We start from the raw sequence: 57,671 nt of genomic DNA, 5'->3' as shown, positions 1-57,671 counted from the left end.
CGACGACGCTGGCCGGGCACCGCTTCTGGGAGCACGAGGACCCCGAGGAGCGCTTCGGCCAGATCTCCAACTTCCTCAAGAACCTCGGGCTGCTCGGCGGGCTGCTGATCGCCGCCGTCGACACCGAGGGCCGCCCGTCGGTGGGCTACCGCGCCCGTCGCGCGGCCAAGCGGGCCGCCGACAGCACCGAGCGCGGCTACGAGAAGGCCGCCCGGCGCGCCGCCAAGGCGCAGCGGAAGGCCGAGAAGAAGGCGAGGAAGGCGACCAGCTGAGCACTCCCCTCCCGCCCGCGGCCGCGCTCCGGAGGATCGCCTTCCTCCTGGAGCGCGCCCGCGAGCCCACGCACCGGGTCGCGGCGTTCCGCACCGCGGCCGCCGTCGTCGACTCGCTGCCCGAGGGCGAGCTCGACCGGCGGATCCGCACGCGGACGCTGACCGACCTGCGGGGCATCGGCCCCAAGACCGGCGCCGCGATCGTGCAGGCGCACGCCGGTGAGGTCCCCGAGTACCTGGCGAGGCTCGAGGAGGCGTCCACCGAGCTGGTGCCCCTCGCCGACGACGTCGCCGAGTTCTGCAGCGCCCTGCGCGGGGACCTGCACACCCACTCGGACTGGTCCGACGGCGGCAGCCCCATCCGCGAGATGGCCGAGGCCGCGATCGCGCTCGGCCACGAATACGTGGCGCTGACCGACCACTCGCCGCGGCTGACGGTCGCCAACGGGCTGAGCGCCGAGCGGCTCGAGCGCCAGCTCGACGTCGTCGCCGCGCTCAACGAGGAGCTCGCGCCGTTCCGCATCCTCACCGGCATCGAGTGCGACATCCACCTCGACGGCAGCCTCGACCAGACCGACGAGCTGCTCGGCCGCCTCGACGTCGTGGTCGCCAGCGTGCACTCCGACCTGCGCGCGGAGTCCGCCGCGATGACCGAGCGGATGCTCGGCGCCGTCGCCAACCCGCACACCGACGTGCTCGGCCACTGCACCGGGCGGCTGCTGATCCCGCGCGAGCAGCGGGAGGGGCGGCGTCAGCGGCCGCGGCCGGAGAGCGCCTTCGACGCCGAGGCCGTGTTCTCCGCCTGCGTCGAGCACGGCACCGCCGTCGAGATCAACTCCCGGCCCGAGCGCCTGGACCCGCCGCTGCGGCTGCTCGCGCTCGCCGTCGAGCTGGGCTGCCAGTTCGCCATCGACACCGACGCGCACGCCCCCGGCCAGCTCGACTGGCAGGGCAACGGCTGCGAGCGCGCCGTCGAGACCGGCGTCGACGTCGACCGGGTGGTCAACACCTGGACCGCCGACGAGCTGCTGGAGTGGACGGCCTCCTAGCGGTCCACCCGGCGCGGGACCACCACGGCCGGGTCGAGGTCGGCCGGTGACGTCGCCCCGGCCAGCGCCAGCACGTGCCGCAGGTCGGCGGCCAGCTCCTCGAGCACCTCGGTGACGGCGACGGCTCCCCCGGCGGCCAGCGCCCACAGCACCGGCCGCCCCACCAGCACCGCGGTCGCGCCCAGCGCGAGGGCGACCAGCGCGTCGGTGCCGCTGCGGACGCCGCCGTCGACCAGCACCGGCACCCGGTCCCCGACCGCGGCGACGACGTCGGCCAGGGCGTGCGCGCTCGGCAGTGCCCGGTCGAGCTGGCGCCCGCCGTGGGTGGAGACCACGACCCCCGCGGCACCGGCCTGCACGCAGCGCAGCGCCTCGTCACCGCGCAGCACGCCCTTGACCACGACCGGCAGGCCGCCGACCTCGGCGAGCCGGCCGATGACGTCGGGGGTCAGGGAGGGGTCCTGCTCGGCCGCCTCGCGCCCGACCGCGCCGGGGACCAGGTGGCGGGCCAGGTTGACCAGGTACTCGTCGTCGGGGATGCCGATCCGCACGCCGCCGACCCGCTGCTTGCGGCCGACGTGGGGTGTGTCGACGGTGAGCACCACGGCGCCGGCGCCGGCCGCCGCCGCGCGCTGGACCAGCGCCTCGGTCAGCCCGCGGTCGCGCATGACGTAGGCCTGGAACCACCAGGGCCCGGGGGCCGCCGCAGCGACGTCCTCCAGCGGCCGGGAGGCGCGGGTGGAGACGACGGTCAGGCAGCCGGCGTCACCGGCGCCGCGCACGGTGGCGCACTCGCCGTCGGGGTGGGCGAGCGCGTGGAACGCCATCGGCGCGACGGCGAACGGCGAGGCCAGGTCGGCGCCGAGGGCGCGGGTCCGGAGGTCGACGCGGGAGACGTCGCGCAGCACGCGGGGGCGCAGCCGGAAGTCGCGCCAGGCGGCCTCGGCCTCCCCGGCGGTCACCTCGTCGCCGGCCCCGGCCTCGTAGTACTCCCAGGCGTCGGGCCGCAGCGCGCTGCGCGCCCGCTCCCGGAGGTCGGCGAGCAGCGCGAGCACCGGGCGAGACTAGAGCCGGCCCTCGTCCCGCGGGGCCGGCAGCCGCACGACCGGCGCCTCGAGCGACAGCGCGTCGTCGCGGCGACGCAGCCACGCGGCGGGCAGCACCAGGCGCGGTGCGACACCGACGAGGACCGCGACGAGCACGGCGACGCCGGCCAGCGCCTCGCCGCTCTCCTCCACGAACGTGGCCATGGCCGCCCACTGCTGGCCGACCACGCCCGACACCGCCGAGAGCCCGACCGCGGCGACCGCGTAGAGACCGAGGCCGGTCAGCACCCGGCGCCGGTCACGACGGTCGGCGCGGCTGAGCACGGCCAGCACGGCCAGCACGGCGACGGCGACGAGCGCGCTGAGGGCGACGGCCCCCGCGGGCGACGTGAGGGAGGCCAGCTCGGCCATGACGGTCATGTGCACGGTGCTGCCGGCCTTGACCGCCGCGATGCCGGCGGTCACCACCCCGACGGCGAGCCACCAGGTGCGCCGGCCGGGGTTGCGCGCCGCACCGGCGACGGCGGCCAGCGCCGCGGCGGCAAACAGCGCGGCGACGTAGACGCGCGGCAGCGACCACGGGGCGTCCATGGACAGCGCGTGCGCGAGCGGGCCGCTGGTGCGGCGCAGCCGCAGCACGTAACCGACCGCCTCGAGGGCCACGGCGAGGAAGGCGAGGGCGATCCCGACCGGGGGCAGCGGCACGCGGCGGCGTACCGGGCGCGCGGCCCCGGCGGTCAGCGGCCGCTCGACCCCGGTGCCCGGTGACCGCTCGTCGGCCAGCCGGATCCCCCGTCCCAGGACGACGCCGAAGACGACGGCGACGACCACCCACGCGGCGAACCCGCCGACGATCCACGTCCACACGCAGGCATCATCGGCAGGAACCGGTCCGGACGTGACCGTCCGGTCACACCACCGGGTCAGGTGGGGCCGGTGGGCCGACTCTGGCCACCGGGACTCATGGGCTCATCACTCAGCGTCACGCAGTGGTCCGGCGCACACGAGGGGCTTCGGAGAAGCCCAGGGCCGTCCGGCCCGTCGAACTGTGAGCTTGACGACACGGTCCGCCGTCGCCAAGCGCGCCCGACACCCTCCGCAGGGCCCCCGTCGCGGAGCGTTCACCGACCGTGTCGCCGTCACTCTCCGGCACCGACCGCGGTGCCAGACTCCCCACTGCCGCCGCGTCAGCGCCGACGGGCGAGGACCGGCGACAGCTCTACCCAGGGGGAACGACCGTGCTCGACACCACACCCGCGCGCCCGCACACCCGGCACGACCGGCTCCCCGAGCGCCGGTGGACCACGCCCGCAGGCGGGGTGCTGGTCGTCGCGGCGCTGCTGGGCGCCACCCTGTTGCTGCCCTCCCTGTCCGACCGCGGCGCCGTCGCGGGCATCACCACCGTCGTCGCCGTCCTGCTGCTGGGGGCCGTGGCGCTCGTCTGGCCGAGCACCAGCCGCCGGGGGCCGCTGTACACGGCCGGCCAGCTGGTCCTCCACCTGACGCCGGTGCTCCTGCTGACCACGGTCTTCCCGCTGGTCGACACCGAGATCAGCAGCGCCCGCATCGGCGGTGTCGGCCTGACCAGCGTGGTGCTGGCGTCGTCGATGACCGTGCCGTGGCTGAGCCAGTCGGTGTGCATGCCGCTCTACCGGGGCATCGGCGACACGCTGCACCGCGAGGACGGCGACGCCCTGCTGGCCAGCTTCTGCCGGGCGTGGCCGCTGATCGCGCTGCGCTCGCTGTCGGTGGTCGCGCTCTTCGCCGTCCCCGTGCAGCTGGTGCTGGACTGGCCGCTGCAGGTCCTCGGCGCCTACCTCGTGCTCACCGTCCTGCACCTGCTGTTCGTGCAGCTGCTGGTGATCACCAACCGGCCCGACCACCGGGGGCTGTGGGCCGCTGCCTGGACCGCCTACGCCGTCGCCCTGTTCCTCGCGCCCACGGTCTGGGCACTGCCGCCCCTGGCCGGCATCCTCGTGCTGCTCGTCCCGCTGCGCCGCCACGTGCGGCAGCTGGCCGACCCGCTGGTCCTCGACCGCCGCGACGTCGCCGCCGACCTGGTGCGTGGCCTGCTGCTGGGTGCGGTCCTGTGGGCGGACAAGTTCGTCTTCCTGCTCGCCGCTGGCCGCGACTTCGCCGTCGACGTCGTCTTCCTCGCCCTGCTGCCGGCGATCCTGGCCTACAACGCCTACTTCGTCCTCTTCGCGCCGCGCTTCGACCGGGAGGTCGCCACCATGCGGTCGGCGATGGAGGACGAGCCGCTCGAGCGGCTGCACCGCCACTCGTCCCGGCTGACCCTCACGATCCTGTCCGGGGTGGTGAAGACCGGCGTCGTCGGCGCCGCGCTCGCCCTCGTGGTCACCGGCGGCGTCGTGCTGTGGGACCGCGGGTCGGCCCCGCTCGCGGCCGCGGTCGCCGTGGCCTCCTGGGCCTTCATGATGACGACGGTCGTCTCCTACAAGCTCGACTACGTCGGCCAGCAGCGGGTCGCCCAGGTCATCGGCGCCGCGCACCTGACCGCCGTCGTCGCGGCGTTCGCGCTGCTGCCGTCCGGCACGACGGTCTACCTGGCCCTCGCCGGCGTCGAGCTGCTGCTGCTGGCCCTCGCGGTGCGCGACTGCACCCGGCACTGGGGCCGGCCCGAGTACAGCCTCTTCTGGCGGCACGCCACCTCCTGGTGAGCGAGGGCGCCCCGCGCGCCCGCTCCCTCCCCCCGCCCCTCCGCGCACCGAGCCCGAGCACGAGGAGACCCGTCCGGATGGACACCCGACAGGCCCACGAAGACGTCGACGTCGCGATCGTCATGGAGTCGACCTACCCGTACCTCAAGGGTGGGGTCTCCGCGGTCGTGCACGACATCGTGGTGGAGAACCCGGACCTGACCTTCGGGATCATCCACATCACCTGGGACTCCAGCAGCCCCACCGAGGACCTCTACGGCGTCCCGTCCAACGTGCGCTGGGTGCACCCGCTCTACCTGAGCATGGACGAGCACAAGGAGGACTTCCGCGACCTCAAGCCGGGCGACCTGCGCATGCGCGGCCGGGCGCGGACCGCGCTGGCGCACCGGGTGTTCGACGCGCTGGAGGGCATCGTCGCCGGCGAGACCGAGCCGGTGTGGTCGCTCTACGACGAGGGGATGAACCCCCGCACGCGGCGGTACCCGCTCTGGGCCCTGCTCGGCACCCAGGAGTTCATGCAGGTGCTCCAGCAGCGCTGCACCGGCCTGGGGCTGTCGCTGGTGGACACCTTCTGGCTCATGCGCGAGTTCTTCTCCCTCGCCTGCGCCGTGCTCGGCAACGACCTGCCGCGCGCCCGGGTCTACCACGCCCACACCACCGGGTACGCCTCGCTCATGGGCGCGGCGGCGGCCCGGCAGAACGGCGGCCGCTTCCTGCTGACCGAGCACAACCTCTACGTCCGCGACACGGTCAACCTGATGCTCGACCGGGACATGGCGCTCCCGGTCACCGCCACCGACTGGCGCACCTTCGACGTCCCGGCCCGGGAGCGGGCGTGGATGACGTGGTGGATCGAGATGGGGCGGTTCTGCTACCCCAGCGCGGAGGTCATCACCTACCTCTACCCCAAGGCGATCACCGAGGCCGCCGACCTGGGCGCGCCGGTGGAGAAGAGCGTGGTCATCCCCAACGGGATGGTCCCGGCGGCCGTCGAGCCGGCCTACCAGCAGCGCCTGCGGGCCGTCGAGGAGATCGTCCGCGGGCCGGCCGAGCGCACCTGGCGGCTGGCCTACATCGCCCGGCTGGTCCCCATCAAGGGCATGCTCGACCTGCTCGACACCGTGCACATGCTGCTGCAGCGCGGGGTGACCGACTTCCACCTGGACGCGCTGGGGCCCACCGACCACTTCCCCGAGTACTACGCGGCGTGCGTGGAGAAGGTCGAGCGGCTGGGGCTGTCCGACCACGTCACCTTCCGCGGGGTGGTCGACGTGCGGGCCGAGATCGGCAGCTACGACCTGCTCGTCCTCCCGAGCTACAACGAGGGCCAGCCCATCGTCGTGCTCGAGGCGATGACCGCCGGCATCCCGACCGTGGGCACCGAGGTCGGTGGCATGGCCCAGCTCGTCGACGACCCGTTGACCACCGAGGCCGGGCACACCTGGGGGCCGGCCGGCATCCTCGTCGACCCGCTGCACAAGTCGCCCAACATGGCCGAGCAGCTGACCGAGGGGCTGACCCGGGTGATGAGGGACCCCGCCCTGTACGCGGAGTTCGCCCGCAACGCCCGCGGCCGGGTCGAGGACTTCTTCCAGCTGAGCGACGCGATGCGGGCCTACAACGACCTCTACCGCGAGCTCGGCGGCCTCCCCTCGCGGGAGCAGGCCGCGGTCCGCGGTCCCGGCGCCGGCGCCGCACCGGTCCTCGAGCCGGTCGTCGAGCCGGTCCTGGCCGAGGCGCCGGTGCGCACCGAGGTCGTCCCGCGCGCCCGCAGGCCGCGCACCGGCTTCCCCGGGCTGCGTCCGGCCACCTAGGATCCGCGCACCCGTCAGCGCCGACGGGTGCGCGGTCAAGGACCGCGCAGGACGTGCCGATGGAGTCGCCGTGGCCTCCCTGTCCCTGCTCGTCGCACTGCTGGTCCTCCCCTGGCTGCTGGCCGCCCGCCGCCGCCCCGCCGTGCCGCCCGCGAGCCCGACGCCGGCCTGGACCCCGCCCCTCCCCCGACAGCCGGTGCGGCCGTGGACCGACCCCGACGAGTGGTGGCGCGAGGCCTCGGCGCTGCCCTCCCGTGCACCGCGGCCGGTCCCGCACCGGGCCGCCGCCCCGCTCGAGGTCTGAGGACGCGACAGCGGTCCCCGTCCCCCGTCCCCGTGTGACGGGTGTGACGGCTGCGCACGATCGATGGACGCAGCGCTTCGTGGTTGCTTGACTACTCCTCGCACACGGACGTGCCCGGACCCGTTCCGCTCCCCAGGGAGGGTGGCCGGTCGTCCCCTGGCGAGCCGCGGTCCCCGCGGCGGGAGAGGCCCAGCGTGGGCAGGCACACGTCCCCGGACTCCTCGGCACCGTCCCGCACCCCGCGGCCCCCGCGGGAGCGCGGCCGGCACCTCCGCTGGCCCGCGCTGCTGCTCGGCGCCCTCCTCCTGGCCGGGCTGGTGACCGTGGCCCCCTCCGGCACCCCGGCGGACGGCGCGACGACGTCGGCGGCCGCCGCGCGCGCCGCCGCCCGCTGCAGCGACTGGTCGAGCTGCGCCCGCACCGCGGCCCGCACCGCCGGCGTCGTCCTGACCGCCGGGCGCGTCCGCCCCCCGACGCCGACCACCACCGCACCGACCACCACCCCGCCGAGGACCACCGCGCCGGTGAGCAGCACGCCGACGACGGCACCGGCACCGGCCTCGACGACGAGCACGACCGCCGGCACCACGACGACCGGCACCACGACGACCGGCACCGCCACCGCGACCGGCACCGCGTCGGGCCCGCTGACCGCCGTCTCCTACGCGGCCAGCGACGAGGTCGTCGCCAACCCCGAGCGCGGCTTCACGCACTACACCGAGTCCCGCTGGTCCCCCGACGGCAGCGCGCACACGCCGCTGGACGTCACCACGCTGCGCACGTGGCGCACCGCCGAGGCCGTGACCGTCGTCTACCGCGTCTACTACCTGGGCGGGCTGGTCGACCGGGACACGATCGACCAGCGGTTCCTCGACCAGGTCGCCGCGGACCTCGCCACCGCCCGCGCGGCCGGCGTCAAGCTCGTCGTCCGGTTCGCCTACTCCCCCGACGACGGCCGCGACGCGCCGCCGGCCCGGGCGGTGGGCCACGTCCGCCAGCTCGCACCGGTGCTCAACGCCGCCTCCGACGTCGTCCTGGTGCTGCAGGCGGGCTTCGTGGGGCGCTGGGGCGAGTGGTACTACTCCGACTCCTACGCCTCCGACCCGGCCCGGCCGTGGGCGCTCACCGACGCCGACTGGGCCCGCCGCGGGCAGGTCCTCGACGCGCTCCTGGACGCGACGTCGCCCGACATCTGGGTGCAGGTGCGCTACCCGTCGATCGTCTCGCGGCTGGTGGACGACGCCGACGCCCGCCGGGTGGGCGTGCACAACGACTGCTTCCTGGCCAGCGACACCGACATGGGCACCTTCGCCACGGCGGAGGAGCGCACCTGGCTGGCCGCCGCGTCGGCCCGGGTGCCGGTGGGCGGCGAGACCTGCGGCACCAACGGCACCCGGTCGCAGTGGAGCACCGCCGCGACCGAGCTGGCCCGCTACCACTGGAGCTTCCTCAACGCCGACTTCCACCGCGGCGTCCTCGACTCCTGGGGCCAGGCCGGCCTCGGCACGGCCGCGCGGTCGCTGGGCTACCGGCTGCGCCTGGTGTCGGGCGCCTTCCCCGCCACGGCGCGCCCGGGCCAGACCGTGCAGGTCGAGCTCACGCTGGCCAACGACGGCTACGCCGCCCCGCTGTCCGACCGGCCGGTGCGGCTGGTGTTCGGCTCGGGCCCGCAGGCGGTGGGCGTCCCGGTCGCCGTCGACGTGCGGTCGCTGGCGCCGGGGACGACGCGCACCTTCCGCGTCGACGTGCCGGTGCCCACCACGGCGGGCGCCTGGCCGCTCGCCCTCGCCCTGCCCGACGACGCGCCGTCGCTGGCCGGCGACCCGGCCTACGCCGTCCGGCTGGCCAACCAGGGGCTGTGGGACCCGGCCACCGGCCGCAACGACCTGCGGCACACCCTCACGGTCGGCTGACCCCGGCGGCGGCGCTCCGGGGCCGTGACAGGCTGGGCCCATGGTCACCCGTCGTGGCGCCTGGATCCGCTACCAGGACCCCCTGTCGGACGAGCAGCTCGACTTCGCCGTCGAGCACTACCAGGCCGCGATCCTGCAGCCCTGGGAGACCGAGGCCGCCGGCCGGCTCAAGGAGCAGCGGCCGGACATGACGGTGCTGGCCTACAAGTGCCTGTCCTCGGTGCGCGACTTCGAGCAGGGGCCGGTCTTCACCTCCGGGGTCAGCCTCGAGGAGGCCGAGGAGGCCGGCGAGGAGTGGTTCGCCCACCGCGAGGACGGCAGCCGCATCCAGTGGGCCACCTACCCGGGGCACTGGCAGATGGCGGTGTGGGAGCCGGACTACCGCGAGCGGTGGTGCGACAACGTCGCCGACTTCCTCGAGGACACCCCCTGGGACGGCGTCATGGCCGACAACGACGTCTTCGACGACTACTACGGGCTGCGGCCGCCGCTGGAGGGCGGCCGGACGATGGCCGACCTGCGCCGCACGATGGACCAGTTCGTGCCCGAGGCCGGCAAGCGCCTCAACGGCATGGGCAAGGTCCTCGTGCCGAACATCGCCGAGTCACGGCGCGACCCGGGCCGCTGGGCCCGGCACGCCGCCTACGGCGGCGGCTTCGAGGAGGTCTTCCTCGCCTGGGGACCCGACCGGTACCTCGACCCCGCCAGCGCGACCGCCCAGATGGAGGAGCTCGGCGGCCCCGGGATCACCATCGTGCGGACGGCGACCGACGGCCGCGACGACCACCCGAACTTCCTCTACGGGCTGGCGGCAGTGCTCGTCTTCGGCGCCGGCGAGCAGGTCTGCTTCTCGGCCACCGACCACGACGGGTACAGCGGGACGCCGTTCCGCCCGGAGCTGGAGTGGGACCTCGGCACCCCCGTCGGCGGCCCGCAGCAGAAGGGCCACGCCTGGTCCCGGGAGTTCACCGACGGCTGGGCGGGCGTGAACCTCAACGAGAGCAAGCGGCGCAAGGTCACCCTGTCCGTGCCGCCGGGGCTGCGGTCCGCCGACGGGGAGCCCGCGCCGGCGAAGGTGACCCTGCAGCCGCACGAGGGCGTCGTCTACCGGCGCTGAGCGCCGCTCAGACCGCCGCGGCGCGGGTCGCCGTCCAGCCGGCCCACGCCGAGGCGACCATGTCGTGCAGGTCGTGGCGGGCCTCCCACCCGAGGACGGCGCGGATGGTGTCGGCCGCGGCGACCACCCGGGCGGGGTCGCCGGCGCGCGGCGGGACGACGACCGGCTCGGCCCACGCCTCGCCCGCCGTCCGGGTGACCGCGCGGACGGTGTCGACCACCTGCCGCACCGAGACGCCCTCGCCGCGGCCGATGTTCGCCGTCAGCGCGCGCACGCTCCCCCCGGCCAGCGCCCGGGCGGCGGCGACGTGCGCGGTGGCGATGTCGGCGACGTGCACGAAGTCGCGGATGCAGGTGCCGTCCGGCGTCGGATAGGTGTCACCGAACACGAGCGGGGCCTGCCGGTCGGCCAGCCGCTGGAAGACCATCGGCACCAGGTTGGACGCGCCGCGGTCGGTGAGCGCGGGGTCGGCGGTGCCGGCGACGTTGAAGTAGCGCAGGTTGGCGTAGCGCAGGCCGGTGGCCGCGGCGACCTCGGCGATCATCCGCTCGCCGACGAGCTTGGTGGTGCCGTAGGGGTTCAGCGGCCGGCACTCGGTGTCCTCGCCGACCAGGTCGGTGTCGGGCATGCCGTAGACCGCCGCGCTGGAGGAGAAGACCAGGTCGGCCACGCCGGCCGTCACGGCCTGCTCGAGGAGCACCCGCAGACCCTCGACGTTCTCCCGGTAGTACAGCAGCGGGAGGCGCACCGACTCCTCGACCTGCTTCTTCGCCGCGACGTGCACCACCCCGGTGACGCCGTGCTCGCGCAGGGTCCGCGCCACCAGGTCGCCGTCGAGCACGCTGCCGACGACGAGCGGGGTTCCGGGGACGCGGTCGGCGTCGCCGGTGGACAGGTCGTCGAGGACGACGACGGACTCCCCGGCCGCCCGCATGGCCGCGACGACGTGGGAACCGATGTAGCCGGCGCCGCCGGTCACGAGCCAGGTCACCGACCGAGCCTAGGCTCCGCCGCTCCCCGGCCCCCGGCCGGTCAGGTGAGGCGCTGGAACGGCCCCCGTGCAGGGTCCCGCTGCGAGCCTGCGAGCAGTGGGGGGCACGGGGGTCCTTCGTCAGCTCGCCCGGCGGCCCAGGGCGCGGTAGGTCCAACCGGCGGCGGTCCAGGCCTCCCGGTCCAGGGCGTTGCGGCCGTCGAGCACCCGCTTCTGGCGCACCACCGCGCCGAAGGCCACCGGATCGAGCTCGCGGTACTGCCGCCACTCGGTGAGCACCAGGACGGCGTCGGCGCGCTCGGCGGCCTCCTCCGGTGTCGCGGCGAAGTCCAGGTGCGGCCACTCCCGGCGGCTGTTGTCCACCGCGGCGGGATCGGTCACGCACACCACCGCGCCCTGCAGCTGCAGCTGCGCGGCGACGTTGAGCGCCGGGGAGTCGCGGATGTCGTCGGAGTCGGGCTTGAACGCCGCCCCCAGCACCGCCACCCGCTTGCCCAGCAGCGAGCCGTCGAGCACCTCGCGGGCCAGCTCGACCATGCGGATGCGGCGGCGCATGTTGATGTTGTCGACCTCGCGCAGGAACGTCAGCGCCTGGTCGGCACCCAGCTCGCCGGCGCGGGCCATGAACGCGCGGATGTCCTTGGGCAGGCAACCGCCGCCGAACCCGAGGCCGGCGTTGAGGAACCGCCGCCCGATCCGCTCGTCGTAGCCGATCGCGTCGGCCAGCTGCTTGACGTCGGCACCGGTGGCCTCGCACAGCTCCGCCATGGCGTTGATGAAGGAGATCTTGGTGGCCAGGAAGGAGTTGGCGGCGGTCTTCACCATCTCGGCGGTGGCGTGGTCGGTGGTCACCTTCGGCGTCCCGCGGGCCACGATCGGGGCGTAGACCTCGTCGAGGAGGGCCTCGGCGGTGGCCGCGTCGGCAGGGTCAGCGGGCAGGCCGTAGACCAGCCGGTCGGGGTGGAGGGTGTCGCGGACGGCGAACCCCTCGCGGAGGAACTCCGGGTTCCAGGCCACCAGCGCGCCGGGGACCTTGCCGGCCACCAGCTCGGCCAGCTGCGCGGCCGTCCCCACCGGGACCGTCGACTTGCCGGCTACCAGATCGCCTGGCTGCAGCACCTCCAGCAGCGACTCGACGGCCGCCTCCACGAACCGCATGTCCGCGGCGTACTCACCGTGCTTCTGCGGGGTGCCGACGCACAGGAAGTGGACCCGTGACCCCGCCGCGTCGGCGACGTCGGTCGAGAACGACAGCCGTCCCGACCCCAGCGAGTGCTGGAGCAGCTCGTCGAAGCCGGGCTCGTAGAACGGTGACCGGCCCGCACATAGCGCGGCCACCTTGCGCTGGTCGACGTCGATGCCGACCACCTCGTGGCCGAGCTCGACCATCGACGCTGCGTGGACGGCGCCCAGGTAACCGCAGCCGATGACCGAGATGCGCATCCCCGCTCCTCCGTGCCCGACACTTCGACACCGAAGTGCACCACGACACCGGACGGGGCGCCCGGGGAAGGCCGGGTCGGGTGACCGCGGTCAGGGCGCGGGCCGCACGACACCGCACCGGCAGGCGTAGAGGCTGGCGCCGCTGAAGGCGTCCTCCCCGACCCAGCGGAACCGGTGCCGGTGCCAGCGCCGCCGCGCGCCCGGGCCCGGGGGCTCGGCCGGCGGGACCAGGGACACGCGGTGCATGGTGCCCGACCGGAGGGCCGGGCGGAACGCCTCTCAGCGGGGCAGCGAGGCCAGGTAGGCGTCGAGGGCGGTCCGCCAGTCGCGGGGCCGGAAGCCGGTGGCCTCGAGCCGGACGAGGTCGAGGACGCTGTTGGGCGGCCGCGGCGCGAGTCCGGCCCTGCCGGCGGTGTACTCGGCGGTGCTGACCCGCCGGACGTCGCGGGGGTCGCGGCCGCGGGCGGCGAAGACCACCTCGGCGACGTCGGCCCAGGACGCCGGCTCCCCGCCGCAGGTGCAGTTGTAGGTGCCCGGCTCCCCGCGCTCGACGAGGTGGGCGACGGCGGCGGCGAGGTCCTCGGCGAAGGTGAGCCGGCCGACCTGGTCGTCGACGACGGCCGGGCTGACGCCCCGGTCGGCGAGGTCGGCCATCGTGCGCACGAAGTTGCGCCCCTCCCCCACGACCCACGTGGTGCGCAGCAGCAGGTGCCGGTCGAGCGCGGTGACGAGCCGGTCGCCGTCGGCCTTGCTCTGCCCGTAGACGCTCAGCGGGCGGACCGGGGCGTCCTCGGGGATCGGGCCGCGGGCGCGCCCGTCGAAGACGTACTCGCTGGAGAAGTGCACGAGCGTGGCCCCGCGGTCGCGGGCGACGCCGGCGAGGGCGCCCACGGCCTCGACGTTGACCGCCTGCACGAGGTGCCGGTTGGCGGGGTCCTGCGCGGCGTCGACCTGGGTGTAGGCGGCGGCGTTGAGCAGCAGGTCGACCCCGGTCCAGTCGTGGCCGGCGACCGCGGCGGGATCGGTGAGGTCCAGCGCCGTCCGGTCGAGGGCCCGCGCGTCGGGGAACCGACGGGTCAGCGCCCGGCCGACCTGCCCCCGCGCGCCGAGGACGACGGCCGTCACTGGCCGCGCGCCGCGTAGGCCGCCTCGACCCGGTCCTTCAGCGGCCGCCACCAGTCCTCGTTGTCGCGGTACCAGGCGATGGTGGCGGCCAGCCCCTCGCGGAAGTCGGTGTAGCGGGGCCGCCAGCCCAGCTCCTCGCGCAGCCTGGTCGCGTCGATGGCGTAGCGCAGGTCGTGCCCGGCCCGGTCGGTGACCGAGTCGAAGGCGTCGGCCGGCTGGCCCATCAGCTCGAGGATCGTGGCCAGCACGGTGCGGTTGTCCACCTCGCCGTCGGCACCGATCAGGTAGGTGGAGCCGGTGCGGCCGCGCGCGAGGACGTCGTGCACCGCGGTGTTGTGGTCGTCGACGTGGATCCAGTCGCGGACGTTGTGCCCGGCGCCGTAGAGCCGGGGCCGCCGGCCGTCGAGCACGTTGGTGATCTGCCGCGGGATGAACTTCTCGACGTGCTGGTACGGGCCGTAGTTGTTCGAGCAGTTGGAGATGGTCGCCCGCACGCCGTAGGAGCGCACCCAGGCGCGCACCAGCAGGTCGGAGGCGGCCTTCGTCGACGAGTAGGGGCTCGAGGGGTTGTACGGCGTCTCGGGGGTGAACCGGTGCGGGTCGTCGAGCTCGAGGTCGCCGTAGACCTCGTCGGTGGAGACGTGGTGGTAGCGGACGTCGTGCCGGCGCACCGCCTCCAGCAGCGTGTAGGTGCCGACGACGTTGGTCTGCAGGAACGGCGCGGGGTCGGCCAGTGAGTTGTCGTTGTGGCTCTCGGCGGCGAAGTGGACGACGGCGTCGCTGGTGCGGACCAGGTCGGCGACGAGCGCGGCGTCGGTGACCGAGCCGTGGACGAAGGTGATCGCCTCCCGGACGCCGGCCAGCGAGGCCTCGTTGCCCGCGTAGGTGAGCGCGTCGAGGACGGTCACCTCGTACTGCGGGAAGCGCTCGACGGTCTGGTGGACGAAGTTGGCACCGATGAAGCCGGCCCCACCGGTCACCAGCAGACGACGGATCTCGCTCACGGACGCCAGGGTGTCAGAACCCCGGGCCGATCCCGGTGTGCCGCTCACCCCCAGGGATGAGGTCGGTGGCGGGCGGGCGCGTCACCTGGACATCCTGGGACGACGACGCGGGTGGACGGGGTCGCCATGACCAGGCACGACGTCGGGCTCGAGGGCCCACCGGCCGACGCGGACGCCCCGGCGGGGACACCGGCCGACCGGGACCGCGCCCGCTCGGGCCGGCGCCGGGGCCTGCGCCGGTTCCTCACCGCGCTGGCCGTGCTGCTCGTCGTCGGGGTGGCGGTGGTCGGTGGGGGCCTGTGGTACCTCACCGACCGCTACGCCGGGAACATCGACCGCGTCACCGACGTGTTCGCCGACCTCGACGAGGAGGCCCGGCCGGCGCCCGCCACGCCCGCCGAGGCCGCCGGCGAGGCACCGGTCACCTTCCTGCTCGTGGGCACCGACAGCCGCGGCACCGCGGACGAGGGCATCGCCGAAGGCGGCCGCTCGGACGCGATCATGATCGCGCGGTTCTCCGGCGACCGGCGGCACGCGCAGCTGGTGTCCATCCCGCGCGACTCGTGGGTCGAGATCCCCGGCCACGGCCAGGACAAGATCAACGCCGCCTACGCCTACGGCGGCCCGTCGCTGCTGATCGCGACCGTCGAGCAGGTGACCGGGGTCCGCATCGACCACTACGTCGCGATCGACTTCGAGGGCATCGTCGAGGTCACCGACGCCCTCGGCGGGGTCGACGTCGTCGTCGCCGAGACCACCACGTGGGGCCCGTACACCTTCGAGGCCGGCGTCAACCACCTCGACGGCGACCAGGCACGCTGGTACCTGGGGCAGCGTTACGGCCTGCAGGGCGGCGACTTCGACCGCGTCCGGCGCCAGCAGCAGTACCTCGAGGCGGTCTTCGGCCAGCTGTTCACCTCCGGCGCGCTCAGCGACCCCGGCCGGCTCGACGCCGCGCTGCTCGCGGTCACCAGCGCCGTCGCCGTCGACGACACCCTCGGCGACGCCGACCTGCTGGGCCTGGCGTACTCGCTGCGCGACCTGCGCCCCGAGGACGTCGACTCCTTCACCGCGCCGGTGCTGGGCACCGGCACCGAGGGCTCGGCGAGCGTCGTCTACCTCGACGAGGTCACCGGCGAGCGGATGTGGTCCTACCTGCGCAACGACTCGCTGTCGCAGAACGCCGACGAGTTCGGCAGTCAGGCCCTCCCCGACGTGCCCCGCTGAGGCCGTCCTCCCCCACCCGTCACGGACACCTCACCGGTCCGCCGGCCCGGCGTCGCCGGTCGCCCAGGATGCGGCCGTGACGTTCCTCCTCGGCTCGACCTGGCTGGCGCTGCACGTCTTCGTCGCCGAGCACGGCTGGCTGCTGGCGGCCGCGGCCGCGTGCGGGATCGCTCCGGCCCGGACGCTGGTGCACCGCGCGGCCGCCTGAGGCCCCGCCCGCCGGTCAGCGCCGCCGCACCGTCAGGAGCCCCAGCAGGGAGAGCACGCCGGCCGCCCAGCCGGTCAGGACGAACACGTCGCCCTGGTGCAGCCCGCGGTCCTCGGCGACCCGGACGAGCACGGGGCCCTCGTTGTAGTACTGCCCCGTCACGAGCAGCAGCGCGAAGGCGCTGAGGACGGCGATCGCCACGAGGGCGAACAGCCAACGCAGGGCGGCATCGCCGGTCACCCGCCCTGCCGTCGCAGCACCTGTCCCACGGTCTTCAGGACGATCTTCATGTCGAGCCACGGTGACCAGTTCTCGATGTAGTAGTTGTCGAAGCGGGCGCGGTCCTCGATGGAGGTGTCACCGCGCAGGCCGTGCGACTGCGCCCAGCCGGTCAGGCCGGCCGGCACCCGGTGCCGCGCGGTGTAGCGGGGGATGTGCGCGGAGAACTGCTCGACGAAGTGCGGCCGTTCGGGACGCGGACCGACCAGGCTCATGTCCCCGCGGAGGATGTTCCACAGCTGGGGCAGCTCGTCGAGGGAGGTCGCCCGCAGGAAGCGCCCGACCGGGCCGAGCCGGTCGTCGTGCTTGATGTTCCACTGCGTCTGCGACTCCGTCTCGTCGACCGGCTTGAGCGAGCGGAACTTCAGCACCTGGAACGGGCGGCCGTCCAGGCCCACCCGCTCCTGGCGGAAGATGATCCCCGGGCCGCCCTCGAGCCGGACGGCGAGCGCGCAGGCGGCCAGGACCGGCACGAGCAGCAGCAGCGACAGCGCCGAGACGGCGACGTCCACCAGCCGCTTGGCCCGCCACCAGGGGCTCCGGTAGACCGAGCGCCGCCGCCGGATCAGCGGGATGCCCCAGATCTCGTCGGTGTAACGGTTGGTGTGGTGCAGCTCGAAGAGCCGGGGGACGACGAAGACCTCGACGTCGAGGCGGTCGCAGGTGCGCAGGATGTCGACGAGCTCGTCCTCGTCGACGCCGCCGTAGGCCACGACGACGTCGCGCACCCCGAGCTGCTGGATCGCCTGCCCGAGCCGGTGGTAGCGGCCAAGCAGCGGGACTGGGAGCAGGGGTGCCGATCCGGCCGGCCACTCGGTGTCGAGGAAGCCGATCGGGTCCAGGCCGTAGTTGCGCCGCTCGAGCAGCGTGGTGGCGACGCGGACGCCCACTGGGCCGGCGCCCACGATCAGGGTGCGGTGGCGTACCAGACCGCGGCAGCGGGCCAGGTGCACGACGCGGTAGGCCACCAGCCGGAACAGCAGGACGGCCGCCAGCACCACCAGCAGGTGCACCACCTGCCGCCCCGGCCCGTCGACCCCCGGCAGCACGGAGAACAGCGAGACCTTCAGCGCCCAGGCGACGGCGACCGCGGCCAGGACGTAGGGCAGGTCGTCGAGCAGCGAGAGGGTCAGGCGTGAGCGGTACAGGCCGGCGCGCCAGAAGACGAGGAGCAGGAACCCGAGCGCGAGACCGTGCGCGATCGGCGAGCCCGGCGTCGTGATCACCGTGGCGACGGCGAAGGCCAGGACGTCGGTGAGCACCAGGTAGGGGCCGACACCGCGCCGCAGCCACCAGGGCTGGCGGCGCACGATCCCGACGGGCCGGATGTGCGCAGCGTCCCCCGGCGCGATCCGCACCCGGACGGCGGACGGCCTGCGCACGATCCGCCCGGATGCGACGTCGCCCCCCGTGGCGTCGACCATCACTCCTCCATCACCCGCGCCGGCGTCTCGGCACGTCAGGCGATCGTGTCATCGGGACGGTGCCGTCGCCATTTGTCCCGGCCATTCCTCACTCGGACGGGAATGACGCACGAATGTGCAGTGGAATGGTCACGCCGCGTCATTGTCGGGAGTGGCACTCGGTGTGCGGATCAGTACGCCCCGGAGCCGCGGAGGACGGCACCGGCGGTCTTCCACAGGATCATCGCGTCGAAGGTCAGCGACCAGTTCTCGACGTAGTGCACGTCGAGCCGGACCGCGTCGTCCCACGACAGGTCCGAGCGGCCGCTGACCTGCCACAGGCCGGTGATGCCCGGCTTGACCAGCAGGCGGCGGCGCATGTCGAAGCCGTACTGCTCGACCTCGCGGGTGACGTGCGGGCGCGGGCCCACGAGGCTCATGCTGCCGCCCAGGACGTTGAACAGCTGGGGCAGCTCGTCGAGGGAGTACCGGCGCATGACGGCGCCGATCCGGGTGACCCGCGGGTCGCGGCGCATCTTGAACTGGACGGCGTTGCCCTCGCTGCGGCCGTGCAGGTCCGTCTCGGCCTTGTCGGCGTCGACGACCATGCTGCGGAACTTCAGCACCTGGAACGGCCGGCCGTCCCGGCCGATCCGCTCGTGGCGGAAGAACACCGGACCGGAGCTGGTGACCTTGACCAGCAGGGCGAGCGCGACGAGCAGCGGCGAGAGCAGCAGGATGCCCAGGCCGGCCGCCGTGCGGTCGACGACGTCCTTCACGATGCGGCGCGCGCCGGTGAACTCCGGGCGCTCGACGTGCACCAGCGGCAGCCCGGCGACGGGACGGACGTGGACGCGGGGACCGGCGACCTCGGTGACCGCGGGGGCGAGGAGCAGCTCGGCCTCGGTGTCCTCGAGGTCCCAGCCGAGCTTGCGCAGCCGCGCCCCCTCGAGCTCCGGCGAGGGCAGCACGGCCACGGTGTCGACCTCGAACCGGCGGACGACGTCGGCGACCTCGTCGAGGCTGCCGAGGACGGGCAGGCCGTCGAAGACGTCGCGGTCGCCGGCCGACAGCGGCAGGCAGCAGCCGATGACGCGGTAGCCGTGGCGGGCCTCGCGCTCCAGCTGCGCGCTGAGGGCGGCGACGCCGCTGCGGTGACCGACGAGGACCGTCGTCTGCACGTGCCGGCCGTGGGCACGCCCGGAGTACAGCCGCAGGCGCAGCACCAGGCGGGTGGCCAGCGTCAGGAGGGTCGCCAGCGGCAGGGCGACGACGACGAAGCTGCGCGCGACCTCGAGCTTGAAGGCCCAGGAGACGGTGCCGACCGTGGCGAGCAGGAGCGCGGCGGCGGAGAAGACCCGGCGGAACTCCTCCGGGCCGACCCAGAGGTAGCGCTGCTCGTAGGCGCGGGCGGCGAGCATCGCGCCGAGCCAGACGACCGGCAGCGCGAGGACGACGGCCGCGCTCGCCGACAGCCCGACGAGCGGGCCGCCCTCGGGGACGAGCGAGCCCACCGCAGCGGCCACGAACGCCGCGAGCGCGTCGAGGACCACGAGGCGGCGGACGTAGGAGGCGCGCCACGCCCGGCGGACGGCCGTGCCCTCGCCGCGCAGGCCAGGGGCCAGCCAGAGCCACCGTCGGCCGACCGGAGTGGGATCGTGCCGGACGCGTCCGTCACCGACCTCGAGCAGGGACATGGCAGCACCCCCGTGCAGACACCGAGCAGGCACCTCGGTGGTGAGATTCCCCGTTGCGCCGGGAACTGTTGTGTTCAACCGGCCGGACGACGGTAACCCCCGGACGGCAGGAAACGAAAGTCGTCCGACTCAATTGTGTGACACGTGACCGGCGAGCGATCACCGTCCTGCGCCCGAGGGACCGAACTGCTTACTGCGCGCATTTATCCGCTCACTCCACGCCTCGAACCCTGCCCTCACCGCACCAGCACCCGGTGGGCGGCTCGGGGACCGCCGGGCGGACGACGTCGCACCGCCGGTGTGTGAGGCTGTCGGGGTGAGCAGTGCCCCGGTCCGCTGGCTGCTGATGGCCGGCCACGTCCCGCCGTCCCTGCGCGGCGGGGGCATCGTCCGCTACACCGTGGAGCTGGCCCGCGCCCTGGCCCGGCGCGACGACGTCGAGCTGCACCTGCTCGCCGCCCCTGACGCGGCAGGGGCGCTGGCCGGGATCGCCGGTGCTCCGGAACGGATCGTGACGCTCCCCGCCGTGCCGGAGGCCCTGGTCCCGGCCTACGAGCGCTTCGCGCTGGCGCGGCGCTTGGGCGCGCGCTTCGACGTGGTGCAGGGCACCAAGCACCTGCTGCCCCGCGGGGCGAGAGCGCGGACGGCACTGACCGTGCACGACCTGCTGCTGTTCGACCGGCCCGACGACTTCCCCCTGCCCAAGCGGACCCTGCTCGGCCGGCCCTACGCGGCGTCCCTGCGGCAGGCGGACACCCTCGTCTGCGTCAGCGCGGCCACCCGCGAGCGGCTGCTGCGGTGGGACCCGCGGCTGGCGCCCCGCGCCGCCGTCGCCCCGTTGACCACGAGTCCGCAGCTGCTCGCCAGCACCCCGGTGCCCGTCGACGCGCTGGCCGGCCGGCCGTTCGCGCTCGTCGTCGGCGACGCCTCCCGGCGCAAGAACGTCGCCGCCGCCGTCTCGGCCTGGGCCGAGGTGGTGCGCGAGCGGCCCGACGCCGTCCTGGCTCTGGTGGGCCCGCCGGCCTGGGGCACCGAGGCCTACGGCCCCGACCACGCGAGGCTCCTCGCCGACGGTGCCGTCGTCCAGCTGACCGGCGTCGACGACGGCACGCTGCGCTGGTGCTACGAGCACTGCGCGGTCGTCCTGGCCCCCAGCCTCGCCGAGGGCTTCGGGCTGCCCGCCGTCGAGGCGCTCGACCTGGGAGCGCCGCTGGTGACGTCGCTGGACCCGGCGCTGGTCGAGGTGAGCGGGGACGACGCCGAGCACCTGCCCGCCGACGACGTGCGGGGCTGGGCGGAAACGGTGCTGCGGCACCTCGACCGACCGCGACCGCAGCCACGGGACCGCCGTCGCCGGACGTGGGACGACGTCGCGGAGGAGACGGTGGCCGCGGTCGTCGGCCGGCGACCGGTCAGCGGGAGCTGAGGACCTTCGCGACGACGTCGGCCATCGCACGGCGGAAGTGGGCGCGCGAGAACGACTCGGCGTGCCGGCGGGTGCTGCCGGGCTCGTGGGCGGACGGGTCGAAGGAGGCCAGCGCCTGCGCCCAGACGTCCACCTCGTCGGCGGCCGGGACCAGCGGCACGAGCTCGCCGGTGACCCCGGGGACGACCGAGTCCTGCGCTCCCCCGGCGTCGACGGCCACCACCGGCGCACCGCAGGCCTGGGCCTCGACCGGGACGATGCCGAAGTCCTCGACCCCCGGCATGAGCAGGGCGCGGCAGCGCCGGAACAGGTCGCGCAGGCCGTCGTCGTCGACCCGGCCGACGAAGGTGGTGTCCGGGCCGGCCAGTGCCTCGACCTCCGCCCGCGCACGGCCGTCGCCGGCGACGACCAGCCGGACACCGGCCTGCCTGGCGGCCCAGACGGCCAGGTCGGGCCGCTTGTAGGGGACGAGGCGGCCGGCGAGGAGGAAGAAGTCCTCGCGGGGCACGTCGGGGTCGGGGCGGTAGTACTCGGTGTCCACCGGCGGGTGGACGACGACGGAGTCGCGGCCCCACCAGTCCCGGATCCGGCCCGCGACGGCGCGTGAGTTGGCCACGAGCGTGTGCACGCGGGCAGCGGCGCGCAGATCGACCGGCCGGTAGGCGGCGGAGAACGCGGCCAGCCCCGCGGCGCCGAGCCGGCCACCGGCCTCGTTGGCCCGCATCGCCGGGTCCCACACCCAGCGGGCCGGGCTGTGCACGTAGGCGACCACCGGCGCCGTCGTGGCGTGGACGACCTGGGTGGCGAAGGCGTGGTGGGAGGCGATGACGACGTCGGACGGCGGTACGGGCAGCCGGCGCATCGCGACCGGGAGCGCGGGGAGGAGGTGCGCGTAGGTGGTGCCGCGGAGCAGGCGGCTGAGGCGGGTGCCGCGGACGCGGGGCTCGATGTCCGCCGGCAGCACGCCCGGCCGGGCGACCGGGGCGAGGATCGGGGCGCCGGGCCACTCACGGGCCAGTTGCTCGACCACCATCTCCGAGCCGGCGTACTCGGTGAAGCGCTCGTGCACGAGCGTCACGCGCGGGTCAGTGTCTCCACGGCTGTCCGGCACCCGGACATGATGCCGGTCGACACCGGCGGCCGCTCACCTGCGGCGCGACGCCGGTCACCGGCCTGCGTCCCCCACGACGGTCAGGTGGTCACCGGCCCCGTCGGGGCCTGCGACCCCGGCCGCCCGGAGGAAGCGGGTCAGGAGGGGCAGCAGGGCCTCGGAGATGAGGTCACCCACCTCCTGGTGCACCTCGAGCGGCCCGTCGACGGGATCCCGCACGTCGTCGGCGGGCCCGCCGCGGCGGCGGGAACGGGCCGCGTGCAACCGGCGGACCAGCGACCGCTGAGCCTCTCCCGCGTCCGGTCCTGACGGGGGGAGGTCGTCGGTGACGGACCCGAGCAGGTCCCGGGCCTCGAGGAGCGTGAAGGTCCGGGACAGTCCGCGGGGGTCCAGGGCCAGGACCTCCTGCCGGTGTGCGCGGGTCAGGGTCAGGGTCAGGTCGGCGGCGACCAGCAGCTCGCGCGTCACCTGTCGAGCACGGAAGTCGGCGGGGTCACCGCCGAGGCCGCGCAGCACCTCGGCGCTGTGGGGGTGCATCCCCGACCCGACCACCGCCCGCGTACCCGCACTGCCGATCCCGAGGTCCGCGGCCTCGGCACCCGCCGTCTCGTCGAGGAAGGCACGGCCGAGCCGCTCCGCGAGCGGCGACCGGCAGATGTTCCCCGTGCAGACCACCAGGATGCCGAAGGGGCGCCCCGGCGAGGTGTCGGTGGGGCTCCCGTCGGACCTCACGGCGCCGGCACCCGAGGGGTCACCGGTCCCGTCGGCACGTGTCCGGACGACGAGCCCACGTCAGGCCTTGTGCCGAGCCGGCCGAGCGCCGTCGTACCCGTACTCGAGCCCGTAGCCGTGGGTCGCCACGAGCTCGGCCTTGGGCGGCACGATGTTCAGGATCAGACCGAGGACCGTCGCGCCGACCCGCTCCAGCGTCACCCCGACCTGCCGGGCGTGCTCCTTCAGCGTCCTGCCGTACCGCACCGAGACCAGGACCCCGTCGACCAGCACGGCCAGCCCGACGGAGTCCGCCACCGGCAGGACCGGCGGGGTGTCGATCAGGACGAAGTCGTTGTCGCCCCTCAGCTTCTCGAGCAGTGCGGCCATCTGGGTGGACGCCAGCAGCTCGCCGGGGTTCGGGGGGAGGGGCCCGGCTCCGATGACCGACAGCCCGCTGTCCCCGTACTGCTGGACGACGTCCTCGACGTCGGCGGTGCCCGCCAGGACGTTGGTGAGGCCGACGCCGCTCACCAGGCCCAGGTACCGCGTCACCTTGGGACGTCGGAGGTCGGCCTCGATCACCGTGACCCGGCGCCCGCTGTCGGCGAGGGCCAGACCGAGGTTGACCGCCGCGGTGGTCTTCCCCTCGCCCGGCGCCGGGCTGGTGATCATGATGACCTTCGGCGGCTCGTCCACCTGCAGGAACTGCAGGTTGGTGCGGAGCAGCCGGTAGTCCTCCGCGGCACGCCCGGGGGAGAAGCTGTCCGCGACGTGCCTCGTCTCCAGCGAGGCGTCCTTCAGGACGGTCCCGATCACCGGTGCCCCGACCAGCTCCGCGGCCTGGTCGGGGACCTTGACGGTCCGGTCCATGCGCCGGCGTGCGACGGCGGCCAGCACTCCGAGGACCAGGCCCAGCACGATCCCGAGCGCCGTGTACCGGAACCTGTCCGGTGAACTGGGCGCGGTGGGCAGCTGGGGTGCGTCGGTCACGGTGACCCGGACCAGCGGCTCACCACCGGCGACCGGCGCCTCGATGTCCGAGACCAGCCCCGGGAACTCCTGCCCGACCGCCTCGGCGACGGCCTGCGCCCGCTCGGGGCGCGGGTCGGTGACGCTCACGTCGATCAGGACCGTGCCGGGGACCGCCGCGGCCGTGATGCTGTCCTGCACCTCACCCTCGGTCGTGTCGACGTCGAGCCGTTCGACGATCCGGCCGGCCAGGTCCCTGCCGGTGAGGAGCCGGGCGTAGGACTGCACGCGGGCCTCGGAGAACTCACGGCCCTGGACCGCGTCCAGGGTGGAGGAGGCCGCGGTGGTCGACACGAAGAGCTGGGTCGACGACGTGTACAGCGGCGTCTGCACCAGCGCGAGGACCAGTGCCAGCACGGCCCCGGCGACGGCTCCGAGGGGGAGCAGCCACCACGTGGCGCGTACGGCGTCCAGCACCTCTCGCAGGTTCATGGGGTCCTGTCTCTCCGGCGACATGCTCAGGCCGTCCTCCCGGGCGGCCTGCCGTGACCCTAGGTGACGTCGAGCGTGAGGACCGCTGACGCGGGAAGGCCTACCCACAAGGGAGGACGACCTCGGCAGCGGTGCCCGGAGGACCCGCCCCCATGGTGGCACTCGCGCGCCGGGCGCGTGGGCGCCGCCCGCTGACAGCGGTGAGGATGGGCGCGTGAACGGGGGATCCGGTCGTCGCCTGGCCGTGCGCGGGGACGACACGACAGCGCCGGCCGAGGGCGTCACCGACAGCGGTGACGCCGGCGGCCTGCTGACCCCGTCGGCTCTGCTGGGTGCCGCCGTGGCAGTGGTCCTGGTCCTGCCCTGGTCGCTGCGGACGTCACCGGCCCACGCCGTCCTGTCCGCACTGCAGGTGGCCGTCGCCGGCGCCGGCATCGCCCGGAGCACCCACCCCGGCCTGCGCCCGGTGGCGCTGGTGACCTTCGTCTTCACCTTCGCCTGGCTGGGGATCGCTCCCGCCTACCAGCTCGCCACCGGGGACGCGGCCTGGGGCGACGACGCCGTCCTCGTCGGTCCGTACACCACCGAGGCGCTCGTGCTCCTCGTGCTGGCCACCACGACGCTGTACGTGGCCTTCTTCCGGCCGGGCAGGGACCGTCCCGTCCCGGCCGGACACGCCGAGGTGGACGAACCGCCGCGCTGGGTCTGCGCCGGCTACGTCCTGGCCTGTCTGGTGCTCACCCCCGGAGCGGTCGCCGCGGCGGGCGGGGTGGGCGGACTCTTCAGCAGCCGGTCCGCCCGCGGTGAGGCGCTCGGCTCCGCCGGCATCTCGCTCGCGCAGTCCGGGGGCCTCGCCGTCGCGCTGGTCGGCATCCTCCCGGGCGCGCTCGCCACGGCGGCCGCCTACCTGACCCTGATCAGGGTGCTGGCCCAGGTCCGGCGGTCCGGCTGGGGAGACGTCGACGCGGTCGACGCCGTCCTCCTGGCGGCGGGGCTGGCGCTCGTGGTGCTGTTCGCCAACCCCCTCGTCAACACGCGGGCGCTCAGCGCCGCGGCGCTCGGCTCGCTGGTCCTCCTGGTCCTGCGTCCGCGGTCGGGCCCGGCAGCCCGGTGGATGGCCGTCGCCCTGCTGATGGCCACGCTGGTGGCCTACCCGGCGGCGAACGCCTTCCGCGGCACGACGACGAACACCGCCGGCCCGGAGGGCCTGGAGTTCCTGGCCGGGATCGACTTCGACGGGTTCCAGCAGGCGATCAACGCCCTGCAGTACGTCGACGAGCGCGGGCACTCGTGGGGCACCTACGCCCTGTCGGGCGTGTTCTACGTCGTCCCCCGCTCGATCTGGGCCGACAAGGAACGGCCCGCCTCCATCGACGTCGCGGAGAACCGGGGCTACGAGTTCACCAACCTCTCGCTGCCCGTCCACAGCGAGCTCTTCGTCGACTTCGGGACCATCGGCATGGTCGTCGCCCTGGCGCTGCTCGCCACCGCCGGCCGCCGCTGCGACCTGGACTGGACGAGGGGTGCACGCACCCGCTGGGCGCTCGCCGCGCCGTACGCGTGCCTCGCCTGCCTGAGCATCATCCGCGGACCCATCGGGGCGAACGCACCGGTGTACCTGACCAACCTCGGGCTGATCGCGGTCGGCCTCCTCCTGGCACGACGATCCGTGGCGCCCGGAGACGCCCCCGTGACCGGCGGCGGTGGGCCGGATCGGTGACCATCGGTCGGGACGGTGCCGATGGGGGCTGCCGTCGGCAGGACCGGAGGGGCACGGGGGTGCAGACCGAGTGACGGCGCGGCTACGACGATCTCGACGGCCCCGGGGCCGGGCACGCTCCTCGGTGACCACCCGGCTGCGCCGCCTGGCGGACAGGGGCTCCCGGCCGGTCTTCTGGCTCGCCCTCCGCCTGGTCCCTCCCCGCCGGCACGCGGTCGTCCACGGGTGGCCGCTCCTCGAGGGGAACGTCGTCGAGCTCCTGCCCCGGCTGAACGAGCGCTATCCGCACGACGTCCACTGGCTGGTCGACGACGATCCCGAGGTGGCCCGCCAGGTCGTCCGGGAGCGCGGGTGGAACCGCGTCCGCGTCGTCGAGAAGTCCGGCCTGACCGCGGTCTGGCTGGCCCTGGGCGCCGAGCTGACCTTCTACACCCACGGTCTCTTCACGGCCGTGGAGCCGCCGGGCAACCGACTGGTCGTGAACCTGTGGCACGGCGACGGGCCCAAGGCGACCGGTGACGCGGAGGACATCCGGTCCACGGTGGTGGTGACCGGCGCCCGCATGTGGCAGCGGTACAAGGCGGAGACGTTCGGTGTGTCCGAGCAGGACGTGGCCTGGACGGGCAACCCGCGCAGCGTGGCGCTCCAACGGCCGGTCACGGACGAGCAGCGGGCGCGGCTCGGCCTCGACCCGGCCGCCGCGCTGGTGCTGTGGCTCCCCACCTTCCGCATCGGCAGCAACCACGAGGGCCGGCACTCGCAGGACGGGGCACCGCTGAGTGCCCGCGCCGAGTTGCGGACGACGCGTCAGGCGATGGGGACACCTGGTGTGCAGGTGGTCGTCAAGCCGCACCCCATGGACCGTGACGACTACTCCTCGCTCGGGGTCGGGGTCCTCACCGACGCCGACCTCCGCCGGGCCGGCGTCGCCCTGTACGAGCTGCTGGGCAGCAGCACGGCCCTGCTGAGCGACACCTCGAGCGCCTGGGTCGACTACGTGGCCCTGGACCGGCCGATCGCCTTCGTCCTCCCGGACGTCGACGAGCTGCGCGAGAACCGGGGGTTCAACGTGCCCGACCTGATCTCGATCCTCCCCGGCCCGGTCCTCCGGGACGTCGAGGACGTCAACGCGTGGCTCGAGCGCGTGGCCCGGGACCCCTCCGACCCGACCCTGCGCCACGCGGCCGAGCGGGAACGGCTCGGCGTGGCGCCCCTCGGGGACTCGGCGACACGCCTCCTGGACTGGCTCGACGCCTACCAGCGGAGGCGGGGTCGTCGTCCGCTGTTCGGCTCCTCCCCGCCCGCGGCCGGAACCGAGACGTCCGACGTCGCCGCCGAGCGGCAGGACCGGGAGCGTGGGGCTCCATGACGGCCGAGCCCCCGCGGACACCGGAGGAGTCCGCCCCGGCTGGCCGGGAGCGGTGGCACCGACGGGACCTGCTCCTGCTCGGCGGTGGGGTCGGTGCGGCCGGCCTCGTCACCGCCGGAGCAGTCGGCCTGGGACGACGGGAGACGGCCGGGCCGGCCGAGCCGGCCGGCCCGGTCGACGTCCGTGACCACGGGGCCACCGGCGACGGGGTGACCGACGACACGGCGGCGCTCCAGGCCGCGGTCGACGGGGCGGCCGGCCGTGTGGTCCGCTTCCCCGCCGGGACCTACCTCGTGTCCCAGCTCCTCCTGCCCAGCGGGACCTCCCTCGACCTCGGGACGGCCGTGCTCCGTCGCCACGCGAACACCGGCGGTGGGGCGGGCGGCACCACGGTGCGCAACGCCGACCTGGAACGCGGGAACTCCGACATCACGATCCTCGGCGGGGTCATCGAGGGGGGCACCGACGCCACCGGACGGCTGCTCGGCTTCCGGAACGCCGAGCGCGTCCACGTGAGCGGTGTGCACCTGCGCAAGGGCGACTCCTCCTTCGTCGACTGGGTGCTCGTCCTGGAGCGGTGCGACGACGTGCACGTCAGCGACGTGCGGATCACGGGCGGACAGGAGATCGGCGAGGACGGACTGCACATCGCGGCCTCCAGCCGCGTCACCGTCGTCAACTGCACCATCGCCAGCGGCGACGACGCACTCTCGCTGGTGCAGGAGTACGAGCAGGACCGCCCGATCCGCGACATCACGGTCAGCAACTGCGTGCTGTCCTCCCGCAGCGCGCACATGATCCGGGTGTCGGTCCTCGACACCGAGACCGAGGGCATCGACGGGGTCGTGCTGACGAACATCGCCGGTCGCGCACCCGAGGAGGGGTCGTTCGGCAACCCGGTCCTCGTCGAGGACCAGAGCGGCAGGGCACTGATCCGCCGGGTCACCGTGGACAACGTGGTCGTCGACGCGACGGGCACCGCGGGGACCGCCTGGACCGTGCGCGCCGTCCGGGACTCGAGCTTCCGGGGGATCCGCGTCGTCGGTGCGTCGGACCGGAGCTTCCTCGTGGAGGACGCGCAGGACCTCGTCTTCACCGACTGTCATGCCACCGGTCCGAGACCCGACAACGGCAACCCCGCCTGGAGCCTGCTGGGGTGCAGGGACACCGTGCTCGTCGGCTGTTCGGCATCCGGGGCGCCGGTCCACGGTTTCGACGTCCGCGGTGGGTCGACCGGTGTCCGGCTCGTCGCCTGCACGTCTGTCGACCACGGTGCGTACGGGTTCTTCCTGTCCGACGCACCGGACACGAGCCTGGTGGCCTGCACCGCCCGAGGCGGCGTCGAGGGGATCCACTGCGACACCGGCGCCCCTCCGCAGGGCCTCCTGGTCAGCGGCTGTCGCGTGGTCGGCCAGTCCGGCCAGGCGCTCAACGCGGTGCCGGCGGGGTCGCTCCTGGTCGGGAACCCCGGGGTCGAGGCTCCCGACACCCGACCGCGAGGCGGCGGTGAACCCGCCGTCGGGACGGTGACGGGGCGGCGGAGCGATGCCAGTGCACTGACCTCGCTGCTCTCCGTCCTCGCCGCCCAGGGCCTGATCATCGACGGGACCACCGCGTGAGTCGATCGCCGTCAGGAGCCGATCGGGAGGCCGACGGCCCTCCGTCCGCTCGTCAACCCACGACCGGGATGCACCGCCGACACGAGAGGGGACAGCCCCGATGAGGGTCGTCATCTCCTGCGCCTTCAACGAGAACGCCATCTGGGCGCTCTCCCGTCACGCGTCCTCTCACGGACTGCTGACCCAACGGCTGGTCCCCGCCTGGGACCTGGCGAGCACTGCGGGGCGCCGGGTGGGAGCGGTCCTGGGGTGGGATGCCGCGACCCGCTTCGCCGAACGCAAGGGCGCCAAGGTGGCCGCCTCCCACCTCCCCGAGGACGTCGAGATCAGCCGCGTCACCGAGCTGATCAGGATCGCCGGTGCCCGTGTGCGGACACCCGTGACGCCGCTGCTGGGGCAGTACGCGTGGAAGGCCCAGTTCGACCGCCGCGTCGGCCGGGTCCTCCGGACCGACGGGACGGATGTCGTGATCGGCATGCCCGGGTCGTCGCTCCGGACCTTCGCCAGGCACCCGGGACCCGTACGGGTGTTCCACGCCATCGACACCCATCCCCGTGCCCGGAACGCAGCGCTGCGCCAGGCGTACGGCAGACGGGCGTGGGCCGAGACCTACCCGGAGGTCCTCAGCCGACGGATCGAGGCGGAACTGGAACTGGCCGACGTCGTCCTGGTCCCCTCCGAGGTGGTCCGGACCGGGATGGTCGAGCACGGCGTCGATCCGGCCAAGATCGAGTTGGTCCCGTACGGCGTCGACCTCGACCGCTTCAGAGTCGACCCCGGAGCCGTCGAACGCAGCCCGTCCACCCGCCCCCGGCTCATCTGCGTGGGCCAGATCTCGCTGCGCAAGGGCATCCCGCTGCTGATCGAAGCGGTTCGCGGCCTGGACGTGCAGCTCAGCCTGGTCGGTCAGGTCTTCGACCGTGGGGTGGTCCGCGATCTTCCCGGCAACGTCGACCTGCTGGGGGCCCTGTCCCCGGCCGACCTCGCCCGCGCATACAACCGCCACGACGCGATGGTCCTACCCACGGTCGACGACGCCTGCTCCCTCGTGGTCGCGGAGGCGGCGGCGAGCGGGCTGCGCGTGGTGACGACCAGCGCCAACGGGGCCGGGGAGCTGCTGCCCGCAGGGCACGTGATCGTCGCGCCGGGAGACGTCGTCGAACTGCGCAGGGTCCTGTCGTCGTTGTCGGTCCTCGACGTGGACGAGCGCCGACGGATCTCCGACGAGGTCCGGTCACTGACTGGCAGCCGCATGCGGTCGTGGGCCGGCTACGCCGAGACGGTGTTCGCGAGCCTCGTGCGGCGACTGAGGGGATCGGGGGCGGGACCCGTGGTCGCCTGAGACGTCCGACAGTCAGGCGGAGACCTCAGGCGGCCGCGCCTCGGCCCCTCGGAGGCCGGCGGTGAGTTGGATGGCGACTAGCAGCCAGGCAACGGCTGCAGCGGCCACGAGGGCCCCCACGCTCCCGGCCGTCACGGCGGCGAGGCCGATGGCCGGCAGGCCGGCCACCGCGCCGACGAGGAGGACGCGATAGGCCACCGCTGCCTTCCCCCTCGGTACGAGGAGGACGGTGCCGAGCGCGCGCACCGTGAAGGCCCCGCACGTGACGGCGGCGGCCAGGAAGGCCACCAGCGGGCCGACGTCGACCGTTCCGGCGAAGAGGAACCGGAGGAGCAGGGGCGCCGTGAAGCTGAGGACGGCCAGACAGACGCCGGCGAAGGCCAAGGTCAGGACGACGGCGCCGCTGACCCGCCGCTGCGACGACCGCCCTTCACTGATCCACGCCGTCAGCCCCTGCGTCACGGTGCCCATGACGTTCACCAGCGACTGGCTCAGCCGGTCCACCGCTGCGTAGAGGGGATAGGCCGAAGGCATGACGAGCGCGACCAGCGGGCCTGTGAGATAGGAGTACCCGGCGTCGGCACCTCGTGCCACGACAGCCAGCAGCGGGACCCGGCTCCTCTCGCGCGGCGGACCGGGGACACCGCCCGTCTCCGACTCGACCTCGGCGTCAACGGGCCGGCGGACCAGCGCGGACGCGATGACGAGGGTCGCGAGCATGCCCACGACGAGGGCGGCCGGATAGGTCCAGAGCGGCAGCCAGACCACGAGGGCGATCGCCGCGATGTTGACCACCAGCCGCGGCGCACCCTCGGCGACCAGCGAGCTGCTGGGGCGGCTCACCCCGACGAAGTACCAGGCCGGGGACAGCGCGTTGAGCTGGATCGCGACCGCGCTCAGGACGCAGACCAACGGCATGGCGGGGCGGGCGACGAGGCACAGCGCGACGACGACCGGACCGACCACGAGGACCGCCACGGCACGCTGTCGCACGCTGCTCGCGTACAGGCCGGCACGACGACCCGGCGCCGTCCTCGACACGAGGTGTGGCCCCTCCATCGGCCAGGTCAGGGCGCACACGACGGAGGCGGCCGCCCCGATCGACTGGCCGAGGAGCACGCTGGACCAGCCCGCCTCACCGAACCGGGCGCTGAGGACCGGCAGCACGACGAGGTTCGACAGCAGGGAGACCGCCGGCAGCACCCCGAAGGCGGCGATCCGCCCGATCGGGCGGCGGAGCCTGGCGAGGGGAGCCGGTAGGCGGTCGAGCGACCGCGCGAGGCTCATCGAGCCGCGAGGGCCCGGTAGATCCCGAGGTACCCCGTGGTCATGGCGGACACCGTCAGCGCGGCTCCCCGGGCCCTCGCCGCCAGGGACAGGCGTTGCCGCTCGTCCTCCGAGTCGAGCAGCTGCGAGATCTTCGCGGCGAAGTCGTCCACGTCACCGACACGGGCCAGGTGTCCCACCGTCCCGCCGAGGAGCGCCTCCGGGATGCCGTCGACGTCGCTGGCGACGATGGGGAGCCCCACCTCCAGGGCCTCGAGCAGCACGAGGGGCATCGGGTCGCGGCGCGAGGCGAGCACGAAGACGGTCGCCCCGGGGAGGTACCGCTGGGGCTGGGGGTCGAACCCGACGAAGTGCACGCGGTCGGCCCACGGCTGCCCCCGGAGGCGGTCGGGGAGCTCGGCCCAGTCGACGTGGCCCACGAGGAAGAGGTGCGCCTCGGGGTGGCGCTGGACCACCGAGCCGAACGCCTCGACCAGCACGTCGGCGCCCTTCCGGTGGGACACGGCCCCGACGGTGACGACGGACTTCGGGGGCAGGCTCAGGACCTGGTCGGGCCGCAGCGTCGGTCGGCGGGGCGAGCCGACGGTCCCGTTGAGCACCGTGTGGATCCTCCGACGGGGGATGCCCCGCCGGGCCATCGACTCGGAGACCGCGTTGCTGACCCCGACGACCGCGTCCGCCAGTCCCATCAGCCGGACACCGCGCTGGTACTCGTTGTGCACGGTGGCGACCACGGGGATCCGGCGGCGCCGCGTGCCCAGGTAGGCCAGCACCGTGGGGGTCAACGTGTGCACGTGCACCACGTCGGGGCCCACCTCGTCGAGCACCCGGACGAGGTCCCGGTGGGCACGGACGACCCGTCCCGGCGTCCGGATGCGGAAGTCGACGACGTGGTGGCGGACCCCTTCGTCGGTGAGCAGGCCGACGAAGGTGCTGTCCTCCGATCCGCCGGCCGAGGCGACGGCCACGTCGTGGCCCTGTCGGCTCTGCTCGACGGCCAGGTCCACGGCGACGTTGGAGATGCCGTTGCCGGCCCGGGTGACGTTGTTGACGACGTGCAGGATCCTCATGCCCCACCTACCGGGGCCCACCGGACGGCCTCGCTCAGGGCGTCCTCCCGACGGGCGTCGACGACGGCCCCCGTCCAGGTCGACGCCAGGACGTCCACGGCGATCTCCGCGACCGCGCGGGGCGCCATCAACGTCCCCTCGCGCTCCTCCCCAAAGGCGTTGAGGCGCATCGGCGTCGCCGTCCGCTCCGGGTTGACGCAGTTCACGCGGATGCCGTCGGCCGCCCACTCGTCCGCGAGCGCCTGGGTCAGGTTCACCACCGCCGCCTTGGCGGAGGAGTAGAGGCTGTACCCGCCCCGTCCCCGGGTGTGGGAGCTCGACGTGAAGGACAGCAGGGACCCCCGGGTCTTCCGGAGGTGCGGGTGGAAGGTCTGGGCGATGTAGACGGGACCGAGGTAGTTGATCTCCGTCGCGGCCTGGACGACGTCGTCGGTGGCGTCCACGAGGTCCCCCCGGGGCAGGACGCCGGCTGCGTTGACCACGTGGTCGATCCGGCCGGTCTCGGCGACCGCCCGCTCACAGGCCGCGATGACGTCCTCCCTCCGCTCCACGTGGGTGCGGGTGGTGGAACGGCTGAACACCAGGACGGTGGCCCCGTACCCGCGGGCGAGCTCGGCGACGTCGCGCCCGATCCCGTAGGAGCCGCCGAAGACGACGACGGTCCGGCCGGAGAGCACCGCCTCGAGCTGCTCCGGCGAACGGCGCGCCGGCGCCTCGTGGCTCTGGACCTGGAACAGCCGGTCGGCGAGGTACACGTCGATCGGCTCGGTCACCTTCATGTTCCGGTCCTCGCCACGGACGACGACGATGGGGACGTCGGGCAGGTAGCGCAACACGACCGTGCAGTCGTCGGTGGCCTCGAAGTCCGGGTCCTGCGCCGCCAGCTGGTACGCCCGACGGATGACCGACAGGCGGAACCCCTGCGGGGTTTGCCCCCGTCGCAACAGCGGCCGCGGGAGGACGTTCTCGAGCCGGCTCCCCGTCGCCGCGTCGACCTGGATCACCGTGTCGGCCGACGGGATGGCCGTGTCGACGGCCTCGTGGTCGACCAGCGCGGCGACGCAGTCGGCGATGATCCGCTGGCTGACCAGCGGGCGGACGGCGTCGTGCAGGAGGACGTTGCACTCCTCGTCCCCGAGCGCCTCGATGGCGCGCCTGGTCGTCGCGTTGCGGGTCCTCCCGCCTTCGAGCAGGCGGGTCACCTTCGCGTACGTGCCGTTCCGCAGCAGGTCCCGCACCGGGTCGAGGTGGCCCGGCGCCATCATCACGACGATCTCGTCGACCTGCGGGGCGGCGTCGAGAGCGGCGATGGTGTGTTCGATGATCGGCTTGCCCGCCACCTGCAGCAGCTGCTTGGGCGTCGACAAGCCCACCCGCGTGCCGGTACCCCCCGCGAGCACCACGGCGACGGTCCTCAGTGACGCCACGGGGCCACCCTAAGCAGGTCGGGTCGGGTTCCGCGGACCAGCGAGTCGACGCAGACCCGAAGGAGGGGGTTCCCCCAGCCCGAGGACCACGAGGCGTGAGCGAACGGCCCCGATCAGTACTGTTTCCCGTGCAGCGGGCCCCGGAGGACGTTCTCCACCTGGTTCGTGGCCAGCCGCTTCACCCGGTTCGGGAGGCTGTCGTAGACCCGGTCGGCGTGCGTGCCGGAACGGCCGTACCACGCAGGCTGCGCACGGAAGCGGAGGAGCTGAGCGCCCTCGCCGAGCGCCGTGAGCACCCGCCGCATGAGCACCTTCTCGATGAAGACCTCGGCGCGGTCGTCCACGTGCCGCCCGGCGTCCCGGAAGTGGTCGTGCCACAGGCCCGCGGTCGCGCCGAAGAAGCGGGTGTCCATCTGCCGCAGGTTCATGCCTACCCGGGCGACCACGGAGTCGGGCGGGAGGGAGTCGGGGACGCACCGGCCGAAGTTCTTGACGAACAGCCGACCCGTGACCTTGTACCAGGCCTCCTCGGGCCCGTCGAAGAAACGGTCGCAGAAGAGGTCCATCATCGCGGCCTCGGTCGCGCCCTTGCCGCGTTCGACGTCTGCCGGGTCGGGTGCGGGTGCGTCGACCAGGCACAGGTGCCCGGGGACGGTGCCGACCGCATCACGGGTGAGGCGGGTCAGGTCCTCACCGCTGTTCTCCACCAGGACGAGCGTGGCCCCGTGCGCGGCGGCCACCGGCACCCACCGGCGCAACGCCTCGACGTACTGCCCGCGCCTGGCCCCTGGGTCCCGGATGTGCAGGTCCCACGTGACCTGGGGGGTCACCGTCGCCGTCAGGAGGATCTTCACGCCCGGACCACCACGTGCGGACCGTAACCCGACGCGCGCCGGCCCGTGCACGCTCCCTCGTGAGGGCCCGCGGGTCCCTAGGGATAGAGCGCCTGCAGCACCCGCCGGTGTCCCTGTGACGAGTATCGGGCGTGCGACCAGGCGTGCGCCCGGGCGGCGACCTCGAGCGCCGGCCCCGGATCGGTCAGGACACGGGCGACCGCGGAGGCGAACGCCGCGGCGTCGTCCTCGACGGCCACGAACACGTCCTGACCCTCGATGCCCTCCGCTCCCACGGTCGTCGCCACCACCGGGACGCCCCAGAGCATGGCGACCACGCCCTTGAGCTTGACACCCGCACCCAGCCGCATCGGGGAGACCGCGACGGACGCTCTCCGGTAGCAGGGCGCCAGCGACTCGACCTGCCCCGTGAGCTCGACCCCCGCGACCGCCTCCGCCTGCCGGCGTAGCGCGGCCGTGGGGTTCGCCCCCGCGATGGTGAGCCTCGCTCCGGGAACCCGGTCCCTCACCCGGGGCCACACCTCCCGGAGCAACCAGGACGCTGCGTCGGTGTTCTCGGGGCGCCACATGGCCCCGACGAACAGCACCTCCGGGATGGCCGGCGGCCTCTCCCGTGGGGACGCGGGCATGTCCGGCTCGTCCAGCGCCGGTGGCAGGACCACCACGCGGTCCCCGGCTCCTCGCCGCTCCAGCAGCACCCGGTCCTTGTCGCTCAGGACCACCGCGGTGCGCAGGGCCCGCACCGCCCGCCACTCCAGCGGCACGGACAGGACCAGCCGGACCAGGGCCAGCAGCCGACGGCTGACCGGCGCCCCGGAACTGGTGAGCATCCGCAGGTGCCCCTGGGAGACCACGTCGTGGAACACCCCGGTCAGCGGCGTGCCCGGCAGGGCGCGGCGCAGGCGGGGTGCCAGCACGACCATGTCGAACCACTGCAGCTCGATGCGGTCGGCCCGCTGCAGCAGCGCCCTCAGGTCCGGGTCCCCGAGGAGGGCGCGCAGGAACGGACCGCGCGTCAGGAAGGGCAGCGCTCTGGTGGCCAGGGTCCGCCTGTCCTGACGGCGCCGGCGTGACGGCGGGGTGACGACGACCCGACGGTAGGAACCCCGCGCCGGCCGCTGCAGCGCTGCCTCGTTCGCCGGTGTCCACGGGCAGACGACGGTCAGCCCGTGGGACTCCGAGAGCAGCTGGGCGTGCCGGCCGTAGAACTCACCGCCCGCGTGCGGGATCCCGTCGTAGGGCGCGTGCGTCGAGATGCTGACGACCTCCACGGGGGCCACCTTCTCCTGCCCGGCCGCTCCGGGCAGCCCCGGACCGGGTCCGGCTGCCGTCCGCGGCTCCCGGTCCGTCGACCGGGGGACGCCGCACCGTCGTCGCCCCCGGTCTGGTTGCCGGTCGACCCCGGGGCTGCGAGCCTGCCCCGATGACCGGAGCCCCCACCGTGGTCGCGGCACCGCTCAGGACCGGACGGCCGTCGTGCGCGTGACCTACGTGCTGGACTCGACCGTCTGGGGCGGGGCCGAGACCTACGTCGCGCGCCTCGTGCGGGAGCTCGTCGGCCGGGTGCGGCCCGTGGTGGTCACCCCGCGGCCGGTGCCCCAGCGTCTCCTCGACGCCCTGCCGGCCGGGACGGAGCTGCACACGGTCGACGGGGTCGGCCGCAAGGCCGATCTCCGGGGCCTGGCCCGGCTGGTGGCGGCGGTGCGGGCGACCGAGCCCGACGTCGTCCACGTCAACCAGTCCACCCCCGTGAACAACCGCTACGGCCTCCTCGCCGCCCGGCTGAGCGGAGCCGTCCCCCTCGCCACCGTGCACTCCCCCGAACCGGTGCGGAGCCGGACGCAGGTACGGCTGCTGCCGCTGCTGTACCGGGGCGTGCACACGGTGGTCGCCGTCTCGGACCAGACCCGCGACATCCTGGTGGACAGCCTCCGCGTCCCTCCGGCCCGGGTCCGGGTCGCCCTCAACGGGGTGCCGGTGCCGGACGTGCCGCCGGGGCGCCCCGACGCCGGAGGCGACGGGATCCGTGTCGGCAGCCTCGGCCGCCTGGTCAAGGAGAAGGCCTTCGACGTCCTCGTGGACGCCTTCGCGCTCGTCGACCACCGGGATCCGCCGGTCCACCTCCGGATCGGAGGGGAGGGACCGGAACGCGCCGAGCTGGAGTCCCGCGCACGGGGCCTCCCCGTGTCCTTCGTCGGCGACGTCGTCGACACGGCCGCCTTCCTGCAGGAGCTCGGCGTGTTCTGCCTGTCCTCACGCCGGGAGGGCCTCCCCTTCGCCCTCCTGGAGGCGATGGCGCTGGGGATCCCCTGCATCGCCACCGACGTCGGTCAGGTGCGCAGCGCCCTCGGTGAGGCCGTCCTCGTCGTGCCCCCCGAGCAGCCACACGCGCTTGCCGAGGCCCTCCGGCACCTGCTCGACGACCCGGCTGCCCGGACCTCCCTGGGGGCACGGGGCCGCGCTCTCGTCGAAGAACGCCACGACGTGCGGCTGATGGCCACCTCGATGCTGGAGCTGTACGAGACCGCGGTGACCCGGCCGCACCGTGGCGGCCTCCGGAGCCGGCGGCCGTGACCGCGGAACCACTCGTGTCGGTGGTCATGCCGGTCCGGGACGGCGCCCGGTACCTGGACGAGGCGATCGCCAGCGTGCTGTCCCAGACCCTGCGAGAGCTCGAGCTGGTCGTCGTCGACGACGGCTCGTCGGACGCGACGCCGGGCATCCTGCACGCCTGGCAGGAACGCGATCCCCGCGTCCGCGCCCACCGCCGCAACGAGCCGGGGGGTGTCGCCAGAGCCCTGAGGGAGGGGGTGGACCTGGCCGCGGCCCCGTACCTGGCCCGCCTCGACGCCGACGACCGCGCGGCACCGGACCGGCTGCGTCGTCAGCTCGAGGCCTTCCGTGCCCGCCCCGCCCTCGGCCTCCTCGGGACGGGGGCGCGCTACGTCGACGACGCGGGACGGGTCTTCCGCGTCGAGGTCGCACCGTCCGGGCCGGCCGTGGCCCGGGAGCTCCGCCACGGCAACGTCTTCTTCCACCCCAGCGTCGTGATGCGCCGGTCGGCATACGACACCGCCGGCGGCTACCGGCCCCAGCTGGAGCCGGCGGAGGACCTCGACCTCTGGCTGCGCATCGCGGAGCACTCCGAGGTCGACAACCTCCCCGAGCCGCTCATCGACTACCGCGTCCACGGTGCGCAGTCCGGCTTCGTCGCCCTGCGGGCACAGGCGACGGCGTCGGCCGCGGCGCTGTGGGCGGCGTCCGTGCGCGCCACCGGCGCTCCCGACCCCGCCGAGGACCTCGAGCGCATCGACGAGGCGCTGCTCGTCGCGCACGGCGTCGGCGTACCCGACCTGCGACGGCGTCACCTGGACGCGTACTCCTGGGCGGCGGAGACCTACGAGCGCGCGGGGTACTCCGGGATCGCGTCGTCGTGCTGGCGAGCCGCCCGGGTCGAGGCTGCCGCCCTCGGCCGTGCGGAGGAGGGCCGGCTGCTCCTCCGGCGCGGGAGCTTCCGGCGCTCGCTGGGGCGGCGGACGGCGGGACTCCTCGACCGTGCACGGGCAGCGGTGGTCGCGCCGGAGCTGCTGGTGCCGCAGTCCCTGCGTCACCGGGTGGGCGGGAACCCGGCCGGTCGATGACCCCCGGCGGCAGCGGTGCGGCCGGAGCGGGCCCGCGCCCCAGGGCCGACGCGGACACACCGGCCGACCGTCCTCGTTTGCCCCGTGCCGTCAGGGCTGCGACCCTGCCCCCCGTGAGCAGGACGGACACCGCTGCGTCAGCCCCTGCCGGCGTGACGGTGTCCTCGCCCGACCCGGCCCGTGGGGCGTCCGCCGCGGGACCAGCCCGGTGACCGACTGGCTCTCCCACCTCCGCGCACCGGCACCCGCGGCACCCGTCGACCCCGGACCCCTGCCGACCCTCTCGGTGCTGATCCCGGCCTACAACGCCGCCGACACCATCGGGGAGGCGCTCGAGTCGGTGCTGACCCAGCTGCCCGCTCCCCTGGAGGTGGTCGTCAGCGACGACGGGTCCGAGGACGACCTGACCGGCGTCCTCGCCGGGTTCGGCGAGCGCGTCCGGGTCGTCCGCGGACCGAACCGGGGGCTGGCGACCGCCCGGAACCGCGCGGCGGCCGCGGCCCGGGGCGAGCTCCTCGGCCTCCTCGACGCCGACGACGTGTGGCTGCCCGGACGGGCCGCGGCGCTCACCGAGGCCGCGGCGGCACGCCCCGACCTGAGCATCGTCACCACCGACGCCTGGGTCACGCAGGACGGTCGGCCCGATCCGGCCAGCTACTACGGGCTGCGGCACTTCGAGGTGGACGACCAGGAGGAGTACATCCTCCGGGAGAACTTCGTCTTCGGGGCCGGCGCGGTCCGCGCGCGGGCACTGGCCGAGGTCGGCGGCTACGACCCCGTAGCCCGGTGGGCCGAGGACTGGGACCTCTGGCTGCGCCTCATCCACCGCGGGCACCGCGCCGGGATGGTGGACGTGCCGCTCTACGAGTACCGGAGGCGCACCGGCAGCCTCAGCAACCGCAAGGTCGACCTCGCCCTCGGCGTCCTCGCGGTCCTGGAGCGGGCCCGGCCGCTCCTCTCCGACGAGCGGCACGCCGCCGTCCTCGCCCGGACCGAGAGGGAGTGGCGGGTGTCGGCGGCGAGGTTCGCCAGGCAGTCCCGGGACCCCCGCCGCCGGCGCCTCGTGCTCGCTGCCCTCCGCACGAAGGACCAGCCCCTGGGCGCCCGCGCGCTGTCCCTGGCCTACGGGGTCGTCCCCTCGAGGATCCGGCGGCGGCCACGGTGAACCGGGCGAGAGCGGCGTGGATCGTCCGGCACCCCGTCGCGGCCGCCGGACGGCTGATGCGCCGGCTCGACAGGGACCCCGGTCTCCCCGTGGGGCGCACCGCCCGGACCAGGAGGCTGCTGCGCGCGGTGCTCCGCGACCGGGGGCGGCCGCTGGTCGTCGGCCCGCCGCACGTCGTCCGTCAGGCCCTCCCGGGCACCGCGCTCGACGTGGTGGGCACCAACCCGGACGACCCGAGCGTCACCGTGGTCTCGCGAGCCGAGGGCGCAGCCAGCCTGCCCAGGCGGTGGCACTGCGTCGTCGTCACGGACACCGACCCGACCCACGACCGGCTGGTCGCGGCCGGCGGCGCGTGTCTCCCGGGCGGGGTCGTGGTGGTCGTCGGGCGCCCGCCGGGGGAGCCCGCAGCTGCCCCCGGCACGGAGATCGAGCACTGCACGGGCTCCCGGGGTGTCCGCGTGGTCGTGGGCCGGGTGCCCGGATGAGCGTGATCCTCATGTACCACCGGGTGGCCGACATCCCGCACGACCCCTTCGAGCTCGCCGTCCACCCGGACAGGTTCGCCGCCCACGTCGAGCACCTGTCCTCCCTGCGCAGGACCGTGCCGGTCGAGGACGTCACCGCGCGCCACTCGGCGGGAGGCATTGCGGTCACCTTCGACGACGGCTACGCCGACAACGCGACCGTGGCCGCGCCGATGCTGGCCGCCGCCCAGCTGCCCGCCACCTGGTTCATCACCGCCGGCCGGCTCGGTCAGCGCCGGTTCTGGTGGGACCGCCTCATCGAGGCCCTGCTCGGCCCCCACCCTCTGCGGGACTCCGTCGACGTGCGGATCTCGGGGCGCGACCACTGGCTCGACCTGCGCGGCGCCGACGCCCGGAGGACGGCCATGCGGTTCCTGCACACCCGCCTCCGACCGCTCCCGCCGGAGGAGCTCGAGGCCACCGTCGACGAGCTGGTCGACCGGATGGGCGCTCCCGCGCCGGCTCAGGACGACCTGACGATGACGGTGGAGCAGCTGCGCGAGCTGGCCGCACTCCCCCTGCAGGAGATCGGGGCCCACACCCGGACCCACGTGCAGCTCGGGGGGCAGCCCGAGCACCTGCAGCGCGCGGAGATCCTGGGCTCCGTCGAGGACCTCTCGACCCTCCTGCACCGGCCCGTCCGGACCTTCGCCTATCCCTTCGGCGTCCCGGACGCCGTGGGATCACGGGCACCGCGGCTCGTCGAGGAGGCCGGCTGCGTCCTGGCGTGCACCACCTCACCGGGGGTCGTCGGACGCCGCAGCCGTCCTCACCTCCTCCCCCGTCTCCACGTGCGCGACTGGGAGGGTGACGAGTTCGCCGCCCGGATCTCGCAGACCCTGTCGCGCCGGTAGCCTCCGCTGCCGTGAGCTCCGCGCCGAACCTGCCCCGGGCCCTGCGCCCGTACGTCCCCCGCGCCGTGCGCCGTGCCGTCACCCGCGCCCGGTTCGGCGACCTGCGCCGCACGGAGCCACTGTCCGAGTGGGGTTCGGCCCGGGGGACGCCGGTCGACCGGTGGTACATCGAGAGGTTCCTGACCGAGCGGGCTCACCTGGTCCACGGTCACGTGCTCGAGGTCAAGGAGGACCTCTACGCCAGCCGGCTCGGCGCCTCGTCGGTCGACGTCCTCGACATCGACGCCGACAACCCGCACGCGACGGTGGTGGGGGACGTCTGCGAGGCCGCCACCCTCCGTCCGGCCACCTACGACGCGGCCGTCGTGACCCAGACGCTGCAGCTGGTCCCGCGTCCGCTCGACGCCCTGCGCAACCTGCTCGCCGCCGTGAAGCCGGGGGGCTCACTCCTGGTGACCGTGCCGACCCTGAGCCGTCTCGCCGACTCCTGGGACCGCTGGCGCTGGACCCCGGCGGGCCTGCGGGACCTGCTCGCCGAGGCGGCGCCCCCCGACGCGGAGGTGGAGTGCGTGGGCTTCGGCAACGGCTTGGTGGCCCGGGCCTTCCTGTTCGGGCTCGCGGTGCGGGACCTCGACGAGGACGTGCTGGAGCGGTGGGACGAGGACTACCCGATGGTGGTCGGCGCCCGGGTGGGCCTGCGCTCCTGACCTCTCACCAGGCCGGGGGTGATCCCCGCCCGCGACCCGCAGGAGACGAGACCGGCCGGTAACGTCGAGCGGGTGTCCGCCGCCACCCCGGAGCCCCCGTGGACGGTCAACTCCGCCCAGGGCGGCACGCTCCTGCCGTGGGGCGAGCTGTGGCGGGCCCGCGAGATCGTGTGGTTCTTCACCCTGCGTGACCTACGGGTCCGCTACAAGCAGGCGGTCATCGGCGTGACCTGGGTGGTCCTGCAGCCGGCCATCACGGTCCTGGTGTTCACCCTGGTCTTCGACCGCCTGGCCGACGTCGACAGCCAGGGACTCCCCTACCCGGTGTTCGCCCTCGCGGGCCTGCTGGGATGGGCCTACCTCTCCCAGGTCATCTCGCGGGGCAGTGAGGTGCTCGTCGCCAACACCTCGCTCATCACCAAGGTGTACTTCCCGCGACTGACCGCACCGCTGGCCGCCCTCGGGCCTCCGCTCGTCGACCTCCTCGTCGGGCTGGTCCTGTTGGCGGTCATCAGCTTCGCCTACGGCGTCCACCCCGGTCCGACGCTGTTGCTCCTCCCGGTCTGGCTGGTCCTGCTGGCCCTGACCGCCTTCGGCCCCCTCTGCTTCCTCGCCGCGCTGAACGTGCGCTTCCGGGACATCCGGCAGATCGTCCCGACGGCGCTGCAGGCGCTGCTGTTCCTGAGCCCGATCGCCTACTCGTCCGCGTCCCTCGACGGAGCGGCCCGCTACCTGTACGCCCTCAACCCCGTGGTCGGAGCGGTCGAGACGGGCCGGTTCGTCCTGGCCGGAGCGCCGTGGCCGGGCGTGGTCGTGGGCATCTCCGGCGCGGTGGCGCTGGTCCTCGCGGTTGCCGGGGTGGCCTACTTCCAGCGGGCCGCACGGACCTTCGCGGACGTGATCTGAGTGGACCGCGTCCAGGTCGAGGGGGTGAGCAAGCGCTACACCCTGGGTGAGCAGCGCAACTTCCGGGAGACCCTGACCGCGCTGGCGACGCGCCGACGCGCCGAGTCGCGGGAGCTCTGGTCGCTGCGGGACGTCAGCTTCACCCTGGCCGACGGCGAGGCGCTGGGGATCGTCGGCCGGAACGGGGCGGGGAAGAGCACGCTGCTCAAGGTCCTCATGCGGATCACGACGCCGACGCTCGGCCGCAGCCGCACCCGGGGACGGGTGGCCGCCCTCCTCGAGGTGGGAACTGGCTTCCACCCCGAGCTCACCGGTCGCGAGAACGTCTACCTCAACGCCGCCGTGCTCGGCATGAGCAGGGCGGAGACCACGCGCCGTTTCGACGAGATCGTCGACTTCGCGGGTACCGAGCGGTTCCTGGACACGCCGGTGAAGCGCTACTCCAGCGGCATGTACCTGCGGCTCGCCTTCGCCGTGGCCGCCCACCTCGAGCCCGACGTCCTCATCGTCGACGAGGTCCTCGCGGTCGGTGACGCGGAGTTCCAGCGGAAGTGCCTCAGGCGGATGTCCACGGCGGAGGCAGAGGGACGGACCGTCCTGTTCGTCAGTCACGACCTGGGAGCGCTCGCGCGGCTGTGTCCGCGGGCGCTGTGGCTCGAGGGCGGCCGTGTCCGGGACGAGGGCCCGACCAACACGATCGTCAGGAGCTACCTGACCTCGGGCCTCGGTGGCGCCACGGCGAGCGTGCTGCAGGGCGGGTCTGCCGCCGGCCGCATCCTGGAGGTGCAGGTCCGCCCCGTGGACGGCGCGGAGCGGCCCCTGTTCCGGGAGGACCCCTTCCGCGTCGTCGTCTGCTTCGAGGTGCTCGAGGAGAGGATTGGGCTCGACATCGCGGTGTCGGTGACGAACGACCGGGGCGTCCAGGTCTTCGACGAGACGCTGAGCCACACACAACAGCACCGGTTCCCCGTCGGCCGGTACGAGGTCGAGCTGAGCGTCCCGCCGATCCTGGCCCACGGGGACTACACCGTCGGCGTGTGGCTCGGCACGCCACACGACGACCTCCACCACGAGCCCGCCGCCCTGGCCTTCACCCTCCACGGCGAGGAGGCCGTCCGGCGGGACCGGACCGTCGTGCTGGACCTGCCGTTCCGGGTCCGGTCGCTGGGCTGACGGCTCACGGAGCTCCGAGGCCGCGCGGAGAGCCTCCGCGGGCCGGGCGCGGTCGCGCGGTCGGCGGCAGACTGCCTCGGTGGCTCTCGCCCTGCTCGTGATGGCGCACCGGAACCCCGATCAGGTCGCCCGCCTGCTGCGGGTCCTCCACGACCCGGGGAACCGGTGCGTCGTGCACGTCGACCGGAAGGCCCCTCCGGACGTCCACCGGGGGATCCGCACCGCGGTGCGGGACCTGCCAGGGGTCGACATCCTGCCCAGCACGGACGTCCGGTGGGGCGGCTGGAGCATGGTGGAGGTCCAGCTGAGGGCCATCCGTCGCCTGCTGGACGACGGAGGGGACTGGTCCCACTTCGTGAACCTCAGCGGTCAGGACTTCCCCCTGCGACCCGTGTCGGCGATCCAGGACGAGCTGGCCGCTCACCCGGACCGGAACCACCTGGAGTACTTCCGCCCTCGGGACATGCCCTGGACGTGGGAGAACCCGGCCTTCGGGGCCGGCCACCCCGACTTCCGTCGTCCGGAGAGCCGGGTCGACCGCGTCTACGTCGAGCTGCCGCTGGGCCGGGGCATCCGCCCGCTGCCGGTGGTCCGCCGCCGCTTCCCGGCGGGCGTGACCTGGTACGGGGGCTCCCAGTGGATGACCCTCAGCCGGGCGGCGTGCCGGTACGTGACCGGTGGTCCCGCCGGGCGGCTGCGCCGTTTCTACAGGCACACGTTCATCCCGGACGAGTCGTTCTTCCAGACGGCCCTGCTCGCATCACCGTTCCGGTCGACCGTCGTCAACGACAACCGGCGCCTCATCCTGTGGGAGGACGACATCGTCACGCTCACGAGCGAGCACCGAGCACTCCTGTGCAGCAGCGACGCCTGGTTCGCCCGCAAGTTCGACGACCGGGTCGACAGCGCCGTCCTGGACCTCCTCGAGCAGCGGCTCCTGCAGGGTCCGTGAGACGGACCGGCCAGTCCGCGTCACGGGACGCGCGGGCCCTCCTGGTCTGCCCGCGCGTCCTCCCCGGGGGAGCCGGCCGGTACGACGGCCCGCAGGAGGCCCAGGGGTCTGCCGCGCGGGCCGGGGTGGTCCTGGTGGTCACTGCTCACGGCGTCGCGGCCGAACGCCTCCCGCAGCGCCTGCTCGAGGTCGTCATCCGGTCCCGGCACGAGGAACAGCAGGACACCGGACGGGCGCAGCGCTCGGCGCAGGTGTCGCAACCGCATGTCGCCGGCTGCGACCTCCGCCCCGTCCGACAGGACGACGATGCAGTGGAAGGCGGCGCTGGGCAGCGCCGCCAGGGCCTGCCGGGGCCCCGACGACGCCGTCGCGGCGGGCCACGGGAGGGTCTGTCGGGACGTCGTGTCGGTCCCCGTGGGAACGCTCTCACCCCCCAGCACGAGGACGTCCCCCCGCAGGTCCGCGCCGTGGCGGAAGAGCAGGCGCTCGACCCGCTCGGTGTGCACTGCGGGGGGAACCTGCCCGGCAGCCGTCCGCGCCCGCCGGAGGACGCGGCGCCCACGCCGGACGACGCCAGGGATGGACGCGCGCAGCGTGCGCCGCGCCGCGGGGGTCGCACGGCCCAGCGCCTCCTGGAGGGCCGACTCGACCAGCGCCCGCACCTCCGGGTCACCGTCCGGCAGCTCCTCCACCTGCGAGCGCAGCCAGCTCAGGAACGCGGTGTGGGCGCGGTCGGACTCGGAGGTGCGCGCACTGAACGAGGCGTCGTGCTGCCGGTACCAGGCGCTGGTCCCGCCCGTCATCACCGCCACCGACCGCAGCTGCATCCAGGAGTTCATCACCTGGTCCTCGTACATCCCAGGGAACGCCTCGAGGTGCTCGAGGCAGCCGAGCACCGCGTGCCGGCGGACGACCAGCGAGCACGGGGTCGTCGCGTAGTAGCCGTTGCGGAGCACCGCCGCGAGCAGTCGCGGCCCGGCGACCACTGCCCCGGGTGCGAAGGCGAGCTGGGAGAGCCGGTCCTCCAGATGCGGGTCGGCCCAGCTGCGCCACGCCCACACGCGCCCGCACACCATGTCGGCCACCGGGTTCTCCCGGAGGAGCCTGACGTAGTCGGCCACGTGCGTGGGTTCCCAGACGTCGTCGGCGTCGAGGAACGCGACCAGGGGACCGCGGGCCTCCCTGATCCCGAGGGCGCGGCTGGGTCCGATGCCTCGGTTGACGCGTCCCTCGTGCGTGACGACGCGGACACGTCGGGGATGGGCCCCCTCGAGGTCTCGGGCGATGGCCTCGCTGCCGTCGGTGCCGCCGTCGTCGACCAGGACCACGTCGAGTGCGGTCCAGTTCTGCGCCAGGACACTGTGCACGGCTGCGTCCAGGAACGGGGCGGCGTCCTTGAAGGGGACGACCACCGAGACGACCGGATCACCGCCGCCGTCCACGGGTGCGCCCCCGTCACCGGGACCGCGGGGGCGCACCGGCCGGGGTCCGACGGTCGACACCAGCGCATCCCACCACACGGTGGCTCCGCAGCCGCGGACGGAGCGCCTGTCCTCAGCCGGCGGACGTCCGCGACCGCGCCCGGCGCCGCCACAGCAGGACGGCGCCACCGACGACGAGGGCGGTCACCGCGACCGCCACCCCCGGCGACCCCGCCCGTGCGGCCCACGCCGTCAGCTCGGGGACCGAGGCCCCCACGCCCACCTGCAGCACCGTGCTCGGGAGCAGGCCCAGCGCGGTCGCGGCGGCGTAGGACCCCAGCGGCACGGCGCTCAGCCCCGCGGCGTGGCTGAGCACGCTGAACGGCACCACCGGCAGCAGTCGCCCGGCGAGCACCGCGCCGAAGCCCCGGTCGGCCAGCACCCGGTCGACGGCGGCCAGCCGGGGGCCCTCCAGTCGCGCGACGGCGTCCCGGCCGAGCGTGCGCGAGAGCGCGAAGGCGGCCAGCCCACCGAGCATGCCGCCGGCCAGCGCGACCGCGGTACCGCCCCAGAACCCCAGGACGACACCCAGCAGCACCGACATCGCCGTCCGCGGCACCGGCCCGACCAGGGCCAGGCCCACGCCCGCGGTCAGCAGGAGCAGCCCGGGGGTGCCGGTGCGGTCGATCCACCCGCGCACGGTGGCGACGTCGGGCACGTCGACGGTGAGCGCCACCACCGTCCCGACGGCGAGGACGGCGACGAGCGCACCGGCCCGCACCCACGTCCTCCGCACCGGTCCATGGTGGCGCACGGCCGGCCCGCTCGAACGACGTCGTCAGTCCCGGCGGGTCCGGGACGTCTCCGCCGCCGTGTCGTCCAGGAGGGGCGGCGAGGCGAGTGCGACGCTGGGCGCCCGGTCTCGGAGCCACCGGTTGCAGGGCCGCTCGACCGCCAGGTGCAGGACGACCGCGGCGGTGGTGGCCACAACCACGATCACCGCGACCCGGCCCGCGACCGGCCCGGGGACGAGGTCCCTCAGGTTCAGGACGGTCAGCTCGTGCACCAGGTAGAACGCGAAGGACGCCTCCCCCGCGAACACGACCGTCCGGCTCGTCAGCCAGCCCCGCCGGCCGTCGAGGTCCCTCCGGGCAGCGTGCAGCACGACCAGCAGGAACGGGACGGCGGCGACCACGTCGGCGACCGGCGGGGGCACGACCAGGACGGCGGCCAGTGCGGCGAGCACCACGGGGACCACCACGGCGCCGCGCGGACGCGGACGCCACCCGTCCCGGACGGCCACGCCGGCGACGAGACCGACCAGGAACTCCCCGACCCGAACGAGCGGGAGGTGGAAGGCCAGCTCCGGGCGGAGGAGCCCGGCGAGCAGGGCGAGGAGCAGCCCCAGCACCGCCAGTCCCCCAGCCACTCGGCGCGGGAGCCTGCGGACCACGAGGGCGGCCACGGGGAAGACGAGGTAGAAGAAGGCCTCGCAGCTCAGGGACCACGAGACCCCGTTGAAGGAGTAGACGACCTCGGGGTCGGGGGACCAGGCCTGCACCAGGAGGGCGTTCGCGACACCCGACGGGACGTCCCGGTGCACCGCGACGACGGGGAGGACAGCGGCCACCGCGAGCACCACCGCGTGGCTCGGCCACACCCGGGCGAAGCGCCGCCGGTAGAAGCGGAGCGTGGGCAGGTCGGGGCGGGTCCCCCAGGCGAGCACGAAACCGGACAGGACGAAGAAGAAGCCGACACCGACGAACCCGGCCCGCGACACCCCGCCCGGCAGCCTGACCACCCCCCAGACGTCGAGGTGGAACAGGAAGACGGCGAGCGCCGCGAAGGCGCGCATCCCGGTGAGCCGGGGCAGCACGACGGGCGGTGACGCAGGCAGGCCGGCGCTCGGCGCACTCCCCCCGTGGGACACGGCGGACACGGTAGGGCCGCGCAGGGCTCCGGAGGCCCCTCGTCACCGCCGTGGGCCCTGCCGCCGGGTGCCCCCTTTCGGGCGGGTGTCACCTCACCGGGTCGCGCGGGCCCTCCACGAGCGGTCGGTGAGGGGACGAGCGCGTCAGGAGGCCCGGGGGCGTTCCTCGTCCTCCTCGTCGGCCCGGCCGCGGCCCCGCTCCCGCTGCTCCGCCGTCCGGATCACCCTGCCGAGGACGAGACCCAGCGCCAGCGCGAGGGCACCCCACGCCAGGAGCGCCCATCCCCACCACGGCACGTGTCCCCCTGCCGCCGTCCGGCCCCCGTGCTGCCGTCACTGCTACCCAGGACACGTCCGGGAGTCACCCAGCGTTCCCGATCGGTGACGAATGGCTCAGCACCGGTCACCTAGGGTCAGGTGAGTGATCGTCGTGACCGCCGCGGGCGGACCCACGGGCACCGAGGTCGTCCGCGCGCTACGGGGACGCGGCGAGCGGGTGCGCGCCGTCGTCGCCACCCCGCGGCCGCGGCCGGAGCTCGACGCGCTCGGCGCGGAGGTGGTCGTCGCCGACCTCACCGGCGACCTCTTCCCCGCGCTGGGCGGTGCCGACGCGCTGTACCTCGTCTGGCCCAACTTCGACCCGCGGGAGGAGACCGGTGCCCCGGCCGTGCTGCGCGCCGCGGCCCGCGCCGGGGTCGGCCGGCTGGTCTACCACTCGGTGCTGCGCCCGCAGGCGCGCTCGATGCCCCACCACGCCGCCAAGGACCGCGTCGAGGAGGCGCTCGACGCCGTCGTCGCGGGTACCGGTGCCCGCTGGCGGGTGCTGCAGCCGTGCGCCTACGCCGACAACCTCGACGCCGCCGTCCCCGCCGCCGGGGACACCGGGCAGCTGCCCAGCCCGTGGGGCCTGGGGACGGCGCAGTCCTTCGTCGACCTGCGCGACGTCGCCGAGGCCGCCGCCGTGCTGCTGACCGAGGACGGCCTCGACAGCGGCACGTTCGAGGCGGCCGGCCCGGAGGAGCTCACCGCCCCCGACGTCGCCGCTCTCCTCACCGCCCACCTCGGGCGCGAGGTGGCCGCCGTCGACGCCGACCCGCCGGCCGACGACGGCAGCTACGCCCGGCGCTGCCTGCGGGCCATGTTCGCCGAGTACCGGGCGCACGGGTTCACCGGCAGCCCGCGGGTGCTCACCGCGCTGCTGGGCCGCCCGCCGCGCACGTTCGCCGACCACCTCGCGGCACGCTGACCCGTTACGACGGCGTTCCGGCGTGCGAAGCTCCAGTCAGCGCGTACACGGGAACGGGGGCCGGCGTGAGCGGGAGCGTGCAGTTCGAGGGCAACAGCGTGGTGGCATGGCCGGCCGACGACGTCGGCGAGGAGCTGCGGCTGCTCGCCGCCGCCACCGGCGGGACGGTGGTCCTGTTCGGGTGGTCCGGCGACACGCTGCAGTGCCGCCTGCGGCACGACCCGCCTCCGCAGCCCCTGGTCGTCCCCCAGTTCGACCGCGGGGCCGTGCTGCCGGGGACCGAGGCGCCGCTGCACGTCCTCCTCGCCTGGCTGGCGCCCGACGTGCTCGAACGCCGCGTGGCCGGCCTGCAGCGCGCTCCCCACTCGCTAAGCAACCGGGCGCTGCTCGCCCTCCGGCTGACGCGGGTCCGTGAGACCGGTCGCGACGTCGTCGCCGGCGGCGTCCGGGGCGAGGTCACCTCGATCGCCGTGCCCGTCCGTGACCGCCACGGCGAGGTCACCGCCGCCCTGGCGGTGATCGCCCCGTCGGTCTACCTCGAGGACCTCGACCTGACCACGATCGCCACCGACCTGGGCCGCATCGCGGCCCAGGTCCCGGCCGGCGCGGACACCCTGCCCTCCCCCGTGTGAGGGCCAGGAGGTGCCGATAGCGCTACAAAGGCACCGCCTCGCCCGCCCGAGAGGTGCCGACAGCGCTACGAAGGCACCGCTTCGCCCGCCCGAGAGGTGCCAACAGCGCTACAAGGGCACCCCGTCAGCGGGAGACGGTCGAGGCGTGCCCGTTCTGGGCCGCCCGGGCCGCCATCCGCTCACGCTGCGGGACGACGGTGTACTTCGGGTCCTTCGCGCTGGCCATCCCGGCCTCGAAGACCCCGAACCGGGTGAGCAGCGACCCGGCCGCCAGCAGGGTGCCCGACACGACCGCGCCGAGCCGCGAGCGCCCGGCGAGCACGGTCAGCCCCGCCCCGGCGGCCGTGCACGCCTTCGCGGCGCGCAGCATCGTCCCGGCCCGCCCGGTGTGGAAGGGCTCGCTGACGACGCCGTGACCGTTCTCCACCCGGTGCACCACCGCGAGCTCGATCGCCGCCCCGGTCACCGCCATCTTCCGCGCCGGGCCCGCCTCGGCCACGGGGGTGAACGCCATCGTGATCCCGCCGCCGGCCGCCATCGCCGACCCGCCGAAGACGAACGGCAGCTCCCGGTGCGCCGCGTGCCACGACGGCACCGCGGTGTTGGCCAGCAGCACCCCGGTGTAGGTGGCCAGCGGCCCGCCGAACAGCGCCGACACCGCACCGCCGAACCGCTTGAGCCGGGGGAACCAGCCGAGCAGCTCCACCGCGGCCGTGGCCCCGGCCGCCGCGCTGAACGGCGCCAGGATGTAGGAGCCGATCGACAGCGGCGAGGTCGGCTTGATGACCCGCAGCATGTGCAGGAACCGCTCGGGCCGCCCGAGGTCGTGGATGAGGAAGACCACCGACAGGATCGACCCGCCACCGGCGGTCAGCCGGGAGACCCGCGTCAGCGCCGGCCGGCCCGTCACGTCGGCGAGCGCACCGAGGATCGCCGAGGAACCCGCCGCTCCCCCGAGGAAGAGGTACAGCGGCACGTCGGGGCTCTTCCACACCGGCGGCTTGATGATCGGCCGGCCGTAGTAGGAGGTGAACTCGGCCTCCTCCACCATCGGGACCTCGCCGCCGCGCCCCCTCCGGCCACCCCGGCGACCGCCCTTGCGCCGGCGGCCCGCACCGTCGCCGTACGCGCGCACGCCGTCGCCCGCGACGTCGGAGCCGCCGGCCCGCCGCCAGCCCTGCCCCGGTGTCGTGATGCCCTCGGTCACGCCGTCACCGCCGCCGCGAGCCGAGGACGGCCGACAGCGCGACCCCGACCATCATCGCCGCCGCGGCGGCCGCCGAGCGCCACATCGCCGGCAGGTCGCGGGTGGTCACGATCGGGTCCGGCGGCAGCCCGTAGACCTCCGGCTCGTCGAGGAGCAGGAAGAAGGCGCCGTTGCCGCCGACGCCGTCGTCCTCGTCCCGGCCGTAGAGCCGGGCGGACTCCACGCCCTGCCGCTTGAGCGTCTCCAGCCGGGCGTCGGCCCGCGCCTGCAGCTCGTCGAGGTTGCCGAACTGGATCGACTGGGTCGGGCAGGCGGTGGCACACGCCGGCTGCAGACCGTCGGTGAGCCGGTCGTAGCACATCGTGCACTTGAAGACCCGGCCGTCGCCCTTGCGCTGGTTGATGACGCCGTACGGGCACGACGGCACGCAGTAGCCGCAGCCGTTGCAGATGTCGCCCTGCACGACGACCGTGCCGAACTCGGTGCGGAACAGCGCGCCGGTCGGGCAGACGTCGAGGCAGCCGGCGTGCGTGCAGTGCTTGCACACGTCCGAGGCCATCAGCCAGCGGATCTCGCGGTCGCCGGACTGCGAGGTCTGCGGGTCGAACTCGCTGAGCGCCTCGGCGTTGAGCACGCTGGTCTGCGCCGTGACCACGCTGTCACCGGGCTCGGCCTCGTCCGGCGCGTCGACGATCCCGTCCCGGCGGCTGGCCGCGGCGTCCGGCGGCGGCCCGACGGTCGGCATCGGCAGGTCGACGGTGCGCACCTGCTCGATGAACGCCACGTGCCGCCAGGTGTTGGCGCCCAGCTGCCCGGTGTTGTCGTAGGACATGCCGGACAGCCCGAGGGTGTCGCGGGTGCCGTAGGAGTCGTCCATCGGCAGCGTGTTCCACTCCTTGCACGCCACCTCGCAGGCCTTGCAGCCGATGCACACCGAGGTGTCGGTGAAGAAGCCGACCCGCGCGGGGTGGTCCTCCCGGTACCCGGCCTCGCCCTGCACGTCGGGCAGCGGTCCGAACAGCCGGTTCTCCGGGTCCTTGCCCGTGAAGGCCGGGCTCGCCGAGCTCACACTCGTCATGAGGTCCCCTCCACCGCCACGCGACCGCCGACCGGCATCCGTCCCGAGGCGATCCCCGCCCGGTGCCGGTACTCCTCGAGGAGCTCGGTGAGCTCCGGGCCCCGCGGTCGCCGGCCGGGCCGGATGTCGACCGTCGAGGCCTTGCTCTCCTGGATGTGGGTGTTCGGGTCCATCACGACCGGCAGCAGGTCGTTGGCCGAGTCGCCGGTGGAGATGCCGACCTCGCCCCAGTGGTACGGGGCGCCGATCTGGTGCACCACCTGCCCGCCGCGGGTGCGCAGCGGGCGGATCCGCTCGGTCACCAGCACCCGTGCCTCGATGGCCGCCCGCGGACTGATCACCGTGGCCCAGCCGCCGTTCTCCAGCCCCCGCTCGGCGGCCAGCTCCGGGGAGACCTCGACGAAGAACTCCGGCTGCAGCTCGGACAGGTAGGGCAGCGTGCGGCTCATCGCGCCGGCGGTGTGGTGCTCGGTCAGCCGGTAGGTGGTCACCGAGTACGGGAAGACGTCGCCGGTCGACGGCGCCTCCCGGTTGTACGGCGCCTGGATGTGCTCCGTCGTCGGGTTGCCCTGCACCGGGTACAGCGCGTTCTCCACCGGGGACTCCGCCGGCTCGTAGTGCGTCGGCAGCGGGCCGTCGACGACGCCCTTGGGCGCGAACAGCCACGCCTTGCCGTCACTCTGCATGACGAACGGGTCCTGGCCCGACAGCGCCGCCTGCGCCTTGGCCCCCGGCGGGGGGACGTAGTCCGGCGGCTTGGTCGCCTCGAAGTCGGGGTTGTCGCCGGTCGAGGTCCAGCGGCCGGCCCCGGCGTCCCACCACACGTACTTCTTGCGCTCGCTCCACGGCTTCCCGTCGGGGTCGGCCGAGGCGCGGTTGTAGAGGATCCGGCGGTTGTAGGGCCACGCCCAGCCCCACTCGGAGGCCACCTGGCCCTGCTCGCGGCCGGGCCGCTTGCGCGCCGCCTGGTTCACCTCGTCGGCGTAGACGCCGGAGTAGATCCAGCAGCCCGACGTCGTCGAGCCGTCGTCCTTGAGGTCGAGGTAGCCCGACAGTGCGCGGCCGTCGGGCCCGACGCCGTTGATCTCGCGCAGCACGGCGTCGGCGCTGGGGTCCTGGGTCTCCCCGTGCAGCGGGTAGTCCCAGGTGAGGTCCAGCAGCGGGCGGTCGCGGGGGTCGGTGGAGTCCTTGAGCCGCTCCCGCAGGATCCGGCCGAGGTGGTAGTAGAACCACAGGTCGCTGCGACAGTCGCCCGGTGGCTCGATCGCCTTGAACCGCCACTGCAGCATCCGCTGGGTCTGGGTGAAGGTGCCGTCCTTCTCCACGTGCGAGGCCGCGGGGATGAAGAAGACCTCGGTCGGGATCTGCTCGGTGACCAGCTCACCGGTCTCGATCTCCGGGGCGGTCTGCCAGAAGCTCGCCGACTCGATCATCTGCAGGTCGCGGACGACCAGCCACTCGAGGTTGGCCAGCCCGAACCGCTGCATCCGGCCGTTGGCGTGCCCGACCGTGGGGTTCTCCCCGGCGAGGAAGTAGCCGGCGACCTTCCCCTCGATCATGTCGGCCACGGTCCGGTAGGAGCTGTGGTCGCCGGTGATCTTGGGGACGTAGTCGAAGCAGAAGTCGTTCTCCGGCTGCGCCGCGTCGCCCCACCAGGCCTTGAGCAGGCTGACGGCGTAGGCGCGCTTGTTGCCCCAGAAGCCGCCGGTGCCGGCCGCGTCGGCGCAGTAGTCGTCGAGCGACTGGTGCTGCACCGCGTGCGGCATCGGCAGGTAGCCGGGCAGCAGGTTGTACAGCGTCGGGATGTCGGTGGAGCCCTGGATGCTCGCGTGCCCGCGCAGCGCCAGGATCCCGCCGCCCGGGCGGCCCATGTTGCCCAGCAGCGCCTGCAGGATCGACGCCGTCCGGATGTACTGCGCGCCCACCGTGTGCTGGGTCCAGCCCACGGAGTAGACGAAGGCCGTCGTCCGCTCCCGGCCGCTGTTGGCGGTGATCCACTCGGCGACCTTCAGGAACGCCTCGGGCTCGACCCCGCACACCTCGGCGACCATCTCCGGCGTGTAGCGGGCGAAGTGGCGCTTGAGGATCTGGAAGACGCAGCGCGGGTGCTGCAGCGTCTCGTCGCGCTTGGCCCGGCCGTGCAGCGGCGGGCCGCCCGAGCCGGAGGCGTGGGCCTGGTCGGCGTCCTTGACCTGCTCGTGCTGCGACAGCCGCTCCTGCTCGGCCGCGCCGGCGGGGTCGTCCTCGGCGACGCCGGCGTCCGGGGAGTCCTCGAACTCGTACTGCCAGCTGGCCTGGTCGTAGTTGCGCGAGTCGGGGTCCCAGCCGGAGAACAGCCCGTCGAGGTCCTCGGGGTCGCGGTACTCCTCGCGGATGATCGACGACGCGTTGGTGTAGGCGGCGACGTAGTCGTGGAAGTACAGGTCGTTGCTGAGCACGTGGTTGATCAGCGCGCCCAGGAAGACGATGTCGCTGCCGGCGCGCAGCGGCACGTGCAGGTCGGCGATCGCGCTGGTGCGGGTGAACCGCGGGTCGACGTGGATCACCTTCGCGCCGCGGGCCTTGGCCTCGGTCACCCACTGGAAGGCGACCGGGTGGCACTCGGCCATGTTCGAACCCTCGATGACGATGCAGTCGGAGTTCATCAGGTCCTGCTGGGAGTTCGTGGCACCGCCACGACCGAACGAGGCACCCAGACCGGGCACCGTGGCGGAGTGCTATATGCGCGCCTGGTTCTCGATCTGGATCGCGCCCATGGCGCTGTAGAGCTTCTTCATGAGGTAGTTCTCCTCGTTGTCGAGGGCTGCCCCTCCGAGGCTCGCTATCCCCATGGTGCGGTTGACGCGCCGGCCCTCGCACTCGTCCTGCCAGTAGCGGCGACGGGCGTCGAGGACGCGGTCGGCGATCATCTCCATCGCCGTGTCGAGGTCGAGGTCCTCCCACTCCGTCCCGTACGGGCGGCGGTAACGGACCTTGGTGACCCGGGTCGGGCTGGTGACCAGCGACTTGCTCGCGCTGCCCTTCGGGCACAGGCGGCCGCGGTTGACCGGCGAGTCGGGGTCGCCCTCGATCTGGACGACCTGCTCGTCCTTGACGTACACCCGCTGCGCGCAGCCCACGGAGCAGTACGGGCAGACGCTCTGCACGACGCGGTCGGCGGTGGCCGTGCGGCTCACCACGTTCTCCGTCGCCTTGCTGCGCGCGGACAGGCCGCGGCCGAGCGGATCGGGGCCGGTCAGCTGCCGGAACACCGGCCAGGCGTCGAGCCAGGTCTTCACGGGGAGGACTCTGCCACCGCCCGCCGGATCCGGCCTGTTCTACGGACCGGCCGGTGCCGGACGGGGCCGTCCGCTCCTGGTGCGCACTTCGGCGGAAGTGCACGGGGGGAGGGGGGAGGACCGCGGAGCCGGTCGCTCAGCCGCCGCCGGACAGGTGCTCGCGGGCCAGCCGGCGGGGCGCCCTCGCCAGCCAGGCCTCGGTGACCAGCTCGGCGAGCTCGCCGACGTCGATCGCGTCGAGCCGGACGAGGACGGCGGCGTACCCGTCGAAGTGCGGCGTGGTCAGGTAGACGGCGGGGTCGTCGGCGACCAGCGCCCGCTTGACGCCCTCGTCGGCGACCGCGGCGCCGAGCACCGGGCCCGCGGGTGCGGCGTCGCCGAGGTGCTCGAGGTCGGCGCGGCGCAGCGGCCGCTCCCAGACGAACGGCCGGTCGCGCACCCGCCACGCCGGTGACCCCCACGCGGTGCCCTCGGTGGTGCCGGGCAGCGCGAGCGCCAACCGCCGCACGTCCGCCCAGGTGGCCACGGGCGCCGGCCTCAGGGCGCGGTGGGTGCGGGCGGCCGCGGCCGGGTCTCGCGCGGCGGGAGCGCCATCCCGCACGCCGCCAGCCGCTCGCGCAGCCGGGCGGCCTCCTGCCGGCGCTGCTCGGCACGACGGCGCAGCACGGCCACCTGCCGCGGGTCGGTGGTGCGCTGTGCACGCAGCTCCAGCACCGCGGCGGTCTCCAGGTGCAGCGCCATGCTCCGCAGCTCGGCGGACGTGTCCGCCGTCCTCGGCAACCCCGGGCCGTGCCCTGCTGAGGTCATGGCGATCATGGTGGGACGCACGCGTCCCGGCCGCACCCGGAACGGCACGCCGGGCCCGCGGCGGGGCGGCACGCGGAAACGCTCCGGTTCCGTCGCCGCCTGGGTCGATACTGGCCGCGTGGGTGACCCGGTGCTGCACTACCTCGGCCACTCGACGGTCCGCGTGGAGCTGGCCGGCAGCACGGTCCTCACCGACCCGCTGCTCACCCGCGGCGCGGGGCCACTGCGCCGGGTCGCGGCCGCCCCGCCCGCGTCGGCCTGGGCCGGGGTCGACCTCGTGCTGGTCAGCCACCTGCACGGCGACCACCTCCACCTGGCCTCGCTGCGGCTGCTGGGCGAGGGCGTCCGCGTCGTCGTGCCGCGGGGCGCGGGCGGCTGGCTGCGGTCGAGGGGCCTGCGGTGGGTCGACGAGCTCGCGCCCGGTGAGTCGCTGACCCACGACGACCTGCGGGTCACCGCCGTCCCGGCGCGGCACAGCGGCCACCGCTGGGGTCCGCGGCTGACCGCCGGCCCCGACACGCGGGCGGTCGGCCACCTGGTCGAGGGCGCGGGCAGCACGGTCTACGCCCTCGGCGACACCGACCTGTTCGCCGGGATGAGCGACGTCGGCGACCGCGGCGTCGACGTCGCCCTGGTGCCGGTGTGGGGCTGGGGCCCCACCCTCGGCCCCGGGCACCTCGATCCGCGCCGGGCCGCCGAGGCCGTGGCCCGGGTGCGCCCGCGGGTCGCCGTCCCGGTGCACTGGGGCACCCTCGCCGTGGCCGGCGCGACGGCGGTGCCGGGGCTGGGCCGCCGCTACCGCCGGCTGCTCGTCGAGCCGCCCCGGCGCTTCGCCGCCGCGGTCGCCGCCCGCGGGCTGCCCACCACCGTCGCGGTCACCGAGCCCGGGGACCCGGTCGTCCTGCCCACCGCCGCGGGGACGCCGTGAGCGCCGCCACCACCGTCGCGGCCGGCTGGACCGACGGCTCCTCCCTCGGCTACCCCGTCGTCTTCGGCGGCGTCCTGCTCGGCTCGCTGGTGCCCGTCGTCCCCACCGGGGCCGTCGTCGGCGCCGCGGCGGCCCTGGCCACCAGCGACGGGCAGCTCGACATCGTGCCCGTGCTGGTGCTGGCCACGCTGGGTGCCTGGATCGGTGACGTCGCCACGTTCGCCGTCTGCCGCTTCGGCGGGCCGGCGG

At 74.4% G+C, this 57,671-nt stretch carries 55 protein-coding genes (2 of these 55 only partly in view); 27 read left to right on the top strand and 28 right to left on the bottom strand.

What is annotated here, in order from left to right; translation table 11 throughout:
- On the top strand, positions 1-272 hold the 3' portion of the coding sequence (locus CHC04_RS21080) for a DoxX family protein (protein WP_089405904.1). It extends 277 nt beyond the left edge of the window; only the last 272 of its 549 coding nucleotides appear in the window; the start codon falls outside the window, past its left edge; the stop codon is at positions 270-272.
- On the top strand, positions 269-1,321 hold the full coding sequence (locus tag CHC04_RS21075) for a PHP domain-containing protein (protein WP_089405950.1): 1,053 nt from the start codon (positions 269-271) through the stop codon (positions 1,319-1,321). Before CHC04_RS21080 ends, CHC04_RS21075 begins: the two co-directional genes overlap by 4 nt.
- Here the strand turns inward: CHC04_RS21075 and CHC04_RS21070 are convergent.
- Both CHC04_RS21070 and CHC04_RS21065 read right to left on the bottom strand, forming a co-directional pair.
- Positions 1,318-2,376, bottom strand: coding sequence for an alpha-hydroxy acid oxidase (locus tag CHC04_RS21070; RefSeq protein WP_245817585.1), 1,059 nt, complete (start codon positions 2,374-2,376; stop codon positions 1,318-1,320). The two genes, CHC04_RS21075 and CHC04_RS21070, sit on opposite strands and share 4 nt — an antisense overlap.
- 9 nt (positions 2,377-2,385) lie before the next feature.
- Positions 2,386-3,234, bottom strand: coding sequence for a hypothetical protein (locus CHC04_RS21065; RefSeq protein WP_089405903.1), 849 nt, complete (start codon positions 3,232-3,234; stop codon positions 2,386-2,388).
- Positions 3,235-3,605: 371 nt separating this feature from the next.
- Between CHC04_RS21065 and CHC04_RS21060 the strand changes: the two genes are divergently transcribed.
- The 5 genes from CHC04_RS21060 to CHC04_RS21035 all read left to right on the top strand — a co-directional run bounded on the left by CHC04_RS21060 (position 3,606) and on the right by CHC04_RS21035 (position 10,196).
- Positions 3,606-5,048: a hypothetical protein gene (locus tag CHC04_RS21060; RefSeq protein WP_089405902.1), complete on the top strand. Its 1,443-nt coding sequence runs from the start codon at positions 3,606-3,608 to the stop codon at positions 5,046-5,048.
- 77 nt (positions 5,049-5,125) lie between these two features.
- Positions 5,126-6,862 (top strand): GT4 family glycosyltransferase PelF, encoded by a 1,737-nt coding sequence (gene pelF / locus CHC04_RS21055; RefSeq protein ID WP_089405901.1) that lies wholly within the window; start codon positions 5,126-5,128, stop codon positions 6,860-6,862.
- 70 nt (positions 6,863-6,932) lie between these two features.
- Positions 6,933-7,166, top strand: coding sequence for a hypothetical protein (locus CHC04_RS21050; protein WP_089405900.1), 234 nt, complete (start codon positions 6,933-6,935; stop codon positions 7,164-7,166).
- Positions 7,167-7,360: 194 nt separating this feature from the next.
- On the top strand, positions 7,361-9,079 hold the full coding sequence (locus CHC04_RS21040; protein ID WP_141233876.1) for a DUF4832 domain-containing protein: 1,719 nt from the start codon (positions 7,361-7,363) through the stop codon (positions 9,077-9,079).
- A 40-nt stretch (positions 9,080-9,119) separates the two neighbouring features.
- Positions 9,120-10,196, top strand: coding sequence for a putative glycoside hydrolase (locus tag CHC04_RS21035; protein ID WP_089405897.1), 1,077 nt, complete (start codon positions 9,120-9,122; stop codon positions 10,194-10,196).
- 7 nt (positions 10,197-10,203) lie between these two features.
- Here the strand turns inward: CHC04_RS21035 and galE are convergent, their stop codons facing one another.
- The 5 genes from galE to rfbB form a co-directional block, all read right to left on the bottom strand.
- Positions 10,204-11,187, bottom strand: coding sequence for a UDP-glucose 4-epimerase GalE (gene galE / locus CHC04_RS21030; protein WP_089405896.1), 984 nt, complete (start codon positions 11,185-11,187; stop codon positions 10,204-10,206).
- 120 nt (positions 11,188-11,307) lie between these two features.
- Complete coding sequence (locus CHC04_RS21025; RefSeq protein ID WP_089405895.1) at positions 11,308-12,630, bottom strand: UDP-glucose dehydrogenase family protein; 1,323 nt, start codon at positions 12,628-12,630, stop codon at positions 11,308-11,310.
- Between the two features lie 90 nt (positions 12,631-12,720).
- Positions 12,721-12,867 (bottom strand): hypothetical protein, encoded by a 147-nt coding sequence (locus CHC04_RS24370; RefSeq protein WP_176450111.1) that lies wholly within the window; start codon positions 12,865-12,867, stop codon positions 12,721-12,723.
- Between the two features lie 42 nt (positions 12,868-12,909).
- Positions 12,910-13,755, bottom strand: a complete 846-nt coding sequence (locus CHC04_RS21020; RefSeq protein ID WP_176450131.1) for an SDR family oxidoreductase — start codon at positions 13,753-13,755, stop codon at positions 12,910-12,912.
- A complete protein-coding gene (gene rfbB, locus CHC04_RS21015) occupies positions 13,752-14,759 on the bottom strand; it encodes a dTDP-glucose 4,6-dehydratase (RefSeq protein WP_245817583.1) in 1,008 nt (335 codons plus the stop codon). The genes CHC04_RS21020 and rfbB overlap by 4 nt, the downstream gene beginning before the upstream one ends.
- Before the next feature lie 126 nt (positions 14,760-14,885).
- Between rfbB and CHC04_RS21010 the strand changes: the two genes are divergently transcribed.
- Positions 14,886-15,986 carry an LCP family protein gene (locus tag CHC04_RS21010; RefSeq protein WP_089405948.1) on the top strand — a complete coding sequence of 367 codons (1,101 nt, stop codon included), beginning with the start codon at positions 14,886-14,888 and terminating at the stop codon, positions 15,984-15,986.
- Positions 15,987-16,062: 76 nt separating this feature from the next.
- On the top strand, positions 16,063-16,194 hold the full coding sequence (locus tag CHC04_RS25385) for a hypothetical protein (protein ID WP_281252261.1): 132 nt from the start codon (positions 16,063-16,065) through the stop codon (positions 16,192-16,194).
- Positions 16,195-16,209: 15 nt separating this feature from the next.
- Here CHC04_RS25385 and CHC04_RS21005 read toward each other — a convergent pair whose 3' ends face one another.
- The 3 genes from CHC04_RS21005 to CHC04_RS20995 form a co-directional block, all read right to left on the bottom strand.
- On the bottom strand, positions 16,210-16,434 hold the full coding sequence (locus CHC04_RS21005; protein ID WP_089405893.1) for a hypothetical protein: 225 nt from the start codon (positions 16,432-16,434) through the stop codon (positions 16,210-16,212).
- On the bottom strand, positions 16,431-17,897 hold the full coding sequence (locus tag CHC04_RS21000; protein WP_089405892.1) for a sugar transferase: 1,467 nt from the start codon (positions 17,895-17,897) through the stop codon (positions 16,431-16,433). The genes CHC04_RS21005 and CHC04_RS21000 overlap by 4 nt, the downstream gene beginning before the upstream one ends.
- Positions 17,898-18,067: 170 nt before the next feature.
- Positions 18,068-19,573 (bottom strand): sugar transferase, encoded by a 1,506-nt coding sequence (locus CHC04_RS20995; RefSeq protein WP_089405891.1) that lies wholly within the window; start codon positions 19,571-19,573, stop codon positions 18,068-18,070.
- A 316-nt stretch (positions 19,574-19,889) separates the two neighbouring features.
- On the opposite strand from CHC04_RS20995, the gene CHC04_RS20990 reads away from it, so the two are divergent.
- Complete coding sequence (locus CHC04_RS20990; protein ID WP_245817582.1) at positions 19,890-20,999, top strand: glycosyltransferase family 4 protein; 1,110 nt, start codon at positions 19,890-19,892, stop codon at positions 20,997-20,999.
- Here the strand turns inward: CHC04_RS20990 and CHC04_RS20985 are convergent.
- From CHC04_RS20985 to CHC04_RS20975, 3 genes are all read right to left on the bottom strand, one after another.
- Positions 20,986-22,077 (bottom strand): glycosyltransferase, encoded by a 1,092-nt coding sequence (locus CHC04_RS20985; RefSeq protein WP_217897491.1) that lies wholly within the window; start codon positions 22,075-22,077, stop codon positions 20,986-20,988. The genes CHC04_RS20990 and CHC04_RS20985 overlap by 14 nt on opposite strands.
- 87 nt (positions 22,078-22,164) lie before the next feature.
- The gene (locus CHC04_RS20980; protein ID WP_217897490.1) at positions 22,165-22,842 is read right to left on the bottom strand and encodes an arsenate reductase/protein-tyrosine-phosphatase family protein; all 678 of its coding nucleotides are present in this window, start codon (positions 22,840-22,842) and stop codon (positions 22,165-22,167) included.
- A 60-nt stretch (positions 22,843-22,902) separates the two neighbouring features.
- Entirely contained in the window at positions 22,903-24,285 is a 1,383-nt protein-coding gene (locus CHC04_RS20975; protein WP_176450130.1) for a tyrosine-protein kinase domain-containing protein, read from the bottom strand.
- Positions 24,286-24,499: 214 nt separating this feature from the next.
- Between CHC04_RS20975 and CHC04_RS20970 the strand changes: the two genes are divergently transcribed.
- From CHC04_RS20970 to CHC04_RS20955, 4 genes are all read left to right on the top strand, one after another.
- On the top strand, positions 24,500-26,005 hold the full coding sequence (locus tag CHC04_RS20970; RefSeq protein ID WP_176450129.1) for a hypothetical protein: 1,506 nt from the start codon (positions 24,500-24,502) through the stop codon (positions 26,003-26,005).
- 124 nt (positions 26,006-26,129) lie between these two features.
- Positions 26,130-27,374, top strand: a complete 1,245-nt coding sequence (locus tag CHC04_RS20965; protein ID WP_176450128.1) for a CDP-glycerol glycerophosphotransferase family protein — start codon at positions 26,130-26,132, stop codon at positions 27,372-27,374.
- Entirely contained in the window at positions 27,371-28,993 is a 1,623-nt protein-coding gene (locus CHC04_RS20960; protein ID WP_089405887.1) for a glycosyl hydrolase family 28-related protein, read from the top strand. The genes CHC04_RS20965 and CHC04_RS20960 overlap by 4 nt, the downstream gene beginning before the upstream one ends.
- A 100-nt stretch (positions 28,994-29,093) precedes the next feature.
- The gene (locus CHC04_RS20955) at positions 29,094-30,335 is read left to right on the top strand and encodes a glycosyltransferase family 4 protein (RefSeq protein WP_089405886.1); all 1,242 of its coding nucleotides are present in this window, start codon (positions 29,094-29,096) and stop codon (positions 30,333-30,335) included.
- A gap of 12 nt (positions 30,336-30,347) precedes the next feature.
- On the opposite strand, the gene CHC04_RS20950 is transcribed toward CHC04_RS20955, so the two are convergent.
- From CHC04_RS20950 to CHC04_RS20930, 5 genes are all read right to left on the bottom strand, one after another.
- Positions 30,348-31,622 carry a hypothetical protein gene (locus CHC04_RS20950; RefSeq protein ID WP_089405885.1) on the bottom strand — a complete coding sequence of 425 codons (1,275 nt, stop codon included), beginning with the start codon at positions 31,620-31,622 and terminating at the stop codon, positions 30,348-30,350.
- Entirely contained in the window at positions 31,619-32,692 is a 1,074-nt protein-coding gene (locus CHC04_RS20945; protein WP_089405884.1) for a glycosyltransferase family 4 protein, read from the bottom strand. The genes CHC04_RS20950 and CHC04_RS20945 overlap by 4 nt, the downstream gene beginning before the upstream one ends.
- Complete coding sequence (locus tag CHC04_RS20940) at positions 32,689-34,119, bottom strand: bifunctional cytidylyltransferase/SDR family oxidoreductase (RefSeq protein ID WP_089405883.1); 1,431 nt, start codon at positions 34,117-34,119, stop codon at positions 32,689-32,691. The genes CHC04_RS20945 and CHC04_RS20940 overlap by 4 nt, the downstream gene beginning before the upstream one ends.
- Positions 34,120-34,232: 113 nt before the next feature.
- Positions 34,233-34,973: a hypothetical protein gene (locus CHC04_RS20935; protein WP_089405882.1), complete on the bottom strand. Its 741-nt coding sequence runs from the start codon at positions 34,971-34,973 to the stop codon at positions 34,233-34,235.
- Positions 34,974-35,050: 77 nt separating this feature from the next.
- Complete coding sequence (locus tag CHC04_RS20930; RefSeq protein WP_141233873.1) at positions 35,051-36,244, bottom strand: glycosyltransferase; 1,194 nt, start codon at positions 36,242-36,244, stop codon at positions 35,051-35,053.
- A gap of 211 nt (positions 36,245-36,455) precedes the next feature.
- Between CHC04_RS20930 and CHC04_RS20925 the strand changes: the two genes are divergently transcribed.
- The 9 genes from CHC04_RS20925 to CHC04_RS20885 all read left to right on the top strand — a co-directional run bounded on the left by CHC04_RS20925 (position 36,456) and on the right by CHC04_RS20885 (position 44,895).
- On the top strand, positions 36,456-37,547 hold the full coding sequence (locus CHC04_RS20925) for a glycosyltransferase family 4 protein (protein ID WP_176450127.1): 1,092 nt from the start codon (positions 36,456-36,458) through the stop codon (positions 37,545-37,547).
- Positions 37,544-38,614 (top strand): glycosyltransferase family 2 protein, encoded by a 1,071-nt coding sequence (locus CHC04_RS20920; protein ID WP_089405879.1) that lies wholly within the window; start codon positions 37,544-37,546, stop codon positions 38,612-38,614. Before CHC04_RS20925 ends, CHC04_RS20920 begins: the two co-directional genes overlap by 4 nt.
- Positions 38,615-38,822: 208 nt before the next feature.
- Complete coding sequence (locus tag CHC04_RS24365) at positions 38,823-39,779, top strand: glycosyltransferase family 2 protein (protein ID WP_176450126.1); 957 nt, start codon at positions 38,823-38,825, stop codon at positions 39,777-39,779.
- Complete coding sequence (locus CHC04_RS20910; protein WP_089405877.1) at positions 39,776-40,264, top strand: hypothetical protein; 489 nt, start codon at positions 39,776-39,778, stop codon at positions 40,262-40,264. The genes CHC04_RS24365 and CHC04_RS20910 overlap by 4 nt, the downstream gene beginning before the upstream one ends.
- On the top strand, positions 40,261-41,157 hold the full coding sequence (locus CHC04_RS20905; protein ID WP_089405876.1) for a polysaccharide deacetylase family protein: 897 nt from the start codon (positions 40,261-40,263) through the stop codon (positions 41,155-41,157). Before CHC04_RS20910 ends, CHC04_RS20905 begins: the two co-directional genes overlap by 4 nt.
- Positions 41,158-41,168: 11 nt before the next feature.
- Positions 41,169-41,864 (top strand): methyltransferase domain-containing protein, encoded by a 696-nt coding sequence (locus CHC04_RS20900; protein ID WP_089405875.1) that lies wholly within the window; start codon positions 41,169-41,171, stop codon positions 41,862-41,864.
- 72 nt (positions 41,865-41,936) lie between these two features.
- On the top strand, positions 41,937-42,770 hold the full coding sequence (locus CHC04_RS20895; RefSeq protein ID WP_176450125.1) for an ABC transporter permease: 834 nt from the start codon (positions 41,937-41,939) through the stop codon (positions 42,768-42,770).
- Positions 42,771-43,943: an ABC transporter ATP-binding protein gene (locus CHC04_RS20890; protein ID WP_089405873.1), complete on the top strand. Its 1,173-nt coding sequence runs from the start codon at positions 42,771-42,773 to the stop codon at positions 43,941-43,943.
- A gap of 79 nt (positions 43,944-44,022) precedes the next feature.
- Positions 44,023-44,895: a beta-1,6-N-acetylglucosaminyltransferase gene (locus CHC04_RS20885; RefSeq protein WP_089405872.1), complete on the top strand. Its 873-nt coding sequence runs from the start codon at positions 44,023-44,025 to the stop codon at positions 44,893-44,895.
- A 20-nt stretch (positions 44,896-44,915) separates the two neighbouring features.
- On the opposite strand, the gene CHC04_RS20880 is transcribed toward CHC04_RS20885, so the two are convergent.
- The 4 genes from CHC04_RS20880 to CHC04_RS24360 form a co-directional block, all read right to left on the bottom strand.
- A complete protein-coding gene (locus CHC04_RS20880) occupies positions 44,916-46,307 on the bottom strand; it encodes a glycosyltransferase family 2 protein (protein WP_176450124.1) in 1,392 nt (463 codons plus the stop codon).
- A gap of 142 nt (positions 46,308-46,449) precedes the next feature.
- Positions 46,450-47,112, bottom strand: coding sequence for a TVP38/TMEM64 family protein (locus CHC04_RS20875; RefSeq protein ID WP_141233871.1), 663 nt, complete (start codon positions 47,110-47,112; stop codon positions 46,450-46,452).
- 42 nt (positions 47,113-47,154) lie between these two features.
- A complete protein-coding gene (locus tag CHC04_RS20870) occupies positions 47,155-48,246 on the bottom strand; it encodes an acyltransferase family protein (RefSeq protein WP_141233870.1) in 1,092 nt (363 codons plus the stop codon).
- A gap of 144 nt (positions 48,247-48,390) precedes the next feature.
- Positions 48,391-48,543, bottom strand: coding sequence for a hypothetical protein (locus CHC04_RS24360; RefSeq protein WP_176450123.1), 153 nt, complete (start codon positions 48,541-48,543; stop codon positions 48,391-48,393).
- Between the two features lie 124 nt (positions 48,544-48,667).
- Between CHC04_RS24360 and CHC04_RS20865 the strand changes: the two genes are divergently transcribed.
- Positions 48,668-49,492: an SDR family oxidoreductase gene (locus CHC04_RS20865; RefSeq protein ID WP_089405868.1), complete on the top strand. Its 825-nt coding sequence runs from the start codon at positions 48,668-48,670 to the stop codon at positions 49,490-49,492.
- A gap of 65 nt (positions 49,493-49,557) precedes the next feature.
- Positions 49,558-50,124 (top strand): IclR family transcriptional regulator domain-containing protein, encoded by a 567-nt coding sequence (locus CHC04_RS20860; protein ID WP_176450122.1) that lies wholly within the window; start codon positions 49,558-49,560, stop codon positions 50,122-50,124.
- Between the two features lie 124 nt (positions 50,125-50,248).
- On the opposite strand, the gene nrfD is transcribed toward CHC04_RS20860, so the two are convergent.
- From nrfD to CHC04_RS20830, 6 genes are all read right to left on the bottom strand, one after another.
- Positions 50,249-51,331, bottom strand: a complete 1,083-nt coding sequence (nrfD, locus tag CHC04_RS20855; RefSeq protein ID WP_089405866.1) for an NrfD/PsrC family molybdoenzyme membrane anchor subunit — start codon at positions 51,329-51,331, stop codon at positions 50,249-50,251.
- A gap of 4 nt (positions 51,332-51,335) precedes the next feature.
- On the bottom strand, positions 51,336-52,409 hold the full coding sequence (locus CHC04_RS20850) for a 4Fe-4S dicluster domain-containing protein (protein WP_089405865.1): 1,074 nt from the start codon (positions 52,407-52,409) through the stop codon (positions 51,336-51,338).
- Positions 52,406-55,114 (bottom strand): formate dehydrogenase, encoded by a 2,709-nt coding sequence (fdh, locus tag CHC04_RS20845; protein WP_089405864.1) that lies wholly within the window; start codon positions 55,112-55,114, stop codon positions 52,406-52,408. Before fdh ends, CHC04_RS20850 begins: the two co-directional genes overlap by 4 nt.
- Before the next feature lie 12 nt (positions 55,115-55,126).
- Positions 55,127-55,687 carry a dehydrogenase gene (locus CHC04_RS25630; RefSeq protein ID WP_089405863.1) on the bottom strand — a complete coding sequence of 187 codons (561 nt, stop codon included), beginning with the start codon at positions 55,685-55,687 and terminating at the stop codon, positions 55,127-55,129.
- Between the two features lie 136 nt (positions 55,688-55,823).
- Complete coding sequence (locus CHC04_RS20835; protein ID WP_089405862.1) at positions 55,824-56,213, bottom strand: MmcQ/YjbR family DNA-binding protein; 390 nt, start codon at positions 56,211-56,213, stop codon at positions 55,824-55,826.
- Positions 56,214-56,224: 11 nt separating this feature from the next.
- On the bottom strand, positions 56,225-56,494 hold the full coding sequence (locus CHC04_RS20830) for a hypothetical protein (protein ID WP_141233869.1): 270 nt from the start codon (positions 56,492-56,494) through the stop codon (positions 56,225-56,227).
- 118 nt (positions 56,495-56,612) lie between these two features.
- On the opposite strand from CHC04_RS20830, the gene CHC04_RS20825 reads away from it, so the two are divergent.
- Positions 56,613-57,422 (top strand): MBL fold metallo-hydrolase, encoded by an 810-nt coding sequence (locus tag CHC04_RS20825; RefSeq protein WP_245817577.1) that lies wholly within the window; start codon positions 56,613-56,615, stop codon positions 57,420-57,422.
- Positions 57,419-57,671, top strand: partial view of a DedA family protein gene (locus CHC04_RS20820; protein ID WP_089405860.1) — the 5' end (the start) only. It continues 431 nt past the right edge of the window; 253 of the gene's 684 nt are visible here — the first part of the coding sequence; its start codon is at positions 57,419-57,421; its stop codon lies beyond the right edge, outside the window. Before CHC04_RS20825 ends, CHC04_RS20820 begins: the two co-directional genes overlap by 4 nt.

This window comes from Geodermatophilus saharensis (genome assembly GCF_900188205.1).
In the GTDB taxonomy this organism is placed as follows: Bacteria; Actinomycetota; Actinomycetes; order Mycobacteriales; family Geodermatophilaceae; genus Geodermatophilus; species Geodermatophilus saharensis.
Note: the sequence above shows the minus strand (reverse complement) of the source record. Positions and strands in the feature narration are given on the sequence as shown.

Coding starts and splice junctions, on each gene's coding strand:
- pelF (WP_089405901.1), top strand. CDS start 5,126: ATGGACACCCGACAGGCCCACGAAGACGTCGACGTCGCGATCGTCATG.
- CHC04_RS21035 (WP_089405897.1), top strand. CDS start 9,120: ATGGTCACCCGTCGTGGCGCCTGGATCCGCTACCAGGACCCCCTGTCG.
- CHC04_RS21025 (WP_089405895.1), bottom strand. CDS start 12,630: ATGCGCATCTCGGTCATCGGCTGCGGTTACCTGGGCGCCGTCCACGCA.
- CHC04_RS21010 (WP_089405948.1), top strand. CDS start 14,886: ATGACCAGGCACGACGTCGGGCTCGAGGGCCCACCGGCCGACGCGGAC.
- CHC04_RS21000 (WP_089405892.1), bottom strand. CDS start 17,897: ATGGTCGACGCCACGGGGGGCGACGTCGCATCCGGGCGGATCGTGCGC.
- CHC04_RS20995 (WP_089405891.1), bottom strand. CDS start 19,573: ATGTCCCTGCTCGAGGTCGGTGACGGACGCGTCCGGCACGATCCCACT.
- CHC04_RS20975 (WP_176450130.1), bottom strand. CDS start 24,285: ATGAACCTGCGAGAGGTGCTGGACGCCGTACGCGCCACGTGGTGGCTG.
- CHC04_RS20960 (WP_089405887.1), top strand. CDS start 27,371: ATGACGGCCGAGCCCCCGCGGACACCGGAGGAGTCCGCCCCGGCTGGC.
- CHC04_RS20955 (WP_089405886.1), top strand. CDS start 29,094: ATGAGGGTCGTCATCTCCTGCGCCTTCAACGAGAACGCCATCTGGGCG.
- CHC04_RS20950 (WP_089405885.1), bottom strand. CDS start 31,622: ATGAGCCTCGCGCGGTCGCTCGACCGCCTACCGGCTCCCCTCGCCAGG.
- CHC04_RS20945 (WP_089405884.1), bottom strand. CDS start 32,692: ATGAGGATCCTGCACGTCGTCAACAACGTCACCCGGGCCGGCAACGGC.
- CHC04_RS20905 (WP_089405876.1), top strand. CDS start 40,261: ATGAGCGTGATCCTCATGTACCACCGGGTGGCCGACATCCCGCACGAC.
- CHC04_RS20850 (WP_089405865.1), bottom strand. CDS start 52,409: ATGACGAGTGTGAGCTCGGCGAGCCCGGCCTTCACGGGCAAGGACCCG.
- CHC04_RS20830 (WP_141233869.1), bottom strand. CDS start 56,494: ATGACCTCAGCAGGGCACGGCCCGGGGTTGCCGAGGACGGCGGACACG.